Origin of the sequence: Gelidibacter sediminis (genome assembly GCF_004364975.1) — a bacterium.
GTDB lineage: Bacteria > Bacteroidota > Bacteroidia > Flavobacteriales > Flavobacteriaceae > Gelidibacter > Gelidibacter sediminis.
In genome coordinates this window covers 807,399-865,069 of record NZ_SOBW01000007.1, presented here as the reverse complement: position 1 = coordinate 865,069, position 57,671 = coordinate 807,399, and the positions used below count along the sequence as shown (strand labels likewise).

Below are 57,671 nucleotides of genomic sequence, written 5' to 3'. Positions count from 1 at the left end.
TGGGCGATTTTAATGACAACCCAAAAAATGAAAGCATTCAGTACTTAAAAAATGAGCAACAACTTTATAACCCTATGGAAACCTTGCTTTCTTATACTAGAGGCAGTGCCAATCATAATTATAAATGGATTTTATTTGATCAGATATTGTTAACAAGCAATATGATAGCTCCAGGACATAAAGGACTTGAGTTTGTAAAAGCAGATATTTTTGATGATACGTTTTTAACACAATTTGATGGAAAATATAAAGGGCAGCCGTTTAGGACCTATGTGGGAAAAAAATATAAAGGCGGTTATAGCGACCATTTTCCGGTATATATTCAATTACAAGAGACAAGGCACTCTTTAAAAGGTAGTTAAGATACTTCTGAATTTAATCAAGGTGAGGATGATTAATTTCCTGATGTATTCATTACACCACTTTTAGGAACATCACAGCTAAGAATATAGCCACTACAGGAATCAGCCACAATGTAAAAATGCCATAACCAGTTTTTTTCTGCTGCTTGGCATTCATGATTTTACGTTTTTTACCACTGTATTGGATCCAATTTTTGAAATAAAGGAATAGGGAAGCGACTGCAAACAATATCCAAGCATTTGAAGAAGACATGGTGTCTACATGCATTTGTTGGAAGAACTCAGCAAAAAAGACCCCCAAAACAAGTAGTAAGGATGCTTGCACGAGAGTGATGTAGGCAATAGCAATTCTGTTGGCCTCTGTCCTATAGGCGCTCTTCTTATAGTAGTTAAAACTATTGAAGAATAGTTGGTCAAAAATCGTCATAGATCGCAAAAGTAATCAAATAATGCTATTTCTTGTTAAGTTATTTTTTATCTGGAGTTAAAAGCATCACATCATCAATTTGATAGGAGCCATCTAAAGTAGTATCTGTCCCAGACCCTGTCACCTTAAATGCTACATGTAACGTTCCTGTATACGACGATACATCTATCAAACCTGAGTCTATAAATTCGTACCACGGATGATTTTGCGAGGGAATAGCGGCATCTACAGAAATCCAAGTTGCGGCAAGTACATTGCTGCCGTTGTAATTTGTAGAAACCAGTACTTCTAAAGTATTATTGGGTGAGTCCAGATGGTGCTGCGCTGCCCTAAAATTTAAATATTTTTCCGATGGTGCATCCATATCAAGTCCGGGGGTTATCAGCCATGCAATATTTATTGGCACTCGGCTACCAAAAGAGCTGAATTCAGTAAATCCGTTGCCCTCTAAATTTTTCTCTCGCCATTTTGTAGTACCAGCTTGGGCAAAATTTGTCCACCCTTTAAAATTCAGGTTGGTGTTATGTTTTGCAGATTCAAAATCTTCTTTAAATAGCAGCTTAAAATTGCCCAAGCTCAAAGGAATACATCTACTGTCTGTCATCACCACATCGCCTAGTATATTTAAGGCTATTACTAATCTGCTCCCATCATATGTTTTTGTAATAACACCTGAAATAGAGCCATTACCGGTAGGAAGCAAAACATCTTTAAAACTGGCAAATGAACTAGTTTCCAAGCTAAAATTGGAATAGCCTATTGTGCCAGTGCAACTTTGTAATTGTCTTAAGGTGTCAAAATCCTGCACAGGGTCAAAATAACGTTTACCCTCTAAATGTGTTGCAAATTCGACACCATTAAATTTGCTGTATATCCCAATATGATTGCTATTAACTTGGGAAAAAGTAAGATTTAATGGAGTCAAAGGAAGCGTGGTTCCTGTGCGGAAAATCTGCTGCATTCTTTGATTCTCGGTCAATCGTTGGACAATAGTGCCAAATTGATTGGTTTTTGTGCTGCCTCCAATGGTCGTCACACCATTGCCTACACGCTCTTCCCCAACATATAAACCCTTTAGATTGATATACACTTCTCTGCCAATATTGTATTGGTTATAACTGTCTACTTGGTTGATGATAACCTTTATACCAGCAGTCGGATCTACTGCAGCGTTTTGAATATAAATTTCCTTGAAGAAGTTGCCAGATTTATCGGAGGAACTAACATAACCTCTAATGTAAATATTTGTTTCGATCAGAACAGGTAACGCATCGTTGTTTGTATATTTCGCTTTCAAATCAGGAATGGAAATTTCAGTAGCGTCACTGGCCAAGAGTGCTTGTAAACCCTTGTTTTCTTCAACACCCAATCCGTCCGGGATTGAAAAATCATCATCCTGAACGCATGATATAACAGCAAGTGCAATCAGCATTCCAGAGAGCAATGCTAAAGGTTTTATAGGCTTGATCATGGCAATATATTTTAGTTTAAACTTTAGTTTTAATATCTCACGTAAACGTTAAAAAAATATGTGGCGCCTCGACCGTACCAATATTTAGAGCCAAATACTGGCGTCTCACGACCTGCATCTGCTTTCAATTCGCGATAATTGGCATTTCTACCTTGTTCAAAACCTCCAGTTTTGTGTACGGCATCTAAGAGGTTGTTGACACTTGCGAAAAAACCAACAAAATAAGTTTTGATTTTCCATGATTTACCTCCCACGAGGTTTACAATCATATAATTATCAAATTGTTCTTGTTTCAAGAGTTGTCGCGCCACTTCAGGATCATAATCATTAAAAGGCAACCCGTCAGCATCCGAGTAGAAGTTCCGAGTTCGCGTCAACGGATTAATATCTACATAAGTATGATCAAAAAAATTAAGAGTAGCACCAAACCACCAATATTCGGGATCACGGTATTCAAAACCTACAGAGTATGCAGTTTGAGGGCCTGTGGATAATTTATAATTCTTTAGCAAACTTGTTCCAAGGTCGATACCTTCAAGATTGGTAAAACTGGAAGAGGTCAGGTATATATTAGGATTATTGCTATAGGTATATTGACCCATAGAACCTGCACCTTTTAATTTTAAGGTAGTTGTAAGTGGTAGCTCTATACCTAATTCTATACCAATATGTTGTTTGTCTATACCTTGCATAATTTCTTGTACAAATGCTGAGGTCTGATTTTCTGATATTTCAAAACTACTTAAACCATCAGCGTAGTAAAACGAAATGTCGTTTGCATCTTTAATTTTTAAATAGAAGCCTGTCAGTTTTGCTTTCAACTTTGAGGAGCGAAAAATATAGCTTGCATCTGCTGAGCTTATTTTTTCTTCAGTGAGGTTCTTCACCACATTGTTGTTTTCTCTTGCGTTGGAGAAAGTGTTTCTAATGGCAGGCGCTTTCGTCAAGTGCCCAACTTTAACATCTAACACATGTTTTCCAGAAATTTTATAGGTCATACCACTTTTTACGCCCATTCCCGTAAAGTTTAATTGTGGCCCTTTTCCGTAAGAATTGTCAGGATAGGTTTCATGCTGATAATCACCGTTGCGTTGATATGCAGTATGGGTAGCACTCAATGCCCCAAAAAAATCTACTTTATGATACCTAAATTGTGCCTGTACAAATCCAGATAGCACGTTTGCGTTTATCTTATAATTGTATCTAAACCGGTCACCCTCTGCAACACTTCTATTCGGATGTTTTAAGTCATATTGCACATTATCAAAAGCGTCAACGTTCAAGCCACTGTTAGCGCCTAACAGATCTGTGAGTATTGCAAAATTATCTGAATTGAGCAGGGTATAATTTAGTGATGCATTAAAGGTTATATGATCGGTAACATCAGCCATAAGAATGGTATTGGCTGTGAGTTGTGTATCGTCATTTCTGTCTTCATATAGCACGTAAGCGGCTGTTGTACCGCTACTAGTATTGGTGATATTGGCATCATAAATTCGGTTCCAATCAATTTGCCCATCTTTTAAAAATTCTTGCTCCAACAAATAAGCTGTTGCATAATCAGGGCCATTGGAACTAGCTAAGGCATAGCTTGGAAGTTTTTGATAGTACGCACCACTCGGGTTACCACCTGCCGGGTAATCTAACCGACTATTTCCTGTTTTCCCAAATTGATAGCCCACATTCGTGTTTAGTGTCGTAGTATTGCTGATGTCCCAATAATGATTCAGCATCACTAATGGCTCACTTACCTCTTTAACGCGTGAGTTGCGTTTTTCTCCATCTTGATAACCCCAGTACTCATTATATCTTATACCCTTTAAGTCATATACCTCTTTGGTGTTGGGGGATGATTTTCCTCTGCGATTGGGGGTGTAAAAGCTGGTAAGATTAATACTGTGATGAGCGTTTATTTTTTTTTCTACGGATGCGAAGAAGGAATTGGAGTCGTAAAAAGTAGCGTCTTGAAACCCTTCCTCTCCCCATCGTTTACCAATAGCGGCAGCCAGCGCCCAATCGCCTTTTAGCATCCCTGTGGCATAACTCGCAATGGTCCGATGGCTATAGCTTCTATCCGAAGAAGAATAGGTTAAGCGCCCACCTTTTTTATATTCTGACGCTCTAGTACTGATATTGTTGGCACCTAGAGTGCCTCCAAAGCTGTAGTTTGATGGGGCTAAATTGGAGGCTAATTCTTGATTTCGGAACATGTCATTCAATCCGCCCCAATTGCTCCATTGAGGTCTTCCATTTAATAATTTATTCATTTCGATCCCGTTAATCAAAACAGTACTGTTCTCAGAACCCAAACCTCTAATGCTAAAAAACGACGCACTAAATTCAAAGGCCGCAGTCCGTTGGAAGATGTCTTGCGAGGCATGAAGAAGACCAGAAATGTTATCGGCACCTCCAGTGGCGTCATCATTTAACTCATCATCAGAAAGGGTAATTATAAACAGGTCAACAGAATCGGCAATGTTGATATCAAGCATCATATCACTAATGTTTAGGGTTTGACCATCATAAATAATGATGGGAAACCGCTTAGTGAGATATCCCGGCTTTTCAACTTTAATAATTTGCTCTCCTAAAGGAATATTAGAACTAAAACTGAATTGTCCTTCAGCATCTGTGTCTACAGATTGAAGTGTGGCTTCAATGGTAATGGTGACTTTGGGGATAGGAACAAGGGTTGTGCCATCAATAACACTGCCTTTCAAAATAGTTTGTTGCGCAGCCGAGGGAAGGACAGTAAAAAAACCAATTAAAAGAAGTCTCATACCTTTTTTCATAGGCGGTTTTTATGTGTTCAATCAGATGTGCTCTGAAGTGATTTATTAAACAATAATATGTTTTGCAACATAAAAACTTATGCGATACTTTGCACTGCCTATATATTGAAAAATAGTTTCCTTTTGTCTAACAATGAAAGAATTAGACCTCATAAATGTACATTATTTCTAATATATTTTTACATTTGATTTCGGAATTCTGAGAGTAAAATGAAAAATTTTTAAAATGACATTACAGACCTTTCGCTTCAGCCTTATTTTACTAATGTGTGCTACTAATCTATGGTCGCAAGAACCAAAGAAATTTAAGATACATACACTTGCATTTTATAATTTGGAAAATCTTTTCGATACCATCAATGACCCCACAAAATTTGATGAGTCCAGTCCGATGATGGAATTAGTTGCTGGTCGCTCAGCGGTGTATCAAAAAAAGATACGAAACATGGCGCGTGTCATTGCAGAGATTGGTGCTGACGGTGCTCAGAATGCTCCTGCAATCTTAGGAGTTTCGGAAATTGAGAATAGGAATGTTTTAGTCGATTTGGCTAATGATCCGCTCTTGTTAGAAAAAGATTATGGCATTATTCACTATGAATCTCCAGATATCCGTGGCATTGATGTTGCCCTAATGTATCAAAAGTCACTATTTCAACCCATTTCAACAAGTAGTCATATATTAAAGATTTATGATGAAACAACTAAAACCCGTGTGTATACTAGAGATCAGCTTTTAGTAAGTGGAAAACTTGATGGCGATTTAATTCATGTCATAGTCAACCACTGGCCTTCGCGGAGTGGTGGTGAAGAGCGTAGTAGGAGCAAACGTGTGGCTGCTGCAAAACTCAATAAACGACTTATTGATTCGCTTCAAATAATTGATCCTTATGCTAAGATATTCACCATAGGCGATTTAAATGATGATCCTATTAATGCCAGCGTTAAAGATATATTGTTAGCTAAAGATGAAAAAATGGATGTGGACTTAAAAGGCCTTTACAATCCTTATGAGAAGTTTTATAAAAACGGGTTGGGCACTACAGCATATCAGGACGCTTGGAGTCTGTTTGATCAAATTTTAATGTCGCAATCTTTATTGGAAAAGGATTATTCGTCATTCCGATTTTACAAAGCCTTTATCTATAATAAGAATTACTTGACTACCAAACGCGGACGTTGGAAAGGGTATCCGTTTAGAAGTTTTTCAGATGGCGGATTTACGGGTGGTTTTAGTGACCATTTTCCCGTGTATGTGTATCTGATTAAAGAAGTGCCATAACTGCTATATATAAATAATAAAAAAGCCACTTTCAAACGAAAGTGGCTTTTAAAATTTATAAAAACGAGATCTCTTACAAGTCAAACTTGATGCCTTGCGCTAATGGCAATTCGTCCGAATAATTAATGGTATTCGTTTGACGGCGCATGTACACTTTCCAAGCATCAGATCCAGACTCGCGTCCACCACCTGTTTCTTTTTCACCACCAAATGCGCCACCAATTTCAGCACCTGAAGTTCCGATGTTTACATTGGCAATGCCACAATCTGAACCAGCGTAAGACAAGAATTTCTCTGCTTCTTTCATTTCGTTGGTCATAATAGCAGAAGATAACCCTTGAGCCACACCATTTTGTGTCTCAATGGCGTTTTCTACATCACCAGAATATTTCATCAAATATAAAATTGGTGCAAACGTTTCGTGTTGCACAATTTCATAATGATTTTCTGCTTCAATAATTGCTGGTTTTACATAGCAGCCGCTTTCAAAGCCTTCGCCTTCTAAAACGCCACCTTCAACCAATACTTTTCCGCCTTCAGCTTTTGCTTTTTCAATAGCTGCTAAATACGTTTTTACAGAATCTTTGTCAATTACTGGTCCCACATGATAGTTTTCATCTAGAGGATTTCCAATTTTTATTTGACCGTAAGCACCAACTATGGCATCTCTTACTTTATCGTAAACGGATTCGTGAATAATCAAACGACGTGTTGAGGTACAACGTTGTCCCGCAGTACCAACAGCACCAAAAACAGCACCCGGAACGACCACTTTTAAATCGGCAGATGGTGTGATAATGATGGCATTGTTGCCTCCTAACTCCAATAAAGACTTACCAAAACGCTCAGCAACTGTTTTACCAACAATACGTCCCATTCTAGTAGAACCTGTTGCGGATACTAGTGCAATTCTAGGGTCTTTCGTCATGAATTCACCAACTCTATAATCGCCGTTGATGATACAAGAAATCCCTTCAGGTAAATTGTTGTCTTTTAAAACTCCCGCAATTATATTTTGGCAAGCTATAGAACATAAAGGTGTTTTTTCGGAAGCTTTCCAAACACAAGTATCACCACAAATCCACGCAAGTGCTGTATTCCAGGCCCAAACTGCCACAGGGAAGTTGAACGCTGAGATAATTCCAACAACACCAATTGGGTGCCATTGTTCTCTCATCACGTGACCTGGACGTTCAGAAGGAATCGTTTGCCCGTTTAATTGACGAGATAGACCGACTGCAAAATCGCAAATATCAATCATCTCTTGAACCTCACCATAACCTTCTTGTAAAGATTTACCCATTTCATAAGATACGAGTTTCCCAAGTGGTTGCTTCAATTCTCTCAATTTATTACCAAATTGACGTACAATCTCACCACGTTGAGGTGCTGGTACATCTCTCCAAGTTTTGAAGGCTTTGGTAGAAGCTTCCATCACTTTATCGTAATCTTCTTTTGTGGTAGATTTTACCTTACCAATCAGTTTTCCGTCTACTGGAGAATAGCTTTCAATAATCTCGCCGTTAGAAAAATTAGTGGAGCCTGTTGAAGTGCCTTCATTTATATCTTTAACGCCTAATTCTTTTAGGGCTTTTTCAATTCCAAAATCTGTAGCAACTGCTTGCATATATATGTATTTAAATTAATTTATGATGTTTGCGAAGATAACAATAATATGTCGCTTTTTGAAGCCTTAGCTACTTAAAAAAATGCTAACTTTAAGGCTGAATATCAATATATACGCTATGAAAAAACTCATTTATTTTCCGCTTTTAATGCTTTTTTTTCTGAATTGTAAAGACAATCAGAAGGCTTCTGCTTCACAGCAACCAACATCTACCGAAGCGCCAAAAGCCAATAATTCTGAATCAAAAAAAGTAAATGAATTTGCCATTGTCATCCATGGTGGTGCGGGCACTATCTTACGGGAAAATATGTCGGTAGAAGATGAAGCGGCCTATAATGCGAAGTTGGAAGAGGCGATTCGGGTGGGACACGAGATTTTAAAAAATGGCGGGTCGAGTTTGGATGCTGTAGAAAAAACCATCAACGTTTTAGAAAATTCACCACTGTTTAACGCGGGCAAAGGGGCTGTGTTTACAAATGCAGGAACGAACGAATTGGATGCCTCCATTATGGATGGAAAAACATTGAATGCTGGTGCTTCTGCGGGAACTAAAACGGTTAAAAATCCGATTAATTTGGCAAGAGCGGTTATGGAGAATTCACCCCATGTGATGTTGTCGGGAGAAGGTGCTGAATTGTTTGCGAAAGAACAAAATTTGGAGTTGGTGGACCCATCTTATTTTTATACTGAAAGTCGATTTAAAGCATTAGAACGTGTAAAAGCAGCTGAGGACACGAAGAATGCGCGAGATAAAACTGCCTTTTATGATCCGATCATCAAAGATTCAAAATTTGGTACTGTTGGGTGTGTGGCATTGGATAAAAACGGGAATCTTGCCGCTGGAACTTCTACGGGCGGGATGACCAATAAACGTTGGGGACGCATTGGTGATGCGCCAATTATAGGTGCGGGTACCTATGCAAACAATGCTACCTGTGCCGTAAGTAGTACGGGTTGGGGTGAATATTTTATCCGTGCGATGGTGGCGCATGATATTTCGGCTTTAATGGACTATAAAGGCTTGAGTCTGCAAGAAGCTGCGAGAGAAGTAATTCAAAAGAAAGTGCCAGATTTGGGTGGTGATGGCGGTATTGTTGCGGTTGATAAAGATGGCAACATGGTTATGGAATTTAACACGGCAGGCATGTACAGAGCGTCTATGGATGCGTCTGGGAAATTAACGGTAGGAATTTACAAAGATTGATTTGTCAGAAAATACAACTAATATCTAAAGTGGTTTTACAATCTTTGCAGCTATCCAACACCATGCGTTATGTCGTTTAAAAAAATAATTTCTTTTGTGTTCCTCCTTTGTCTAGTGGTTTCTTGTAAAAAGGACGATGCTATAAGTGAGGACACCGACAATCTCTTTAAATTTCGGGACTATATCAGCTATACTACGGCAGGCCGCGTTTCTATTGCCGATCCTATTTTAATTAGCTTGGCAAATGATGTAGAAGGATGGACAATTGGTCAGGAAGTTGCCGATGGTATCTTGAAAATCGAGCCCAAAGTTAAAGGGAAATTGTGGGTAGAAAATGCACACACTTTAATTTTTAAGCAGGATCAGCCGCTGCAATCGGATACGGAATATAAGGTCAGTGTTAATTTGGGGAAACTCTATGACAATCAACCTAAAGAGTATAAAACCTATACCTTTCAGTTCAAAACCATCGCCCCTAGTTTTAATGTGGTTACCGCCAATTTACAATCTTACAGTAAAAAATGGCAGTATTTGGAAGCGTCCTTAAAATCGGCCGATGTCGTTTCCATTTCAGATGCAAAACAACTTGTGGAGGCTTGGCAGAATGGGAAGAAGCTCAAACTGCAGTGGAACGAATCTTTAAATAGAGCTAAGGCATTTGAATTTAAAATTGACAGTATTAGTCGCCCTGTAGCAGACAGTGAAATCTTGGTCAAATGGAACGGGAAAGCCATAAAAGCAAGTAATTCTGGTGAGCGTAAGGTGATGATTCCGGGGATCAATAATTTTACGATCGTCAATGTTGAGGTCGTGCAAACACCAGAACAAATGGTGTCCATTAATTTTTCGGACCCTTTAAAAAAGCAGCAGAATTTTGACGGATTGGTAACCATCAAAAATTCAAAAAATCCAAAGTTTATAGTGGATGGCAACGTTTTGAAAGTGTATCCGGAATCGAAATTAGCAGGTGATGCGTTGGTTGATGTTTATCAAGGTATTGCCAATACCGATGGCTTTAAACTTAAAAAAGGATTTTCTGAAACCATTTCTTTTGAAGATTTAAAACCCCAAGTTCGTTTGATTAGCAATGGGACCATTTTACCAAATTCCAGTGAGCTTAAATTCAATTTTGAGGCTGTCAATTTAAAGGCCGTCGACGTTCGGGTGATTAAGATTTTTGAAGATAATGTGCTGCAGTTCTTGCAAGACAACGATTTTCAAAGTAATAATCTGTCGGCCATTAAACGCGTAGGACGACGCATTGCCAAAAAAACCATCGCCTTGCAAAATGATGCGGTGGCCAATGACGGGGAATGGAAAGCTTACAGTATTGATCTTTCAACGTTCTTTAATGCTGATCCTGGTGCGATCTACCGTATAGAATTGAGCATCAAAAAGGAATATTCCGTCTTTAATTGTGATAATTATGCGAACGTAGGTAATTCAGAAGACGATTATTATGAGGACGATTATTACAATGAGTATTACCAGGAAAATTACAATGAAAGCACGACGGAAGATGAAGATTTGCGTGAGGAAGAATATTGGGATAATTTAATTTACAGCTATAGAAACTCCAACTACAACTGGGAAGAACGCAACAACCCGTGTCATGAGGCTTATTTTAATGAAAACCGTATCGTCTCCCAAAATCTGATTGCGTCCAATTTGGGTGTTATTGCTAAACAAGGTGCGAATAACACGTATTATTTTGCGGTTTCGAATATTTTAAATACGAACCCTGAATCGGGTGCAACGGTGAAATTGTTCAATTTTCAACAACAAGAAATTGGAAAGGTGACAACAGATAGTGAAGGCTTGGCAGCATTTAAAAGCACTAAAGTGGCTTCTTTTGCTATTGTCACTAAAGGTAAAAACACGAGTTACATTAAATTGGTAGATGGCAATTCATTGTCCTTAAGCAAATTTGATGTGTCTGGGAACAGTCTGCAACGCGGCCTTAAGGGCTATATCTACGGCGAACGTGGGGTTTGGCGTCCTGGAGATTCGTTGTTTTTGACGTTTATGTTGAATGATAATGATAATAAATTGCCGAAAGGACATCCGGTGAAAATGGAAGTGACGGATCCGAGCGGAAAACTGATCTACAAGAAGATCAGCACGGAAAATATCAATAATTTCTACCGATTTACAGTGCCCACAGAGACTGAAGGCAAAACAGGAAATTACAATGCAAAAGTTTCCGTTGGTGGCGCGTCATTTTATAAAGGATTGCGCGTAGAAACCGTCAAGCCAAACCGTTTAAAAATCAAAATCGATTTTAAAGATGAGATCTTGTCTAACAACGAGCCTCTAAACGGAACGTTAGATGTACAGTGGTTACACGGTACGCCTGCAAAAAATTTAAAAGCTGAAATTAAAGCCAAGTTCAGCACTTCTTACGAAGGCTTTAAAAACTATAAAGATTATGAGTTTGTGGATCCTACCCGTTCGTTTTCTTCAGAAGAACTTACTGTTTTTGAAGGCAGCTTAAATGACGAAGGGGTCGCAAACATTACCAAACCTTTAAACGTGGGTAAAAATGCTCCCGGATTATTGAATGTTCAATTTTTGGTGCGTGCTTTTGAAAATGGAGGCGATTTCTCGTTGGATGCCTTCACTAAAACCTATGCGCCTTACATTTCTTTTGTCGGATTGAAATCGCCAGAAGAAAACAAAAATGGCTCCTTTTTTACAGATCAAAATCAAACATTTGATGTGGTCACGGTCGATGCAAAAGGAAAACCAATTCAGCGTGAAAACCTCGAAGTGAAAGTCTATAAAATAGAATGGCGCTGGTGGTGGAATTCATCTGAAGACAACCTATCCAGTTACGTATCGAGCACCTATCACAAGCCTTATTTGGACAAAAAGGTGACCACAGATGCCAACGGGAAAGGGAAATTTTCCTTAAATATTCCAGAGCATGAACGTGGTAGATATCTGATCAGAATTACAGATCCTCAGAGTGGACATGCAACTGGAAGGACAGCTTATTTCTATAAAAATTGGTATCAAAACTCGTCAGATACCGACAAAGAAGCAGCCAAAATGTTGGTGTTTGCGGCAGATAAGGAAAACTATAATGTGGGACAAACGGCCAAAATCACCTTTCCGTCAGGTACTGAAGGTCGAGCGCTTATCAGTATCGAAAATGGCTCAGAAGTACTTTCGTATAAATGGATCGTCACCAAACAAGGTGAAACGACCGTCAATATTCCGATTACAAAAGACATGGCGCCTAACGTGTTTGTCAATATTTCCTTATTACAACCGCATGCCACTACGGCGAACGATTTGCCACTTCGTTTGTATGGGGTTATTCCATTGATGGTTGAAAATCCAGAAACGAAACTGAAACCGGAAATTAAAATGCCAAATGCGCTACGACCAGATCAGGAGTTTGAAGTGGTGGTCAGTGAGCAGAATAAGAAACCAATGACTTATACGTTGGCAATTGTGGAAGAAGGTTTATTGGATCTCACCCGATTTAAAACGCCAAATGCTTGGGACGAATTTTATGCGCGTGAAGCTTTGGGAGTTAAAACATGGGATATTTTTGACGATGTCATTGGTGCCTACAGTGGAAGTATTGATCAGGTGTTTGCCATTGGAGGTGATGCAAATGCTGCTGCCGGTAAAAACAAAAAACCAAACCGATTCAAGCCCGTAGTCAAATATTTGGGACCGTTTACTTTGAATTCAAGTGAGCGAAAAACGCATAAAATTAAAATGCCAAACTACATTGGATCCGTGAGAGCTATGGTTGTTGCAGGCGATGCGAAAACTGAAGCTTACGGCAGTGTGGAGAAATCCGTACAAGTTAAAAAGCCATTAATGGTGTTGGCAACCTTGCCTCGAAAATTGAGTCCAGGTGAAAAAGTGACTTTACCGGTAACTGTGTTTGCCATGGAATCTAAGGTGAAAAATGTCAATATCAGTTTGAAATTAAGTGATGGGATTTCAGTAGTCGGTGCGGCATCAAAATCGCTCACTTTTGATCGACCAGATGAGCAGATGACTTATTTTGAGTTGGATGTTAGCAAGGCAAAGGGCTTCAATACCGTTGAGGTGATTGCAACTGGTAATGGCGAAAAATCTAGTTATAAGGTGGATATTGAAGTCTATAATCCAAATCCAATAACGTCAAAATCATTAGATGAAACTTTAGAAGCCAACGCTTCCAAAAGCATGAATTTTGCAACTTTTGGAGAACTCGGTACGAATAGTGCCATAGTTGAATTTTCCACCTTACCTCCAATGGATTTTACCAGACGTTTACACTATTTAATTCAATATCCTCACGGATGTTTGGAACAGGTGACCTCGGCAGTATTTCCACAATTATATTTGGCCGATATTTTCGATTTGACTTATCAGAAGAAACAGAACATTCAAAAGAACATTGAAGCTGGAGTAAAGCGCTTAGGCAATTATCAAGTGGCATCCGGCGGCATGAGTTATTGGATGGGCGAGCATACGGTAGATGATTGGAGCACTACTTATGCAGGACATTTTATGTTAGAAGCCGAGAAAAAGGGCTTTGTGTTACCGTTGACGTTTAAGAGCAATTGGCTGCGTTACCAAACCCAAGCGGCAAGAGATTGGCGCCCGAGTTTCAGAACCGCGAATACTGATTTGGCACAAGCGTACCGTTTGTACACCTTGGCATTGGCAGGAAGTCCAGATTTGGCAGCCATGAACCGCTTACGGGAGTTTAGTGAGATTTCCAATGAGGCCAAATGGCGATTGGCAGCAGCTTATGCATTAGCAGGTCAGAAGGAAGCTAGCCAAAAAATTTCGAGTACTGCAAACATTAATTTCACGCCGCCCAAGTATAATTATTATACCTACGGATCAGTGGATAGAAATCGTGCCATGGCTTTAGAAACCATGGTGTTGACCAAAAACCCTAAAATGCGTGAGGTCGCACAGGATTTAGCGAAAGATTTGTCAAGTTCAAAATGGATGAGCACCCAAACCACCGCCTATAGTTTATTGGCCATGGCGAAAATGGTAGAAGCAAATGGCGGGAAATCGCTTAAAGTTAGCTATACGTTTAACGGTAAATCGGAAACTATTGACACTAAGAGCGCGATTGCCCAACGTGAATTAGCCGTAAAAAATGGAAATAATTCGTTCAGTTTTAAAAACAATCAAGACAATTTAGTCTATGTAAGGGTGCTGAATTCTGGAAAATTGCCTTTAGGAGAAGAGCTTTCCGAACAGCGTGGTTTAAGTGTCTCCGTAGTTTATAAGGATTTAAAAGGGAATGTGTTGGATATTGGGAAGTTGAATCAAGGGCAAGATTTTGTGGCTGTGGTAAAAGTAACTAACCTCAAAAACCAAGAGGTGAACAATGTGGCGTTGACCCAAATCTTCCCATCGGGATGGGAGATTGTAAACACGCGTTTTACTGCTTTTGGCGATACTACGACAAGTACAGCCAGATATACCGATATCAGGGACGACCGAGTTAACTTCTATTTTGATTTACCGCAGAAAGGTAAAGATGGCACAAAAACCTTTACGGTCATGTTGAATGCGTCTTATTTGGGGACTTATTATTTGCCAGGCATTCAGGTAGAGGCCATGTATGATAATGAGTTTATGGTACGCAGTAAAGGTAGATGGATTGAGGTGTTGAGGTAGATTTAGTTTTAGACTGAGACTAAAATTTTAAAAAATAGCAACATCAAAAAATTCCTTCCTTTTTTAAGGGAAGGTGGATTTAGCCCAGATAAGGGCTTAAAGACGGAAGGGTTGTGTTTATTAAAACGCTAACTATGAAATCAAGCATTCATAACCGAAAATATCTTTTAGAGCGAAGGAAGGAGCTTAAAAACAATGCGACTTCGGCGAAAGCGACTTTGTGGGAACACTTACAAGGAAGTAAATTGGAAGGTAGGAAATTCAGAAGGCAGCACAATATTGAAAACTATATTGTTGATTTTTATTGTGCATCTGAAAGGTTAATAATTGAATTGGACGGTGCTGTTCATTTGGATTTTGCAATTCAGAATTATGATTAAGAGCGTCAACAGAATTTGGAATCGTTAGGTTCTAAAGTATTGAGATTTGAGAATGTTTTTGAAAATTTTGAAGGGTTGCTAAATGAGATAAAATTGAATTTTAAATAACGTAAATGAACCACCTCGCCTGCCTGCCGTCAGGCAGGTCTTCATCCCGATCCTTGGGCTGAATCCACTCCTCCTTAAAAAGGAGGAGAAGTTTAAATTGTGATTGAAAATTAAATTTTATAGCATCATCAAAAAATTCCTTCCCTTTCTAAGGGAAGGTGGCTTTAAGCCCCGAGAAGGGCTTAAAGACGGAAGGGTTGCAGTATGAATAATAAAATATAAATTACAATCAGACCTCACAGGTTTTAAAAACCTGTGAGGTCTTTACTCATGAACAAGATATTAACCTACATAAAACGCCACAAATTCAAATCAGCTCTAATTATTGTGGTGCTGTTGCTGTATTATTTCTGTTTGCCAAGGCAATTGTTCAAAGATCCTACGTCAACCGTTATTACAAGTTCTAAAAATGAGCTTTTGGGCGCGATGATTGCCAAAGACGGTCAATGGCGATTCCCACAAAACGATACCGTCCCGAACAAATTCAAAACCTGTATTGTTCAATTTGAAGATGCCTATTTTTATCAGCACCCTGGATTTAATCCGGTGTCCATTGTAAAAGCCTTAAAAGAAAATCTAAGTTCAGGCGGTGTCAAAAGAGGTGGAAGCACTATTACCCAACAAGTCATCCGATTATCAAGAAAAGGACAATCCCGAACCTATTTTGAAAAAATCAAGGAAATTGTATTGGCCACCCGCTTGGAATTTAGGGCATCCAAAGAAAAGATTTTGTCCTATTACAGCAGCAATGCGCCTTTCGGTGGTAATGTGGTAGGCCTCGACGCGGCATCTTGGCGGTACTTTAATAGAGATGCATCCCAATTGTCTTGGGCTGAAAGCGCCACACTGGCAGTGTTGCCCAATGCGCCGAGTTTGATTTATCCAGGGAAGAATCAGGAGCAGTTGTTTAAAAAGCGCAATCGGTTATTGCACAAATTAATGGAGCAAGAGATTATCGATTCCTTAACTTATCAATTGTCCATTGCTGAGGGCTTGCCTCAAAAACCTTATCCGCTGCCACAAATTGCCTCGCATTTACTTCAAAAGGTTACCAAAACCCATTCTGGCCAGTCGGAACAAACCACGATTAAAAAGCCAATCCAAGAGCAGGTCAATATTATTGTATCCAATCATTATCAAACGTTAAAACAGAACGAAATTTATAATGCCGCTGTGTTGGTTTTGGATGTCCGTACACGTAAAGTCTTGGCCTATGTTGGTAACACGCCAACAGACAAAGCCCATCAGAAGGATGTAGATGTTATTGATAAACCACGGAGTACCGGCAGTATTTTAAAACCTTTTTTATACGCTGCCATGTTAGATGCAGGAGATATTTTGCCCAACACTTTGGTGGCGGATGTGCCGACCCAGTTTGGAAGTTACAATCCTGAGAATTTTGACAAACAGTACTACGGTGCGGTGTCCGCTAGTCGGGCCTTATCACGCTCTTTAAATGTCCCTTCGGTGCGGATGCTTCAGGAATTTGGGTTGGACAGGTTCCATCATTATTTGGAAGCTTTAAAGTTGAAGGATTTGAAATACAATGCCAACCATTATGGGCTGTCGCTTATTCTTGGCGGAGCGGAAAGTAATCTGTGGGATTTATGTAAAAGCTACGCGGCTTTATCGTCTACGCTTAATCATTTTAATGAAACTTCTAGCGAATATTTTTCGAATGAGTTTACGGAGCCTACCTTTCTAAATAATGAGACGATTGATTTCGGTCAAAAATCCTCAGAAAAAACCTTGTTCGATGCGGCGTCTATTTATCTGACCTATGAAAGTCTAAAAGACGTCAATCGGCCGGAAGGGAATGAAAACTGGGAATTTTATGATAGTTCCAAACAAATCGCTTGGAAAACGGGCACCAGCTTCGGGTTTCGCGATGCCTGGGCCATAGGCACTACCAAAGATTATGTGGTTGGTGTTTGGGTAGGAAATGCAGATGGCGAAGGCCGACCAGGATTGGTCGGTGTGCAAACCGCGGCCCCAATCTTGTTTGAGGTGTTTGATGTATTGCCCAACAGCGAGTGGTTTTCAAAACCTTTTGATGAAATGCAAGAAGTAGAAATCTGTACGCAATCCGGTTACAGGGCGTCTCCCAACTGCGTTGATAGAGAGGAGAAATTTGTTCAGCGTACCGGATTAAAAACAGCACCTTGCCCTTTTCATGTCTTGGTGCATTTGGATAGATCAGAACAGTATCAAGTCAATTCTTCCTGTGAAGACTTGGAGAACATCGTCCATAAATCATGGTTTGTGTTACCGCCGCTAATGGAATACTATTACAAGGCTCAAAACCCATTTTATAAAGCTTTACCGCCATTTCGCGAAGATTGTATGGGAGAGAATGCTATTGCCATGGAATTCATCTATCCAAAGGAAATCAACACCATCTTTTTACCAAAGGATTTTGATGGCCAAACCAATGATTTAATATTAAAAGTAGCACACAGCAAACCTGAAACCTTGATATTTTGGTATTTGGACGAACGCTATTTAGGCAGTACGAAAGACATTCATGAGTTTGCCATGAAGCCTCAACGAGGCAAGCATATCGTTACCGTTGTTGATGAGTTCGGGAACGAAAGTAAGCGGTGGATTGAAATTTCAGAATAATGCTTCAAAATGAAGATTTAAAATCACTATTTTTGTCTATAACCATTCAAATAAATAACTATGTACGAAACTGTAAAAATGCTGCATTCCTATTGGGCTTACTTGACCCTTTTCATGATTGTTATTGCGGCTCTCAATGCGCTATTTAAATTCTTCGGAAAAAAAGAATTTCACCCTATAGATTTTAGAATCTCACTTTTCACACTCATCGTGTCACACATTCAATTACTTATAGGATTGATTGTGCTCTTTGTAGGTCCTTATTTTACACAGATTTCAGACATGGGAATGAAAACTGTAATGGGTAATTCTGTGTTACGATCAAATATTGTGGAACATCCATTAATGATGATTATTGCGGTAGTATTGATTACAATTGGATACTCTAAGCATAAAAAGAAATTAACTTCCACACCAAAATTCAAGGTGTTGGCTATTTTCTATACGTTGGCATTGATCAGTGTATTGGCAAAAATTCCATGGAATACGTGGTTCTAAACCATCAAACATAAATATAATCCATAAAAAAACCAGAGCTATAAACTCTGGTTTTTTTATGTAGTGCTGATTGAATTTTATCCAAAAAACAATCTTAATTCTTCTTATCTATTCATGTTTTTCATCTCGTCAATAAACGTATCGATGTCAACGCCGTCGGCTACTAAAGTTAATGCTTTGTCTACAACATATTTTACGTTATCAGTTCTAAAACCTAGACCGATAGCAATTTTTTTCAATAATATTTCCTCTTTATCACCTTGTATATGATCAACATGAACCATACGGGCCAAATCATACAAGCGCTCTAAACGGCGGTCATAGGACGTAGGTGGGTTAATAGGGTGAGATTGATAGTCTTTTAAGATCAATTCATAATCTTCCTTACCAATATCTAAATTGCGTGCTAAACGATCTAAGAACGCTTTCTCATCGTCAGTAATTATACCATCATCCATTGCTACTCTAACAATAGAAGCAAAATGATCTTCATTACGCTTTTTAAATCCACTATCAAATAAATCTGAAATTGACATATCTTATCTTGTTTTTAACCCAAAGTTGGGTTTGTGCAAAACTACATATTTTTTTCATTATTGAAATATAAATTGGTATGAAAAATGCTGATTTTCCTGCACTGATACAATTGTTGGAAGGCAGTTGAATCATTTTTAAAACCCACATTAAAATGAGAATATTTAAGATGAAATTCACAATTTCAATAACTTCCATTTAAAATCTAAACTTTATCTTTGTTCAAAATAAATTTTCTTGAGTAAGTCACATCTCTCGCAATCTTATGCACAGACTTTGCAAACACAAAATCTGCAAGCTGCTATTGCCATAAGTCAAAGTAAGACACATTTAAAAGGTCTAGTTGGGTCGTCACTCAGCTTTGTTATCACAGAGGTTTTTAAAACCGCAGATCAGCCATTTTTGCTTGTTTTTAATGATAAAGAGGAGGCAGCATTTTATCTTAATGATCTTGAATTACTACTTAATGATAAAGATGTTCTGTTTTATCCTGGGAGCTACCGCCGCCCATATCAAATTGAAGAAACTGACAATGCCAACGTGCTCTTACGCGCAGAGGTTTTAAACCGAATTAATTCGCGAAAAAAACCTGCGATTATTGTTACCTATCCAGATGCTCTTTTTGAAAAAGTGGTGACAAGGAAAGAGCTAGAACGGAATACCCTTAAAATTTCGGTCAATGATACACTTTCCATCGATTTTGTAAACGAAGTGCTATTTGAATATCAGTTTAAACGTGTGGATTTTGTGACTGAGCCTGGCGAGTTTTCAGTGCGTGGTGGGATTGTAGATGTTTTTTCGTTTTCGCATGATGAACCCTACCGTATTGAATTTTTTGGGGATGAGGTGGACAGTATTCGGACTTTTGATGTTGAAACGCAATTATCTACTGAGAAAATTAAAAAAATCAACGTTATCCCTAATGTAGAAAACAAGTTTTTAAACGAAAACAGAGAGAGTTTTCTAAAATATATCGCTGCCAAAACCGTCATTTTTACTAAGAATGCCGATTTGCTTTTTTCAAGAATCGATGATTTTTTTGGGAAAGCTGAAGAAGCCTTTAAAACTTTATCTTCTGAGATTAAGCATGCATCTCCAGAAGAATTATTTTGTAGTTCTGCTTTACTGAAGCGACAACTGCTCGATTTTACCTTGGTTGAATTCGGTACAGTTACGGTACTAGGCACACAAACTATTGAATTTCATACGGCGCCACAGCCCTCTTTTAATAAGCAATTTGATTTATTGATTGAAGATTTAAACAGGTTTCACGATAAAGGTTACACCAATTATATTGCTTGTGTTAGCGAGCAGCAAGCCAAACGTTTTCATGATATTTTTGAAGATGCTAGTACAGAACGCCATCGGGCTTTAGAACAGGGTGTCCATTATAAAACTATAGTATTGTCCTTGTTTCAAGGATTTGTTGATCATGCTAATAAAATAGTCTGTTATACAGACCATCAAATTTTTGAACGCTATCATAAATTTCATCTTAAAAATGGTTATGCAAAAAAACAAGCCATTACGCTTCAAGAACTTACCAAACTCGATATTGGCGATTATGTAACCCATATAGATCACGGCATCGGTCGTTTTGGTGGGCTTCAAAAAATTGATGTTGAAGGTAAAAAACAAGAAGCCATAAAATTGATTTATGGCGAACGTGATGTGCTGTATTTGAGCATTCACTCGTTGCATAAAATCACCAAATTTAACGGTAAAGATGGAAAACCACCAAAGGTCTATAAACTTGGAAGTAATGCTTGGAAGGTTTTAAAACAAAAAACCAAAACAAGGGTTAAGGAGATTGCTTTTAATTTGATTCAGGTCTATGCTAAGCGGAAGCTCGAAAAAGGTTACCAATACCATCCAGACAGTACGATGCAATTGGAGTTGGAAGCCTCCTTCATTTATGAAGATACACCTGACCAAAGCACTGCTACCGCCGATATTAAGAAAGATATGGAAAGCGAGCGTCCTATGGACCGTTTGGTTTGTGGTGATGTTGGATTTGGTAAAACAGAAGTCGCCATCAGAGCAGCGTTTAAAGCTGTTGATAACGGTAAACAAGTGGCAGTTTTGGTACCCACCACCATTTTGGCCTACCAACATTTTAGAACATTTACGGAGCGCCTAAAGGATTTTCCGGTAACTGTCGATTATTTAAACCGATTTAGAACGGCTAAAGAGAAGCGCGATACTTTGGAGCGACTTGAAAGTGGTAATGTAGACATCATCATCGGTACCCACCAATTGGTCAACAAAAATGTAAAGTTTAAAGATTTAGGTTTGCTGATTGTTGATGAAGAACAAAAATTTGGTGTCGCCGTTAAAGAAAAACTAAAGACACTTAAAGATAATGTTGATGTGTTGACCTTAACCGCCACTCCTATTCCTAGAACTTTGCAATTTAGTTTGATGGCCGCGCGCGACTTGTCCGTCATTACCACACCACCACCAAACAGATACCCTATAGAAAGTCATGTTATTAGGTTTAGTGAAGAAGTTATTCGAGATGCGATTACCTATGAAATTCAGCGTGGGGGCCAAGTATTTTTTATCCATAACCGGATAGAAAACATCAAGGAAGTAGCCGGCATGATTCAACGTTTGGTGCCTGATGCAAAAATTGGCATTGGCCATGGGCAATTGGACGGTAAAAAACTGGAGCAGTTAATGCTCGGTTTTATGAACAGTGAATTTGATGTGTTGGTCAGCACCACCATTGTGGAAAGTGGCTTAGACGTCTCCAATGCCAACACCATTTTTATCAATAACGCGAACAATTTCGGATTGAGCGATCTGCATCAGATGCGGGGTCGTGTAGGGCGGAGCAATAAGAAGGCATTTTGCTATTTCATCACTCCAGAATATTCGGCCATGACAGATGATGCCCGAAAACGAATAACCGCATTAGAACAATTTACAGAGTTGGGCAGTGGTTTTAATATTGCCATGAAAGATTTGGAGATTAGAGGTGCGGGCGATTTATTGGGAGGCGAGCAAAGCGGATTTATCAACGATATTGGTTTTGATACGTATCAGAAAATCTTAAATGAGGCCATTGAAGAATTGAAGGAAAATGAGTTTAGAGATTTGTACCATGATGATCAAGTAGAAAAAGAATACGTAAAGGACATCACGATTGATACCGATTTTGAACTGTTATTTCCGGATGATTATGTAAACAATATCACGGAGCGCTTAAATTTATACACCAAATTGAACGAGATCAAAACCGAGGAAGAACTTCAAAAATTTGAGAACGACTTGATTGACCGTTTTGGAGAAATGCCAAAACAAGTGGTTGATTTGTTGAACAGTGTGCGCATTAAATGGATTGCCACAAAAATCGGTTTGGAAAAAGTGATCATGAAACACGGCAAAATGATTGGTTATTTTATCAATGATCAAAACAGTGCTTTTTATCAAAGCAATGGCTTTACCCGTGTATTGCAATATATTCAGACCCGTCCGAATATTGCTAAAATGAAAGAAAAACAAACCCGAACAGGTTTGCGTTTATTACTTACTTTTGATCAGGTAAAAACCGTAAAACAAGCCTTGGCGGTGTTACAACCTATTGTGGCTTGATTATTGGACCACATTGATAGTTAAAATAATACTGAGTTCCCATGAAAAAAATAATGTTAGCATTGGCACTTATGCCATCACTCTTAATGGCACAGCACAGCATACAAGGCACATTTTCGCCAGCCAATGAATTTACTTATGCCTTTGTTTATAAATCCAATCCAACAGGAGCTGTTTATATAGACCGTGCAAAAGTGGATGAAAATGGCCGTTTTAAAATTCAGTTGGATAGCACTAGCACTACCGGGATTTATAAAATAGTTTATGGTGTACCACAACAAGATCATAATTTTGATTTGATTTATAACGGCAAAGAAGATGTGATTTTAGATTTTAGCTTAACAGAAGGCCTAGAGTTTAAAGAATCTAACGAGAATAAATTGTGGGCGTCTTACACTAACAGCATTGAAATGATAAACCGTGCAATCAGCAACTTTTACAGTCAAGATAGTGACGATGAAGCGGCATTTAGAGATATATTTAAAACCTTACAAGAGACACAAGACGCTTTTGAGCTAGCCTCAAAAAACACCATGGTATCTGTCTTTATAGCCGCCAATAAGCCCTACATACCGGTATCCTACGAAGATGTGGCAACTTATTCCACAAATTTGAAAAACACATACTTAAAGCATGTTGATTTCAGTAATCCGTTGCTGCAGAGTTCGGAGTTTTTGTCCGATAGGGTAATGGCCTATGTTTTCGGAATGTCCGCCAATCCGACCGAAGAATTTTACAAGCAACAAATTGATGGTCTGGTCAATTATATTGGAGCCGATAACTCAGAGATCAAAATGGTTTTGTTGCAAGCGGTGTGGAATAATATGGTAAAACTAGAGGAATCTAACGTTGCCAATTACATTACGGACACTTATTTATTAGAGCTTGCGAACAATGAAAAAAACGATATGCTTGCGGCGCAATTGGTTGTCTTTAAGAATACGGCCATAGGAACTGTTGCTAAAGATTTTCCTATTACCTTAGACCAAAAGGGCAAGAAGGTAAACACATCCCTTCATGGATTGAGCAAGGCTGAACATTATGTATTGATTTTTTGGAGTAGTGAATGTTCACATTGTTTGTCAGAACTACCTCAGGTGAGAGATTTTGTTACCACTATGACTAACAATAAAGTGCAAGTTGTGGCCTATGGTTTGGAAGACAATGAAGCCAATTGGAAAAAAGAAATTGCCAATTATCCAAATTTCATTCATGTATTAGGGTTGGAGAAATGGAACAATCCTATTACAGGTGTGTATGGCATTGAGTTAACGCCAACCTATTTTGTATTGGATAAGGATAAAAAGATTGTAGCAAAACCACATTCTTTGGAAGAATTGAAAACGGTTTTAAAAACCCTATAAAAAAAAGAGGCTGTTTTAAAACAGTCTTTTTTTTTCTCTTATTCCAAACTTGGAATACGGAGTACTTGTCCCGGATATATTTTATCAGGATCTGATAACATTGGTTTGTTGGCATCAAATATTAATGGATATTTCATGGCGTTGCCATAATATTGTTTTGCAATTTTACCAAGCGTGTCACCTTTAACCACGGTATGAAAGCGCGCTTCTGGTTCGACATGGTCAACCGTCATTTGATCATCGACTGAGGCAATACCGTTGGTGTTGCCAATAACCAATACGACCTTTTCTTTAGTAGATTGATCGTGTGCCTTACCTGAAACGGTGGCCATATCATTGTCTACCTGCACTTTTAAATTCTCTACATTAAGTTGTAAATCTCTAATAGTCTGTTCTAGTTTTCGAGCTCCTGCTTCTTCAGCTTTTAATTCGTCTGCCGCAGCTTTTGCATGTGCTTCAGCCTTTTCTTCAGCATCGGTTTTACCTACGCCAAATACTTTGGCGCCCGCATTTTTAATAAATGAAAATAGTCCCATATTAAATCAAGTTTTTAAGATTAAAATTATAATTGAATAGGTAATTTACAATAAGTAATTGAAAATCTGTTGTGTGACTTGTCAATATATTGTTAAAAAAAGAACGCTCATCTGAAATACATCAGATGAGCGTTGCAAAAAGCTAAATAACCAACCAAAATTTAGCTTCTATTATTTACCCTAGGGTTATCTTTTTTTGCGGTTTTCTGCTTGCGCTTTTTCTGTGCTTCGCGACCACTTTTGCTGCTTGAATCTCCAGAAGGTTTCGCTTCCGCGTTTTTCATATATTGAATGTAACCTCTGCCAATAAATTCGTAGGTTGTTCCTGAATTGGCGTGATATAATTCTATCTCTTGATCATTAATAACGCTCAACTCGAAGAATTCATTGTCAAAATAATCATAATCTAATGTTAATGTTTTAAGGTGCGTATTTCCTGATACATCACCTACACCGTATACGCCTGTATAATCCCAATAAATGTTATCTGGATGAGTACCACTTTGATCTTGTGAGCTTCTAAATTCAGAATCATTGCCCCCTGATAAAAACTGCAAAAATTGTTCGTTATCAAATTCATTTATAGCACCTTTTTGGCTCGTAAATGATTTCTCCCAAGCACTATATTCTTGCAAGAAGTAGTGGATGTTGTCATAAAATACAAAATCATAGTCAAATGTAGATTTTTGGTATCCATGTAAAAAGTAGGATGTGTCGTTATTTGGATTATATAGTTCAATAGTATCATAATCCACTTGATAAATATCGAATGTTTGGTGTCCGTCAATATCATGATAAACATCTAAAACCATATCGTAGGCATCATACTCGCCAACGTCTATCCCTAAACCATTACCTTGACCATTGGGACCAAATCCTACCAAGTTATTGTTTGCGTATAAAATGCCGTTTTTAAAGGACAAAGTAAACGCGATCTGTAAAAATGGGGTTTCCCCGTAACCTGAAGTCTGATTGATATCTACGTACCATAAGTCATAAGATCCTAACAGTTGATTGAGAGAAATAGGAGGTTCTTCGTATATGGTTTCTTTATTACATGAGGTAAATAGAATTGCGACAAGGGCAAATCCGAATAGTAATTTTATAGCTTTCATCTGTTCAATTTTATTTAAAATTTCGGGCTGCATTGCATAAGTTTAAACTATTGCTATCGCAAGTCGCAGTTAAACTGCTTACTGCCTGAAAATGAAATAGGTTTGTATTTCATTCTTAGCCCACAATTTTAAGATTATAATGTGATGGTTTTCAAAACACGTGCCAAAACGCCATGACCTAGTGGGTTTGAAATGGAATAACACTTAATTTTATGTATTTTTGATTTCATTTTAATTATAAAACTTATGGATACACCTACAAAATATGCTGTTTTTGGATCAGGAAGTTGGGCAACTGCCATTGTGAAAATGCTTTGCGAAAATCTTGTGGAAGTGGGCTGGTATATGCGTAGTGCTTACATAAAGGAACATTTGATAAAAGAGCAGCACAATCCTAGCTATTTAAGTTCCGTAGAATTTAACACATCACAACTTAAGTTGAGTAATGATATCAATGAAATGGCAGCGTATGCTGATGTGTTGATTTTTGTAATTCCTTCCGCCTTTATTCATGATGAATTATTAAAGTTGACTGTAGATGTCAAAGACAAAATAATTGTATCAGCAGTTAAAGGCATAATGCCAGAAACAGGGAAACTGGTAGGCGAACATTTTCATGATGTGTATAATGTTCCTTTTGAAAATACTGCGGTCATTGCTGGTCCTTGTCATGCGGAAGAGGTTGCTTTAGAGCGTCTGTCATATTTAACTATTGCTTGCGCTGATGAAACTAAAGCGAAGGCTATTGCTGAAAAATTATCTAGCAATTATATAAAAACGTCTACGAGTGATGATGTTGTAGGCATTGAATATGCCGTTATGCTGAAGAACATCTATGCCATCGCCGCCGGAATAGCACATGGATTGGGTTATGGTGATAATTTTCAGAGCGTGCTAATGAGTAATGCTATCCGTGAAATGAAACGTTTTATCAAAAGGCGACATAAGATGAAACGGAATATTAACGATTCGGCCTATTTGGGAGATTTGTTAGTAACAGGCTATTCATTGTTTTCTCGAAATCGAATGTTTGGAAATATGATAGGGAAGGGCTATACCGTAAAATCTGCACAAATGGAGATGAATATGGTGGCTGAAGGTTATTACGCGGCAAAAAGTGCCTACAAACTCACCAAAAAGAGTGAAGCCAAAGATAAACTTCCTATTATAAATGCCATTTATGAAATTTTATATGAAGGAAAGGATCCTAAGCGAACTTTTGAGAAACTAACGGATAAGTTGGATTAAGAAAACGTTTTGAGCGCTTATGAGCTCTTGAATATAGTGTATAAAAAAAGTTCCTGTCTACTCAGGAACTTTTTTTATTTAACCAATACGCCTTTAACCTTCATTAAGGGTACGGATTGTAAGGATTTCTTATTAATGGTGTTTTTTCTAAAGAGATAGGTCTTTTCAAACATGGTGTTACCTTCAAAAAAGGTGACTTTAAATTCATTATTCAGAGCGAATAACTCTTCTTGCATCAGCTCAATTTTAGCATAACTTTTTTTAGGAAGCACATCCAGTTTTTTTCTAAAAATTGAGGTCATTTTTTTGTCGGAGTAGCCACTGGTTACAATGAGGACCACATCTAAATCGACGTCCTTGTCATTAATAATATAGGCATTCCAATCTTGAGTTTTGTAAATGTCATTGTATTCATTTACAACCGCTACATAAACGCCTTCAACTTTTGGAATTTCGATGTCTTTTTTCATAAGAAACCCCTGTGCATAAGGGTGTGTTTTAAATTATTGTACAAAGTTAGTATTTTATGAGGAAAGATCTATCTAGTTGCGAATGTCTTGCAATTTAAAGCACATACTATATATGTTGAAGTTTTATCATTAAGATTAAAATCAATCAAATATTTAATATTTTTAATCGTCTTCTGTAATTGCTACAAAGCTTTCCAAAAGACGATTTTGTTATGTGTAATTAGTGCTGTTTATTTCCAACCTCCACCAAGTGCTTCGTATAAATCAACAATAGTGAGCAGTTGTTTTAATTTACTGTCAATCATATTTAATTCAGAGTTAAGCGCGCTTTGTCTTGAAAGCAATAAATCCAAATAATTGGCAAAGCCATTTTTCAATAATTCCATTGAATTGTTTTCAGCGTTTCTTAAGGCTTCAACTTCCAATTGACGATATTCGAACTTCTTTGTTTCTTGGTTGTAAGCAAATAGGGCATTTGAAACCTCATTACCTGCAATTAATAACGAACGTTTAAATTCTAACAAAGCTTGCTCTTGTTGTACTTCAGCTACTTCTTTTTGGGTTCTGATTTTTCTCTGATTTAAAATCGGTTGTGTCAATCCGCCTACAATATTTGCAAATAACGAACTGGTACTAAATAACTCATCCAACTCCATACTCTGAAGGCCACCGCCAGCAGTTAGGGTTAATGATGGATAAAAATTGCTACGCGCCACATTGGTCATTTCAAAAGCGCTCACCAAATTGTATTCCGCAGCAATAACATCGGGGCGGTTTCGCAATAGTGTTGATGGCACCCCTAATTTGATATCAGATTGCAAGTGCTGATCTTCTAAACCACTTCTTGCGTAGTTTTGGGGTTGTTGTCCCAATAAAATACTCAAGGTGTTTTCCGTTTGAAAAATTGCGGTTTCCAAATCGACTTGCAATGCTCTAGCGCTGTTATATTGCGCAATATTTTGGTCTACGGCAACTTGTGTAACATTACCAGCATCTTTTAAGATTTTAATTGTGCTGACACTACTATCCCTGACGCTTATAGTTTTTTTTGTGATTTCTAATTGTGCATCTAAAGCCAATAGCTGGTAATAGGTTGCCGCGATATCTGCAATTAAGCGCGATTTAACGGCTTGATGTGCCGCTACCGTTCTTAAATAATCAGCTTCAATTGCGCGTTTGTTGCTTCTAATTTTTCCCCAGATATCTGCTTCCCAAGATAGATTTCCGCCGATCTGAAATTGATCATAATGATCTTTTCCACTGCCACTACGCGCTGCGCCTTGTTGTCCGTTATCTGAAAAATAAGACCTTGTCGCATTGGCATTGGCATTTAGTGTTGGTAAAAATCCGGCTTTGCCTTGTTTTACATAAGCTTCTGCCGCCAGTACTTGTTGAATTGCTACGCGAATGTCAATATTATTCTGAAGCCCTTGTTCTATATATTGCACCAAATACGGATCGCTAAACAATTCTTTCCAAGACATATCAGACATTGAAAGACTGTCAGTGGGCAAGGCATCCGTTCTATACAAATGTTCAATTTCATCTAGTTTCGGTCGCGTATAGTCTTTTGCAACATAACAACTTTGTAAGGTAAATGCTGAAACGGTCAGCATGGCCAGATACTTTAGTGTGCGGGTTTTAAGAATTGCTATCATGAGTTTGAGTCTTCTTTAAGTTCTACGATTGGTTGAGGTGCTCCAGAAATTTTCTCCTGTAGCCATTGGAAAAAGATGAACAATATTGGAATGACAAACACTCCAAATACGGTTCCTATCAATAATCCACCAACGGCTCCAGTACCAATGGAACGGTTTCCTCCAGCGCCTACTCCGCCTGCAAATACTAATGGCATCAACCCTAGGATAAACGCGAACGACGTCATTAATATCGGTCGTAAACGTGCTTCTGCACCATTTACGGCGGCCATCAAAATGGATTCTCCATTACGACGTCTCTGCAGGGCAAACTCCACAATTAAAATGGCATTTTTAGCCAAGAGCCCGAGCAACATGATCAGCGCAATTTGGAAGTAAATATTATTCTGCAACCCTGCTAATTGGGTAACAAAATATGCACCGAACACACCTAATGGTAAGGATAGAAGGACCGATAGCGGAATGAGATAACTTTCATATTGAGCGGCTAATAGGAAATACACAAACACCAAAGACAATATAAAAATGGTCGTTGTTTGGTTTCCTGCGTTCACTTCCTCACGTGTCAGACCAGAATATGCAGTAGTGTAGTTGGCAGGCAAGGTTTTAGACACTTCATCAACAGCCTTAATGGCGTCACCAGAACTAAATCCAGGCATTACTGCCGCATTTAGGGTTACGGAGTTGAACAGGTTAAAACGTGTTACTGACTGCGGGCCATACACTCTTTTTAAGTTGACAAATGTTGTAATTGGGGTCATCTCACCAGTGCTTGCGCGCACATAAAGTTTGCCTAAATCGCTTTCATTCGCACGGTCTTCAGGCAATGCTTGTACATACACACGGTATTGTTTTCCAAAGCGAGAGAAATCGGCAGCAAAAATACTTCCAATATACCCTTGAAGGGTTGAGAAAATATCACTAATCGGCACCCCTAATTCCTTAGCCAATTCCGCATTGAGTTCAATCTCATATTGCGGATAATTGGTGTTAAAGGAGGATCGTGCATATTGTATTTCAGGACGTGCTGATAGTTTTCCGATAAATTCCTGTGTTACTTTATCAAGATCTGTAAAGCTACCACCAGAACGGTCGAGTAAATTAACTTCTACACCAGCTGAGTTTCCAAATCCAGGGATACTTGGCGGGGAGAAAAAGATGATATTGGCTTCTGGAATCTGCGCCGCTACACCAAACATTTTAGCAGTAATACTTTCTGCTGAAAGCGATTCTGAATCTCTATCCTTCAAATCGTCCAAACGGATAAATCCTAATCCGTTGTTGCTACCAGCGCCTCCTAAGAAGCTACTACCTTTAATTAAGGAACCTCCTTTTACACCAGGGATCTCCATTAATTTTTGATATAAGTTTTTGTTAACCTGATCAGTTCTATCAATTGAAGATCCTGCTGGAAGCTCTACGTTGACGAATACAATACCTCTATCTTCATCAGGTACAAAGCCTGTTTTAAGTACAGAAGACGACCACATAATGGCACCCACAGAAACAATTAAAATAACTACAGTAATCCATTTGTTTCTGTATAAGAAATGAACAGATTTTCCGTATTTAGTTACCGTAGCATCAAATCCTCTATTAAATCCATCGAAAAACCGACCGAGATATCCTTTTTTCTTACTGCTATGTTTATCATCATGTCCTTTTAAGAACAGGGCACATAATGCAGGGCTTAAGGTTAATGCATTAATAGCAGAAATAATGATGGCTACAATTAGCGTAACACCAAATTGCTCATAAAACACTCCTGTAGGACCCGAAATAAAGGTTACCGGAATAAACACGGCCGACATGACCAAGGTGATAGAAATAATTGCTCCAGAAATATCATGCATGGCCTCTACAGTAGCCTTCTTAGGATCTGTTTCGCCTTCATCAATTTTGGCGTGTACGGCTTCTACCACGACAATGGCATCATCTACTACAATACCAATGGCCAATACTAACGCGAAAAGAGTTAGGAGGTTAATGGAATAGCCAAAAAGATTCAGAAAGAAAAAGGTACCAATAATCGACACTGGCACTGCAATAGCAGGAATCAATGTGGATCTAAAATCCTGTAAGAAAATAAAAACCACTACAAATACGAGTAAAAAAGCTTCTGCTAAAGTGAGGACCACTTTTTCAATAGAGGCATTTAAGAAATCGTTGGTGTTATAGGGCACAAATACTTCAATACCTTTTGGTAATTCAGCTTTTATGTCCTCTAATTTTTTCTCAATTTCAATAATAATATCTCTTGCATTAGAGCCTTTAGTTTGGAAAATACCCATGTTAACCGCTGGTAGACCGTTGGTAATTGAACCACCACCATAAGATTGAGCGCCCAGTTCTATATCAGCGATGTCTGATAATTTTAAGAATTGTCCATTCCCTAATGCTTTGATTATAATATTGCTATACTGGGCTTCCGTTTTAAAACGTCCGCCATATTTAATGACATAATTGAATGCCTCACCGTTATTTTCGCCTAAAGAACCTGCTGCAGCTTCCAAACTCTGTTCACGTAAGGCTGCTGTAACATCAGTAGGGATCAAACCGTAAGCCGCCATTTTATCAGGCTTTAACCAGATTCGCATGGCATAATCTTTGGCCCCAAAAACATTTACATTACCAACGCCATTAACCCTCTGTAATTCTGGAATTACATTGATTTTAAGGTAGTTTTGTATAAAAGTATCGTCATAATCAGGATTAGTACTGTAAAACGACATAAACATTAAGGCACTAGTCTGCTGTTTTGAAGTGGTTACACCAGTTTGTAAAACCGCTTGTGGCAATTGCGAATTGGCTCTTGTAACACGGTTTTGTACGTTAACAGCTGCAATATCCGGATCTACATCCTGATCAAAAAACACAGTAATAGTAGCCGTTCCGGTATTGGATGCACTAGAAGTAATGTAGGTCATTCCTTCCACACCATTTATCTGTTCTTCTATAGGAATAATGACACTCTGTAATATCGTTTCAGCATTGGCTCCAGGATACGTTGCGTTTACTGTAATAGTTGGGGGCGCAATATCAGGATACTGCGTTATTGGTAAGGTGCTAAGACCTAGAAATCCTAAAATAACGATGATAATGGAAATTACCGTAGAAAGGACTGGTCTGTCTATAAAAATTTTTAACATGAGTTCTTATCTTGGTTGATTATCTGAATATTTTTTCAATAGGTTTAGCGACACTATCGAAAGGAATTTCCATAGGTTTTATTTGAGAGTCTCCTCTCAATTTAGCAACACCTTTGGCAACTATTTTATCACCTTTTGTAAGACCATCGGAAAGCACATACATATTCTCAACATCAGCTAATACGTTAATGCGCGTAGAAACGGCCATGTTATCTTCGGCTAGTTTATAGACATAATAACTGCCCTGACGTTCATAAGTAGCTTCTTTTGGAACTACAATTGCATCCTTATAGGTTTTAGGAACTCTAATTTTCCCGCTATTCCCGTTGGTTAATAGCCTAGCCTCATTGTCAAAAATTGCACGGAAGGAAATGGTTCCGGTATTCGCATTAACTTGGGAGTTTATGGTTTCAACAGTCCCTTGTTTTTCATATTCGGTACCATTAGCTAAGATCAAGGTGACTTTTGGAAGATTCTCAATCTTATCTTCAATGGTTTTACCCTCAGCTTTTTGAATAAAATCAAGATAGTCTCTCTCATTCATTGAAAAATAGGCATACACGTTACTAATATCAGAAACGGTAGTTAGTGGTTCTTGATTTGCAGGACTAACTAAAGAACCTTTACGGAGTCTAATAGCGCCAACATACCCATCTACTGGACTGGTAATATTGCCATAACCTATATTCGCGCCAATACTGTTATAGGCACTTTGTGCTTGTTGCAACTTGGCTTTAGCCGTTGCTAATTGTACTTCACTAATAATATTTTTTTCTACTAAAGGTTTTAATTTGTCAACTTCTACCTGTGCTGCATTAACGTTAGCTTTTGCAGCTGCTGCATCCTGATTAAGAGATTGTGTTTCCAACTTAAATAGCGTTTGTCCTTTTCGTACCCTTTGACCTTCATCTACCAAAACATCTGTAATGTAACCTGATATTTTTACGCGCACTTCACTGTTATTAACCCCTTCTATACTCGTCGGGTAGGTAGTATAGCCTGTTACCGTTTTTTGAGGAATAACGGTAACTTGAAAAGGTATTGGGCCTTGTGGTCCTTGTGGCGCTTGTTCTTTATCTCCGCAACTCAGAAAGAGCGTTATGATACTTAAAGCGAATACTAAAGGGAGTTTGATTGTTCTCATTAATTACAATTTTGTGGTTTTTTCTATTAATTTTGATCTCAACGTGGATACGGATTGTGTGACTTCATCTAAAAATTGAATGTAGTTATCATGAAAATCAAGTTCAAACTTTACGTTTCCATCTGTGGTCTTAGCATTGACCTTTTTTTTATAAACTCTAATTTCTTCATGTAAGGCTTTTTGTTCAATCCACGATTCCATTAAGGTATCTATGCTCTGAATTATGGAATCTTCGTTTATAGTGTAATATTTCTTGCGATCTCCGGGTTTAGTGAAGTACACGATTTTCTTTAAATCAGCTAAATGATTTAAATGGGTAGAGATGGTACTTTTACTGGCGCATAGGTCCGTCACCAAATCTTCAAACGTGGTCCCGATTTTACCCGTCAAAACAATATAGGATAAAATACGTGCAGCCACAGGTGCAAACTGTTCCTTTTGCTCCATAAACACACCTAGTCTTTCAACTAATACTTGTTTTTCATCACGTACGTTGTTGCTCATGTAAGATAATTTTGTGCAAAGATAAAACAGGTTCGGAACAAACCGAACCAATCGAAGTTAAAGAATTGTTAAATAAAAAAAACCGATAGCGGACTATCGGTTTCATATTTTATAAATCAGATCTTATAAGGCTGATTTAAACTGTTCTAAAAATCTGACGTCGTTTTCACTTAATAAACGGATGTCGCCAATTTGGTGCAACAACATCGCAATACGATCAATACCCATTCCGAAAGCAAAGCCAGAATAAACTTTCGAGTCAATCCCACAATTTTCAAGAACATTTGGGTCTACCATTCCGCAGCCCATAATTTCCAACCAACCTGTTCCTTTGGTGATGCGATGATCAATTTCTGTTTCTAAGCCCCAATACACATCAACTTCTGCACTTGGCTCGGTAAATGGAAAGTATGAGGGACGCAAGCGGATTTTACTTTTACCAAACATCTCTGTGGTAAAATATTGAAGCGTCTGTTTTAAATCGGCAAAACTCACATCTTTATCAATATATAAGCCTTCCACTTGGTGGAAAAAACAGTGCGAACGTGATGAAATGGCTTCATTTCTGTATACGCGACCAGGGGAAATGGTCCGTATAGGCGGTTTGTTATTTTCCATGTAACGCACTTGCACTGAACTGGTGTGGGTACGCAATAAAATATCCGGATCAGTTTGAATGAAGAACGTATCTTGCATGTCGCGTGCTGGATGGTATTCTGGTAAATTTAATGCGGTAAAGTTATGCCAATCATCTTCAATTTCGGGACCTTCACTGACGTTGAAACCAATGCGAGAAAAGATATCAATAATTTGATTTTTGACAAGAGAAATAGGGTGGCGTGCTCCAATTGCAACAGGCTCTCCCGGGCGCGATAAGTCGCCATACATGCCCTTTACTTCTTCCTTGCTTTCCAATTCTTCTTTTAAAGCGCTAACCTTATCTTCAGCAGTACTTTTAAGCTTATTAATAATTTGTCCAAACTCTTTCTTCTGGTCATTAGGGACGTTTTTGAATTCGGCAAAATAGTCATTTAATAAACCTTTCTTACCTAAAAATTTAATTCGAAAAGCTTCGATTTCCTCTTTAGTGTGGGCTTTAAATGCTTCTGCTTCAGCAATACGTTCTTTTATCTTGTCTATCATAAGTCAAAAAATGAGTGGCAAATTTACTGTTTTTTTGGATTTTACCTTAGCGATTATAATTGAATTCTTGTTTAATTTAAAGATTCTTTTGCTCTATCCAAATCGTTTAAACGGGATAAAATTTTGTAAACTATTATTGAATGAAATCTACTTCTACAAAATAATTGACGATAGCCTCCTTCATCAAGACACTTTGTTCTCCCGCTTTTAAGGGTGGCAATTGTTCTTTAACTTTATAATGTGGCCATTTATCTTCATCATAATAATCAAATTCATAATAGCCATACGGTTCTAGCAAACGGCAAATGGCAATATGCATCAAATCTAATTTATGGTCTTTTTTAAACTTCTTATGTAGTTGTCCCAATTCTTGAACACCAATTAAATAAATTATGGCGTCCAAATCTAAAGGGTCTCCTTCAGCAAACTGATCTGATAGTTTTTTTACAACGAGTTCCCAACGTTGTTTTAATTGTTCGTCTCTTGACATCTCTCTAGGTTTAGGTTTACAATTAAATTTTTCAAGTTTTGAGTTAAGTGTGTTTTTACATCAAAACCCAACTCAAATTAATTTCTCGCAAAGTTAACTTATATTTGAGGAAATTGTGTAAGATATGAGTGTTTTGGATATCGTATTGATTGCCTTAATTCTATTTGGATTGGTCCGCGGTCTGATGAAAGGTTTTTTTGTTGAAATTGCCTCTCTTGTAGCATTAGTTGCTGGGGTTTACGGCGCCATTCATTTTAGTAATTATGCGGCAACCTTTATTGATGAGAATTCAGGGTGGGATCAAAAAACGGTAAATATAATGGCGTTTGCTGCTACTTTTCTCATCATCGTGTTAGTGATAGCTATTGCGGGGAAAGCACTTACCAAACTTGCGGATTTTGCAGCCCTAGGGATTGTAAATAAACTTCTTGGGGCCATCTTTGGTGCCTTAAAGATTGCCGTCATACTAAGTGTGATTTTAAATGTGTTTGATAGTATGAATCGCGCTATTCCGTTAACTGACGAAACCAGTATTGAAGATTCTGTACTTTATGCTCCTGTAAAATCATTAGTGCCTACAATTTTTCCTATTATTCTGGATAAAAAGAAAGAATTGGAAGAAACCACAGAAGAAGATCAGACTCTAGAGGCCTGAACTTATGCTGAATAGATGGTAAGTGTTTAAAATTGGGCGGTTACTCCAAATGGTAAATTTCCATAATATCCTTTAGATACCCATCAAAGTCAATATTCAAATCGATAAGTTTTCCTGAATGTACATCAAATACCCAGCCGTGTACTACAAGCCCTCGGTCTCGATTCGCTTTTTGTACGGCCGCTGTTTTAATTAAATTGACACATTGTTCCTGCACATTTAATTCCACAAGACGATTATAACGCTCACTTTCATCTGGAATGGCGTTTAATGTTTTACGATGAATGCGGTATACATCACGAATATTACGTAACCATGGATTCAGAATCCCTAAATCTTCTGATTGCATGGCCGCTTTTACGCCACCACATTCATAATGGCCACAAACCACCACATCTTTAACTTTTAAATGATTAACAGCATAGTTAACCACAGACATCACATTGAGGTCTATGCTGATAACCATATTGGCAATATTTCTATGCACAAAAACTTCTCCAGGACCTAAGCCCATAAGTTCTTCTGCCGTTACACGACTGTCTGAGCACCCAATAAACAGTAATTCTGGATTTTGTCCTTTTCCCAACTCTTCAAAGTAGCCAGGGTTTTTAGATAATTTTTCTTTTATCCAAGCTTCATTATTTTTAAAAACCTTCTTTACATCCATTTGTAGTTCGTTTATTCTTAGAATTTCTCGTCTCAAAAATAGTAAAGAATGTCCTTTTTTCTACAAAATATTGAAGATTTTCTGAGATGTTGAAAGTTATTCATTTTTCCATCTACTATAATCGAAAAGAAGCGCCAAAATATATTATTGATCGTTATATTCCCATTATTACAGCTATACTTATAGAATACTGTGTTTGTGTACCCAAATAAACCATAAATGAAAGTTTAGACTATCAAATTAAAAATAATGCATTTATATGCTTTATAAACGCTCTGCTCTCAAATCAAATAGATCGAATGGCGTCAGCTGCAATCCAACCTGTTTTGCCATCAGCAAGTTTGATTTTTTTCCAGTTGTTTACAGTATCTAAAATTTGAACTTTCGTGCCCTCGTGAAGTTTAAACGATTCTGGACTTCTAAGATTAGGTTCGCTTTTTACTTGGCTTTCCTTAGCAAATACAATGGCAGGACGGTCATTTTTAACAAAGTTATAATTATTAAATGCCAGTGCTACTGAACAGCATGCAAGAACTAAAAAGGACATGGCACCAACAAAGGCCGTTCGTTTTTTTGCAGACCCATAAGTGAAATAAAATATCAGATAGCATACCACAAAAAGTAACATAAGCACAATTGAGACAATAGCCCAATTATCAAAGGTAAGCCAATTGGTGATCTTCTTCGTAAACTTGGCAAATCCTAGTTCAGGTGACTTTTCAATGGCGTCGATAGTCATGTTACGGGCAAATGCGATATTATTCTTTATCTCCTTATCATTTGGAGCAAGTTTGAGCGCTTTTTCGTAATAATAGATGCTCGGTGCAATATGGTTCAGTTTATAGTGCGCATTTCCGAGATTAAAGTACACGGCGGCTGAATGTTCTCCAGCCTCAAGAATCGCTTCGTACTTTGAAATGGATTGCTCAAAATCACCTTTGTTATATAAATCGTTAGCCTGCTCAAATAGGGCTTCATTTTGCGCAAAACCTAAATTGCCAATTAAAAACGTCAGTATGTAAACAAAATGCTTCATATTACCTAATCTGTTTGTCAATAACTGAAATGGTCTTTGCTGCCTTATCATAATCATGCTGCATGGTCACTTCAGAGAATGGTGTATATCGTGCCAATTCGCAACTATCTAATATGGATAGAAAATCAGAAACTACAACCGCATCAACACCTCGTTTAAGGAGTAACTGTTGAATGCGATCTTTACTTAAATCGCTTGTTTCAATGCGCAACTTAGCTTTAAGATAATTATGAAGTGCCTTTTCTAGTGCGATATAAAATGCTTCTTTTTGACCCAAGGCTTTTTTGGCAAATCCTAAATATTTTTTAGCAAGCCTATCTGCTTTGCGAATCTTATTTCCGGTAACATCAGCAGCACGTTGCGCTTTTTTCCTACGAAAAACCATTGCTAACGGAATTGCCATAAGTGGCAACAGCAGTGCGCTCCAGTATGCGCTAGAATTGAAAAATGGTTTAGACTCAATTGGTTCAAGGTTAGCTTTGCTTTTCACGAAAGCAAATTGGTCATTGTTCATGGTCACGCGCTGTTTGCCCTCACCAGTTGTTGCAATGTGACTATCAGAATTCGAATTATTGGTAGGGCCGTCAAGGACATTGACAACTAATTGTCCTGAAGAAATTGTTTTATATGTTTCTGATTTTAAATCAAAATATGTAAAGTCTACATTTGGAATGGGATATTTACCCTTGTATTGCGGCACAATAGTATAATTATCTACAATGCTCCCCTGCATCCCTTCAGAAAGCGTTCTAATATTTTCAGTATGTTCTGGCTCGTAAACTTCCAATGCACTAGGAATGGTCAATTTTGGCAATTGAAACAACTTTAAATTCCCTTTTCCAGTCACTTCTACACGCGCCTGTAAAGATTCGGTGGCATTTAAGTCGGTTTTAGAGGTGGTCAATGTGAAGTTAAAATCACCTACAGCACCAGAAAAGTCAGCTGGTTTTCCATTTTCAGGAAGCGCTTTCACCGTTAATGTTTTACTTCCGGCAGAAACGGTTTTATGAACTTCTGTCGTAAGTACGCTACCAAAAAAATCACGTTTTTTAGTTGGAACTTGAACGGTTAGGTCTAAACTTAAAGGTTCAATTTCCAATTTACCCGATTTTTGCGGATACAATACGGTTTTCCGGACCACCAAATAGCGGTAACTACGACCTTTAAATTCAGTTTTTTGAATTTGGGTACCTTTCAAATCGATATTTTGACTCCAAAAATCATTATACCTTGGATTGCTTTTTTCTCTAAAATTACTCACGCCAATATCCTCGGAAACATAAAGTTTATAGGTTACCGTGACCGCTTCATTCAAATACGGATTGGTTTTGGAAATTTCAGCAATCAGGTGCACATTATCATCCGCCACATTTTCAACATTATCAGGGTCATTTGGTCTACTTACGGCAGTGGTAATTTGAACGGTCACTGGTGATGTTTTGTAGATTTCTCCATCAATTTCTATGGTGGCCTGATTGATGGTTATCGATCCAGTCTTTTTAGGGGCTAAAAAATAGCTATAAGTTTTAGAAAAGGAGCGGACACCATTAATCCACGAATGGCTAACAGATTGATTTGGGCCACCCACCACCGTAAAATCAGCGAATGACGGCGGATTGAAATTATCACCATCCGTGTTCATTTCAAAATCTACGCGTAAGCGCTCATTAATACCCAATTGCGTTTTGCTGACCTTTGCCTCAAATTTAACTTGGGCAGATACAAGCGTAGTACTTAAGACTATTAAAAATAAAAGTATGTATGTTTTTAATTTCATATGTAAATTAAAAATTAACGAACAACGATTAACAATTTTTGAATTATTGCTTTTAGAGGTTTTAATACTTGTTATGAATATTGAAATTAGTTAATTGTTCTCATCTAAAACCTTAGAGATTTTTTCTTTATGGCCAATAAATAGATTGGCACGAGAGATAATTTTTAAGCGATTATAGCTTTCTCTCAACTTCTTCAAACAAATTCCCGATTTATGAACAAAATCTTTTTAAGATTCAGCGCTTCATGCTATTGCAAAATCTGTAATTCAATCTTCTAAATCAGTTGTCTTCATGATGTTCATTGATCCTAAATCGTTAATCATTATTTATCAATCAAAAACCCATCTACCAGTCTTTTTCTGTTTTAACTTTGACGCCTTTTTGTTTATCGGCATTCATTTTTTCCTGAACTTTCTGTTCCTGATTATTCATGGCTTCCAATAAGTTCTTTATTTGTTGAGGAGACAATTTTCCAGGCTGTGGCTTTTGCTGTTGGTTTTTATCTTTTTCTTCTTCATCTTTAGGTTTCCCTTCATCTTTCTTATCATCGCCTTCTTTTTTGTCCTGATCTTTTTGATCGTCTTTATTGTCTTTGTTATCCTGGTCCTGTTGGTCTTTATTGTCTTTGTCTTTATCCTTATTGTCGTCGTTCTTTTCTTTGTCCTTATCTTGATTTTCGTCTGGCTGATCATCTTTTTGCTGCTCAGCACATTCTTTAGCTAAACCGAGATTGTAACGCGTTTCATCATCAGTAGGATCATTCCTTAAAGCATTTTTATAAGCTTCAACAGCCTCCTTGCACTGTTTGTTTTTCATTAAAATGTTTCCAATATTATGAAATGCTTTGTGTTTTTCCGATTTTTCAGTTGCATTTTTTGCAGCTTGTTGTTGGCGGTATAAGGCTTCTTCGTAGTTTCCTTTTTTGTAATAGGAGTTGCCTAAATTATAAGTGCCTGCAACTGAGGATGGTTGTTTGGAAATTGCCTTGCGATATTCTTTTTCGGCAGCTATAAAATCATCAGTCCCCATGAGTTGGTTGGCTTCATAAACCAAATCATTGGATTTTTTAGTAGCTATTAGCTGCTCTTTGTCCTTCTCTTCATTCTGAGAAAAGGCAAAGGATGTTATAAGTAATACTAGTAGGGTTAGGCGTTTCATCTCTCTAAAGCATATATGAGCATTACTAATACCTGAAAGCTAATCTATCAGGGAGCTCAAATCACATTAAAATATTAATTTAATTTCCACAAGTTGAAAACAGTGCATAAATCTAAAAAAACTAATGGTATCAGGGTTATAATGTTTTCTTAAAAAATGTTAGGAACTCTATCTTTAACAGTCTTTTAACCGTATAAAGGCGTCTGCAAGAAAATTTTCAGACATTTTGTATGCATTATTTAGCAATTGGATATACATTTTCTAGAAGTCTTCATTAAATAGATTAAGGCGTTTTAACCAAGACGTGCGTCGTTCCAATAGTAAGACATCAATTAATAAAAAGAATAGCGCTGCTGCTAGAAACCACTGAAATTGCGATTCGAAATCGGCAAACTGCTTGGCTTCAAATTCCGTTTTATCCATTTTATTTAAAATATCGCGGATATGATCCACTACTTCCGCTGTGTTTTGACCGTTGATATACGATCCGTTAGCTTCAGCGGCAATATTTTGAAGGGTGCTTTCGTCTAAACGGGTAACAACGGTTTCGCCATTGCGATCTTTCTTGTAGTTGACAATTCTACCATTTCGCTTTTCAGGTATCGGTCCGCCTTTAATATCACCAACACCTATGGTAAAAATCCGTATACCTTCATCTTTAGCTTCTTGAGCGGCCTCAGTTGCCAATGCGCCATGATCTTCACCGTCTGAAATAATGATCAGTACACGATTGGTATCCTGATCATCATCAAAATAAGTTTTAGAAAGTTCAATAGCTTCATGGATTGCGGTGCCTTGTGATGACAGCATATCCGTATTCATACTCTGCAGGAACATTTTTGCCGCTGCATAATCTGTCGTGATTGGCAATTGCGGGAACGCTTTTCCGGCATAGGCAATAATCCCCACACGGTCACTAGCCAGATTATTAATGATTTGCGTGACCAATTGTTTCGATTTTTCCAAACGGTTGGGGGCAATATCTTCAGCTAACATACTTTTGGATACATCAATAGCGAATACAATATCGACACCTTCACGTTTTACCGTTTCGAGCTTTGTACCTAATTTCGGATTGACCAGCGCCATGACTAAAGATGCAAACGCTAGCGAAAGTACTACGACTTTTAAAATGGATTTGAAGAGGGAGGAATCTGGGCTTAATCTCCTCAATAAAGATTTGCTTGCAAATTTACGTTGCACGCGGTGTTTCCACACTTGCAATAGTAAAAACACAATAATGACTAACGGTATGACCATTAATCCCCAAAACCATATTTTATCTTCTAATTGCATTGTTCTGTCTTCAGTCCGCAGATATTTAGCTTTATGCCTAGATTTCGCGACTCTATTTTTAATTTCTAATTGAAACTTCTAAATACCGTTGATCGTAATAAAAACTCTATCAGTAGGAGTCCAAAAGCCAATAGCACTAACGGACGGTATTTCTCTTCGTAATTGTAATATTTAAATTCCTCAACATCTGTTTTCTCTAATTTGTTGATTTCATCATAAATAGCGGCCAATTTTTTATTATTATCGGCTCTAAAATATTTGCCCCCAGTAACTTTAGAGATGTCTTTTAATAAGGCTTCATCAATTTCCACTTGTTGGCGTCCGTATTGAAATTGTCCATTTGGTAAAATGCCTATAGGAGACAGTGCGGTGCCATTAGTTCCTATTCCGATGGTGTACACCTTAATGTCATATTCTACCGCTAATTCACTGGCAATTTTAGGATCTATAAATCCTGAATTATTAACCCCATCTGTTAATAGAATAATCACTTTACTTTTTGCCTTACTGTCCTTGATGCGGTTAACAGATGTTGCCAACCCAGAACCAATGGCAGTACCGCCTTCAATAATGGTATTGTATTTAATATCATTTAATGCACGGAGTACGATAAATTTATCACTGGTGATCGGTGTTTTGGTGTAACTTTCTCCCGCATATTCTACAATACCAATGCGGTCATTTGGTCTGCCCTTGATAAAATCTGAAGCCACTTTTTTAAGCGCTTCCAAACGGTTTGGAAGTAAATCTTTTGCCAGCATACTCGCTGAAACATCAATTGCTATGACAATATCAATACCTCTGGTGGTTTTTGTTTTGGTAGATACATCTACAGTTCTTGGGCGTGCCAAGGCCGTAATTATTAAAGCGAAAGCCAGCATTCGCAATATAAAAAGTCCGTGCTTCGCTTTTGGCAACCAAGATTGGGTGATTTTAAACCCTTTGATGGTTGACATCTTAAGCTCAGCAGTTTGCTTATGGTGTTTCAGTACATACCACAAGATGAGTAATGGCAGAAGAAGAAACAACCAAAAAAATTCTTTATTTAAAAATTCAATTCCTTCCAGCATCATTCTTCTTTTTTGAGTTCAACTGAATTTAAAACCCGCTCCATGATCTCGTCCGCGTATTGATCATCTGCGTCCCAGACTAAAATAATTTGCTGCAATATGTTTTTGGCTGTAAATGCCAGCAATACGTAATTTCCTTTTCTGAACTGATTTTTAAGTGGAGTAGGAAAAGAGGCTGAGCCAAATACTTTTAAACCTTCAGCAGCATTAGGAGTGATAAATTGTTCTCGTTTAACCAAAATATCCCTAACATTATTTTTCTCGAACATTTCTAAAGCGCCATTAACAGCAAGATTCAAATCAACAGAGGTGGTATCAGGAATGTTTAGCTTTGAGGTGCTGACCACTATGTTAATTGAGCCCAATAACGTACCATAACTGAACATGGTGGTTTCTGCTTGTTTGGAAATGGAATCTATAACTTTTGATTCTACACGCTCTAAAACCGCAGGGGTTGAGATGTAGATTGGTGGCACACCATAATCACTTGTTACCCAATCTCCCTCTAGCAACTCTTTACTATCATTGCCAATGATGGTATCTTTAACATAATCAAAACCATATTTTATGGAGAACCCAATAAAGGTGGCAAGAAGTAGAACCACTGATAAAGTAACGGTAATGACGATTTTACGACGTTTTTTCTTTCGGGCTTGTTCTTCCTTGTATTGCTGATCTAGTAATTTTTCCTCTTCGGTTGGTTCCGGCAAGGCTTGCTTGACATTGTCAATTTCCAAATCGATAGTATTTCTATCAATTTTTGCCAATTCGACGTCCGGTGCAGATTTAGCGAATTTCACTAAATCGGCGCGCTTTAGAATGGTTTCGATATTTCTGATGTCCTCTTTACTCAATTCTATTTGATTGCCATCCTTAAGTAAGTTTAAACGATGTACCAATTCGTCAGTTGTACTTTCCAGAGCACGATCGTACACTTTTTCATCGAGATAACGTCTGATGATAAAAGTTAATTCAGAATAATAGCCTTTGAGTTCTGATTGTTGTAAATAGTCAGATTCATCTAACTTTTTGAGAGCAAGTTTTGCGCGTTCATAAGGCGGTAATAACGCAATTTCTTCCTCTTCGGTTAAAGGTTTCTTTCGCCAAATAAACCAATACATTAAGAAGGCTATAAGCGCAAGGATGGCTATTACCATCAGCGCAGTTTTCCACCAATCATTACTACTTTTTTGAACTTCTATAAATGGTTTGATATCATATAAACCTTGTTTGGTAGAATCGACTAGTATGTTATTGACTTCAACTTTTAAAGAATCTGAAAAGTATTCTTTAGTGCCAATGATGATTTTTTGTCTTGGGATGGTATAGCTGCCCGAATCAAATTGGGTTAAACCATATGTTTTGATCAAATTGTATTTGTCGCTGTTTTTTGTGGTATCTACTTTGTACGATTCAATCATTTCCAATGGCGAAAATGTTTGTCCTTCAGGGAACACAACTAAGTCTGTAGTATCTGCCTCTACCTCAATTTTATAAGTAATTTGCTCACCAATTTTAATCTTTGTGGAATCAATTGAGGTTTTAACTTGAGCAAAAGAGAACAATGAGATGAGAAAAAAGAAAATAGATAAGACGACCGATAACCAAGGGAAAAGGTCTGGTTTAGTTGCATTCGTAAATCTATAATCGTAATTCATAAGTTGTAATTCGTTACGCTCTGCGTTTAAAATAGCCCAATAATTTTGTGACATAACTCTCGTCTACCCGGCAATCAATTGTGCCAGCACCCGATTTTGAAAAGGTGTCCTTAAAGTAGCTGACGCGCTCGTGATGGTATTTGCCATAATCTGCTCGGATTTTTTTTGAGGCCGTATTCACCAACATGTATTCGCCAGTTTCTTCATCTTGCATTTGAACCATTCCTAAATTAGGGATGCTTTCTTCGCGTTTGTCATACACTCTAATCCCGGTAATATCATGCTTATTGGCAGCAATTTTTAAGGTTTGCTTATAATCATCAGCAATAAAATCAGATAGGAGAAAAACAATAGCCTTCTTTTTCATCACTCCTGATAAAAATTGCAAGGCCTGGGTGATATCTGTTTGTTTACTTTTTGGTTTAAACTCAATCAATTCCCTAATAATACGTAACACATGAAATCTGCCTTTTTTTGGCGGAATATATAATTCGATAGTGTCCGTAAACAGAATTAAACCAATTTTATCGTTGTTTTGAGTGGCTGAAAATGCCAAAGTTGCCGCAATTTCAGTTATAATTTCGTTTTTAAATTGCTGTTCTGTTCCAAACCATTCGGAACCTGAAATGTCTACCATCAACATCATGGTCAATTCGCGCTCTTCTTCAAATACTTTAATGTGCGGTTCATTGTAACGTGCCGTCACGTTCCAATCAATATTCCGTACATCGTCACCATATTGATACTGACGCACTTCGCTAAAGGTCATTCCTCTACCTTTAAAAGTGGAATGGTATTCTCCACCAAAGATATGGTTAGACAAGCGCCGCGTCTTAATCTCTATTTTCCGTACTTTTTTTAAAAGTTCTTTTGTATCCATCTTTAATTGAGTCTGCAGTTGGCAGTCTTCAGTGTTCAGTCGCTATCTTTCAGAGATGAGTGGTCAGGTTGCTGCCGAGTGCATTCTGAAATTCTGGGGACTTATTTATGGTACTTCAATTTCATTTATGATTTTGTTGATGATATCAACAGACGTGATGTTTTCTGCTTCCGCTTCGTAAGTAATCCCCACTCTGTGGCGCAATACATCGTGAACAACAGCACGGACATCTTCAGGAATTACATAACCACGACGCTTAATAAAAGCATAACATTTTGCGGCAACCGCTAAATTAATACTTCCACGAGGCGAGGCACCAAACGAAATTAACGGTTTTAAATCGGCTAGTTTATATTTTTCAGGAAAACGGGTGGCAAATATGATATCGAGAATGTATTTTTCAATTTTCTCATCCATATACACTTCACGAACCGTTTGCTGTGCCCTTAAGATTTGATCTACTGAAACTACGGCGTTAACTTTTTCAAAAGCACCTTTCATATTGGAACGCATGATGAGTTGCTCCTCGTCAATTTTTGGATAGTCAATAACCGTCTTAAGCATAAAACGGTCCACTTGTGCTTCCGGAAGCGGATAGGTTCCTTCTTGCTCAATAGGGTTTTGGGTAGCCATTACCAAAAATGGCTTATCTAATTTAAAAGTTTCATCACCAATAGTTACTTGTTTTTCTTGCATGGCCTCCAATAAAGCGGATTGCACTTTAGCTGGCGCTCTGTTAATCTCATCAGCTAAGACAAAATTTGCGAAAATTGGTCCTTTCTTAATGGTGAAATCATTTACCTTCATATTGTAGATTAAGGTACCCACCACATCTGCAGGTAGTAAATCTGGTGTAAATTGAATTCTGCTAAAAGTTGATTCAATGGCTTGAGACAGAGTGTTGATGGCTAAAGTTTTTGCCAAACCTGGCACCCCTTCCAATAAAATATGTCCTTGCCCTAACAGTCCAATCAGTAAGCGTTCAACCATATATTTTTGGCCTACAATGACTTTGTTCATCTCAAGGGTTAGTAAATCCACAAAGGCACTTTCCCTTTCAATTTTTTCATTAATACTTTTGATATCAACTGTGTCTTCCATCATATTAAAATTTATTTATACTGAAATAGGGTCTGGTTTTTTTGAGGTCTGCAAATTGTTAAAATTTTAATTGGATTGCTGTTAATAATTGGTTAAAAATTAAAGAGCAACACCATTGGTGTTGCTATTTTAATACATTTTTATGAAATATGGCTTAATTAATCGTAATCTCGCCTAAGTCAGTATTATTTTCTGCCGTTACTTCAATATTTTCTAATACAGAAGGAATTAGCTCAGATGTTGGGTCAGGTGTCAGCGTTACGGTATAGTTGCCTGGTAATAAACCCACCAATAAGAAGTTCCCTTCTACATCAGCGTAGGTCGAAATCTCATCTATACCATTAGTAGCAGTAATTTGGGTTTGCACACCCAATGGTAACACGCTTCCAGAAATAGTTCCGGTTGTTGCTTCAGCACTAGCTCTAATTACTGGTTTTAGGTTGATATTACCAGATTCCCCAGCTACCACGATAGATTTGTCAACATCAAAGTCTAAAAGGAAAGTGTAGGCCATGTTAGGCAATAAGGTTTGGTTAAGTTTGATTTTCAAGCCAGATTGTTGGGCGCTTGGTGTCTTTAAAGGAAATGTCTCTCCATCAATAACCACACTATTATCATCACCTAATACTAAACGGACCTGGTTTAAAGTCCCTGAAAGAACTTCAAAATCATCAACTAATAGCACATTGACACCACCTGTCAAAGTCAATAAATCATATACGCCAGCGTTAATGGCATTTAGGCTTTGCCAGCCTTCATCACCTTCACTGGCATCATTAACTTTTACCATCACATCAACAATGTCAATATAAACATGATCATAATCTCCAGGAGCATCCATTAATTTTACAGAAATAGTGGATGTTCCTTGTGCTTCATTTGCTGAGTCGTCGTCACTACAGCTAAAAGAGAAAAAGGTTATTAGAGCTAATAAGCTTGCTTTTTTTAAAATATTCATAGTATTCATAATTTATAGGTTCAAGTATATATACGCTTGTCTTAGAGAATTGGACTACATGGATGTCAATCCTATGGTATATGGTATTCACTGTGCGGAAGTTAACCTATAAAATTTTTTCTTAATTCATTCTCTTCTCATAAAATTACTGATGCTCATCAGTAATTGGGAATGTCCTACTTTATAACTAAAACACCATACATTAATAGTTTTAAGTATTTTTATATTCTTAATGAACAGATCTAAAACAAAACGTGTGAAGTATTCGAGAATTATAGCAGGAACGATGACTTGGGGAGCTTGGGGTAAAAAGCTTTCCACTGCAACTATGGCGGATTTGATGCAGTTTTGTGTTGCACAGGGTGTCACCACATTTGATCATGCCGATATTTATGGTGGTTACACGACGGAAGCTGAATTTGGGACAGCTTTTGCCCAGAGTGGTTTGAATCGTGAAGCCGTTCAGCTGATCAGTAAGTGTGGCATTCAGCATCTTTCTGGAGGTCGGAACAATAAAATAGGCCACTATAGTTATGATAAGGATTACATTATTTGTTCAGTAGAAACTTCATTAAAAAATTTACAAACGGAGTATTTAGATTTGTTATTGTTGCATCGGCCAAGTCCATTGATGCATCCTGAAGAGATTTCTGAGGCCATACAAACTTTAAAACAACAAGGAAAGATTAAGAATTTTGGAGTCTCAAATTTTACGCCGTCTCAAGTGGCATTGATTTCAAAAAATGTACCTATAGAGGTGAATCAGATAGAATTTTCCTTAACCGAATATTCGGCGATGTTTGATGGGAGATTGGACCATCTGTTGCTTAAGGAAATTAACCCAATGGCCTGGTCGCCTTTAGGCAATGTCTTTAAAGAGGATACCGAACAAACCCGACGCATAAAGAAACTGTTGGGTGAACTTAGCAATAAATATAATGCCACAGCGGACGCCTTATTGCTCGCCTGGATTTTGAAACACCCGTCCAAAATACATCCTGTTGTGGGAACCACTACCAAAGACCGACTTGTACGCGCTGTAGAAGCAACGGCTATTGACTTGGAAGTGGAAGATTGGTTTTTAATGTTGGTGGCTAGCCAAGGGCGTCCAATGCCTTGATGAAAACGTACGCATTTGTAGTACACAGTATTCATTTGGCAGTTGGCAGTTTCTGTGGACGGTTTAGAACGGGGTCTGTAGTTAGGTAGACGGATTAAGAATGAATGAAAAAATTATAATATCACTGTAAATAAAGGATCCCGTTTTCAGGGAAATAAAATCATATGAATAGAAAAACAGCATTAATCACAGGCGCTACCAGTGGAATTGGTCGCGCTACGGCTCATGAATTCGCGAAACACGGTATCAATCTCGTATTATGTGGACGCCGTCAAGAACGTTTGGAGACTATAAAAAAAGCCCTTGAAAAAACTACAAATGTTCATGTATTAAATTTTGATGTTCGTGACAAGGACGCCACTTTTAAGGCTATAGCATCGTTGCCTGATGAATTTAAAGCTATTGATATCCTGATCAATAATGCCGGCAATGCGCATGGCTTGGATCCGATTCAAAATGGAGATACAGATGATTGGGATGCGATGATGGATATCAATGTGAAGGGTTTGTTATATGTTAGTAAAGCTATTATCCCACAGATGATTGCACGTGAATCCGGGCATATCTTAAATATTGGGTCTTCGGCAGGAAAGGAAGTGTATCCAAAAGGGAATGTGTATTGTGCCAGCAAGCATGCCGTATTGGCCCTAACGGAAGGGATGCGCATTGATCTAAATCCGTTCGGAATAAAAGTAGGCGCAATCAATCCAGGGTTGGTGGAGACTGAATTTTCACAGGTCCGATTTAAAGGCGATGCGGCCGCAGATACCGTCTATAAAGGTTATAAGGCCTTGCAAGCGGAAGATATTGCTGAAATCATATATTTTGCGGTATCACGCCCTGCCCATGTCAATATTGCAGATTTATTGGTGTTTCCTACGGCTCAGGCAAATAGCACAACAGTAAAGAAGGAGCTTTAAATAGACAGAAAGTAAAATAAAAAGCTGCTCCAATGAGCAGCTTTTTTATTAAAAACCTTATTATTTAGTTGCAGTGGTTTTCATCGATAAATTTACCAATTGCGCCACCTGCTTTTGCAACTTGTGAGGCTGTAATGCCACCAGCTTCTGCAGGAAGTCTAAAATAAATTTTGCCATTAGAGGTGGTTTCATAATCTAATACGTTTCCAACAGCTGTGAAATAAGCTTCAATGATATCTACATGTAATTGAACTGATGCTTCTGCATCACTTAAACGTACAGCTCCCAACTGGAAAAATCCGTTAAGCACCTGATTACCACCATAACCACGGTCGATATTCCAAATATGCATCCCATCTGCTTGCGTGTAGGTTGTTTCGCCAATGGTTAATCCGTTAGTCCATAAATTAGTAGCCCCATTATTTAGAGCGCCATTAGCAAAAAAGAAACCTTGTGAATATGAACAATATGGCACTTTAGGGCAGCCAGGTGCTAACACACTACCCAAAGAACATGAATTCCCCGCTTTTATCCAAGAAGTTGAAATAACTGCTTCATAACCTCTTTCAAATTTTATATCAATTACCCAAGGGCCTGAACCTTCAACGTTAATTTTTATAAAATTATTTGTAATTGCCTGTGGATCGCAATCAGTTCCTTGACCTTCATTTGCAGTTAGGTCTGCGGGATAACCATTAACGTTTGCGTACACAATATTTGCGAATGTTGCACTTTCATTGCCACAATTATTTAAGTTTATAATATAATGACCTAAATCTTTGGCTTTGGTTTCAGGATTTTTTGAAATAATATAGGTCCATAATGAACCATCTGAATTTTGTGAAACTGATACTAAATAATCAGTAGATGTGCTGCCCGAGTTGCTAGTTCCTTTTTGTAAGACATTCAAAGCGGTTGGGTCATTAGACGTTGCTTCGTCATTGCTGCAAGAGGTTAAACAGAAGCTAAATAAGGCTAATAATAGGATTTTTTTCATTTTAGTTTAAGTTAAAAATGTTAGACAATTTTTATAAATTTCGCGTTAAATTAGATGTTAAAATGACATGTTGCTACAATCCACATTCAAAAACGATTCAATAATTAAATTCGACGACGAGATGCATGACAATGTCGAAATCGTCGACGAATTGTTTTTTAAATTATAGATATAAACAACTCTTATAGAGTGTTGTGGGGTTGCTTTAGGTGATGGGATTGTTTAGTGTTGATTTCCTCTTTACTGGAAATTTTAGGATTAACCGGATAACTTATCTCAACGTGTAATAGTCATAACATATATGTTAATTTAAATAGCAAGCAATTATATGTTTGTGCATCCATTCACGTCTATTTTCTTATTTTAACATTTGATGATCAACAAACGCCTGCTCATAAAAAATCTTCTTGCTCATAATGATGAGAACAGCTTCTATGATAAAAAGCGGCAAATTGACATTGGTGAAAAGGAAGGAAAAGCAAAATTTTTAAAGCATGTTTGTGCGCTCTCCAATACGAATCCAAAAAATAATTCCTATATCGTAATTGGTGTTGAGGATGATGATAATAGGATTGTAGGCGTCGACTTTTTTGATGACAGTAAAATTCAAAATTTAATTAATGCATATTTGATAAATCCGCCCATTGTCCAATATGAGAATATACCATTTCCGCATTTGCCTGATGACAAAGTGGTAGGATTAGTGACCATTAGGACAATTGATGGACTCACTTCGCTTAAAAAGAATATTTGGAAATATTATGGTGGCTCTGTGTTTTTTAGAGATGGAAGTATCAGTATGCCTAAAGTCTATGGTGTAGATATAAAGGATGTCAATTCGCAAATTGTAGCTGCCATTGAAAATAACTCTCAAAATAACATTCAGCATACTTTAGATGGCGTTTTCGATTTTTTAGGAAATCGGAAGGATTACCATCCCGAATACAAGGTGTTTAAAGAATATTTTGTATTGTGTTGGGCGGGTCAGAAAAAAGTACATAAAGGTGAAACGTTCTACAGCAGAGTAGATATTGAGCTGATCAATGAACAAGTCAGATTGTTTTTTTCTACCCTCGATGAGGTCACGATTCGGTATGATGAAGATGCCTTCAATATTGTAGAATACGTAAGTTTGGGCCTTAATAATTCTTACAAATATTACCCATTAGAAGAAACGCGCATCAGTTTTGCCAATAATGCTACGTATCATATTGAAACTGAATTGTTATTTGAAGCCCCACAATTTGATAAGAAGGTATTGCATCACATTTATAATGCTAACAATGCTGTTTTAGAAAAACTCAAAAAGGGCATCCAGTTAAATTCCAACGAACAAAGAGACTTGAAAAATTTACCAGCTACCTATCTTATTTGTTATCTTAATTTGTTCCATGATGCAGTAGATAAGTTGAAAGAAGCTAAGCCTTATTTAAAAAATTATAGCTCAGAGGTGTATAGCAATTTCAAAGAGTCTTTACGCATACTTAGGAAAGTAAAATATAGTTAATTAAAACATCATATTACCGTTTATCGATGTTTTTTGAATAGCGTTGCAATTCAACATATTTATTAACGGGTTGTAGTTTTTAGCATTTTAGTTTGAAAAAATAGTCGCATATTTACACTGCTATTAATCAATTATATACACCCTGTTTCTCCTGACACTATTTCAGCATTGAAACAGGGTTTTTTATTATGTAAATTTCGTCGATGTTTTTATTTCCTGCGAGATTACGGCGAATTAAATTGATATAAATGGGCTAAATAGTAAAAAAAGCGCAACCTATCAAAAAATGTATACACACTTACCAGGAGTCAGATTTTTTGAGATGAGAACTTAAGGTTAAATTAGGCGTTGCGTATAAACTCCTCGCATTTTTCAACCATGTTTTTGCTGCCGCAAACAAATGGCACGCGTTCATGAAGTTCAGTCGGCATGATATCTAAAATACGTTGCTTCCCATCGCTAGCTTTTCCGTTAGCTTGTTCAGCCAGAAACGCCATCGGATTACATTCATAAAGTAAGCGTAATTTGCCTTTCGCATTTAAAGAACTTTTGGGATACAAATAGATTCCGCCTTTAATCATGTTTCTATGAAAATCAGAAACTAACGACCCTATATAGCGTGAGGTATAAGGTCTGTCTCCTTCTTCCATTTGGCAATATTTGATATAATTTTTAACCCCTTGTGGGAAATGGATGTAATTGCCTTCATTAACCGAATAAATTCGACCATCTTCAGGAAATTTCATGTTTGGATGCGATAGATAGAAGGTGCCAATGGCAGGGTTAAGTGTAAATCCATTAACTCCGGCGCCAGTAGTATACACAAGCATTGTGGAGGTGCCATACACCACATAGCCCGCCGCAACTTGTTGATGTCCCGGTTGTAGAAAATCTTCAATCGTTACTGGAGTACCAATGGGGGTTACCCGTCTGTAGATCGAAAAAATGGTTCCCACGGACACGTTTACATCTATGTTTGAAGAACCATCTAATGGGTCAATAAGCACGACATATTTATTTTGATGATTTTCGTCTTGACTGTTGATGGCAATAAAGTCGTCCTCCTCTTCACTCGCAATCCCGCAAACAATATTTCGGTTGGTCATGGTTTGAATAAACTTTTCGTTGGCATAGACGTCCAGTTTTTGCTGGTCTTCACCTTGAATATTTGTATCGCCAGCGGCGCCAATAATATCTACTAATCCAGCCTTGTTCACCTCATAATTAACTACTTTTGCAGCCAGTCTGATTGAATTTATAAGGCTAGAAAGTTCACCAGAAGAATATTTAAAAGAGGCCTGATTTTCAATAATGAATTCTCCTAGAGTTTGATGTTTGCGAAACATGAAGTGTTTTTGATTTGTTTCTGCAAATATCGTATTTTTTAGCATACTACAACGTTTTCGGAAAATTTAAATGGTTTTAATTTTACCCGTTTGCGTTATATTTGAAGAGAAATATTTACAAATGAATTTCAAAATAAGACAGGCTATTCCACAAGATATGCCTCAAGTGCACGCATTAATTACTGAACTGGCAATATTTGAAAAGGAACCAGATGCTGTGGAAATCACAATTTCTGATTTAGAAACTGATGGGTTTGGAGCACATCCGGCATTTAAATGTTTTGTGGCCGAAGTAGACGATAAAGTTGAGGGTATTGCCTTGGTGTATTCGCGATATTCCACTTGGAAAGGGAAAGTACTGCATTTAGAAGATTTGATTGTAAGTCAGAACATGCGAAGTAGCGGTTTGGGTACAGCACTATTAGATGAAGTTGTACGGTATGGTTCTCAGCTTGGCGTAAAACGCATCTGTTGGGAAGTGTTGGATTGGAACGCCCCCGCCATAGAGTTTTATCAAAAGAAAGGTGCTGACGTGAAGCGCGATTGGGATGTAGTGCATTTAACGGAAGATGGAATTAAGAATTATATAGCAACACTATAAGATGCATGTATTTAAATTTGGAGGTGCCTCAGTAAAGGATGCGCTAGGGGTTAGAAACTTAGAGGCAGTATTGAGAAAAGTAGGGTATGAGAACACATTAATCGTCATATCTGCCATGGGGAAAACCACGAATGCATTAGAGATTGTTGTTGGGAATTACTTCAATACTAAAGGTGAATTGCAAAGTTCCATACAAGATGTCAAAAAATATCATAATGCGATTCTCCTAGATCTTTTTGATACGGGAGAGGAAGACGCTCACCCTGTGTTCCATAAAGTCTCTGCGCTTTTTGAAGAGTTGCGCAACTTTTTCGACCGAAATAAATCGCCAGATTATAATTTTGTCTATGATCAGGTTATTGGCTACGGGGAGTTGGTCTCTACTTTAATTGTGAGCGAATATCTCAATACAGTTGGAATAACGAACAATTGGGTGGATGTACGGGAGTTGATTAAAACCGACACCTATTACAGACGTGCCAACGTCAATTGGGAAGCCACACAGGCTGCTGTATCTGCTAAATTGAATACTTCAGTTTTAAATATTACCCAAGGGTTTTTAGGTAGTGATGACAATAACTTTATGACCACCTTAGGGCGAGAAGGCAGTGATTATACGGCTGCTATTTTTGCCTATTGTTTAAATGCTGAGAACGTTACCATCTGGAAAGATGTACCTGGCGTATTAAATGCTGATCCGCGGTATTTCGAAAACGCGCAGTTGCTCAATAGAATTTCCTATCGTGAGGCTATTGAATTGGCATTTTATGGTGCTTCCGTTATTCATCCCAAAACCTTGCAGCCTTTGCAGCAAAAGGAAATTCCGCTGTATGTAAAATCCTTTAAAAACCCTGAACACGCAGGGACTATGGTCGGTAAAGGGTCCGGAATAGAGCCTCTGATTCCGTGTTTTATCGTTAAGAAAAATCAAGTGCTTATTTCGCTGTCATCCTTAGACTTTTCCTATATTGTTGAAGAAAATATTAGTGAGATCTTTAAGTTACTAGCCTTATACAAAATGAAGGTTGATGTCATCCAAAATTCAGCTATCAGTTTTTCGGTTTGTGTGGATAATGTGTATAATAATCTACCCAACTTATTACAACATTTAAAGGCTAAATTTAAGGTGACATGTCATGAAAATGTATCCTTATATACTATTCGCCATTACAATCAAGATGCTATTACACAATTGGAGGAGGGGAAGACCATATTGTTGAAACAGTTGACTCAAGGTACGGTGCAAATGGTTTCCCAATAATTAATTGATTAAACGGGTGACTTAAATTAGGCCCTGAGAGCTTTCATAAAAAAAATTTATAAAAAAAATTGATTAGGTTTGTAGCCATGACTAAACAGCAGGATATCGGATTAGTAAGTGCCAAAGAAGTCGCGAAAGCCATCAATCTTGATAAGTACGGCGTTTTTGGAACATTTAGTGGCTGGCTTCTCATGAAAGTCTTAAAAATATCTACACTTAACAAGATTTACAACCGAAATAAACACCTAAAAGACATTGAGTTTTTAGATGCAATTTTAGGCGATTTTCAAATCCGATTTGAGATTCCGGAAGAAGATCTGAAACGTTTGCCAAAAGACGGCGCTTTTATCACCGTATCCAATCATCCGCTCGGCGGTATAGACGGCATTCTATTACTCAAGTTAATGTTGGAGCATCGTGCCGATTTTAAGATCATGGCCAACTTTCTGTTGCATCGGATTGAGCCTATGAAGCCTTACATTATGCCGGTTAATCCGTTTGAAGATCGGAAGGAAGTCCAATCTAGTATTGCGGGGTTTAAGAATGCCATTGCCCATTTGCGTGGTGGTCATCCGTTGGGTATATTTCCAGCCGGTGAAGTATCTACCTATAAAGATGGGAAATTAGTAATAGACCGTCCTTGGGAGGAAGCAGCTATGAAGCTTGTTCAAAAGGCTGAAGTCCCTGTTGTGCCAGTGTATTTTCACGCGAAGAACAGCAAACTTTTTTATAAGCTTTCCAAAATTAACGATACGTTTAGAACGGCAAAATTACCTTCAGAATTATTAACCCAAAAGCGTCGCGTTATAAAAGTGCGTATTGGTAGGCCGATTACCGTAGCAGATCAAAAGGAACATCCGACACTCAAAGACTTTTCTGAGTTTTTAAGACGGAAGACTTATATGCTTGCCAATAGTTTTGATGAAAAGGGTAAGTTTTTGAGCAATATCTCGGCCACCTTAAAAGTGCCCAAAGCCATTAAAAATATTGTCACTCCAGTAAGTGTGGACAGTATGATTAAAGAAGTCAATTATCTTCGTGAAAACGATGGCCGACTCTTAGAAAGTAAAAACTACGAAGTGTTTTTTACGGATTCAAAGAGCATTCCTAATATCCTTCGGGAAATTGGTCGTTTACGTGAAATAACCTTTAGGGAAGTTGGTGAAGGGACTAATGAAGCTATTGATTTAGATCCGTTTGATAATTATTACCACCACATGTTTTTATGGGATAATAATACCAATATGGTGGCGGGAGCCTACCGGATGGGCTTGGGATCTAGAATTTTTGCCACGTATGGCATTGACGGCTTTTACCTTCAGGACCTCTTCCGTTTTGAGCCAGAATTGTATAAAATGATGAGCGAATCCATTGAAATGGGACGCGCCTTCATCATTAAAGATTACCAACTGAAACCAATGCCATTATTTCTCTTATGGAAAGGCATCGTGCATACCACCTTGAGATATCCAGAGCATAAATATTTGATTGGTGGGGTTACCATTAGTGATAAGTTTACCAACTTTTCAAAATCATTGATGATTGAGTTTATGAAATCCAATTACTATGATCCTTATGTAGCGCAATATGTGCGTCCTAAAAAAGAATTCAAGGTAAAATTAAAGGATGCCGATAAGGATTTTGTGTTTGATGAAACTGAAGCCGATTTGGTAAAGTTTGATAAAATAATTGATGAGCTAGAGCCAGGAACCTTGCGTTTGCCAGTGCTGATTAAAAAGTACATCAAACAAAATGCGAAAGTGGTGGCGTTTAATGTCGATCCGTTGTTCAACAATGCGGTGGATGGCTTGATGTACATCAGAATAGCCGACTTACCAGAAAGTACCGTCAAGCCTGTGATGGAAGAATTTCAAGCGGAGATGGAGCGTAAGTTTGCGGAGAATGGGGATGCTCCTGAGGCTTAATTAACGTGCATAGTAGTTTGTAACCAAAAAACAATGTTTGCTGCTTGATCTCAATTATTATTTTTAAAGAAAATAGTGCGTTTAAAGACAACTTTTATAACAGCAATCTTAGTATTCCGCAATAGAATGATTCTAACTTGTTAAAACCAAGGTTTTTTACCCACTTGGTAAGTGTCATAAAATTCCTTGTCAGATTTGGTAAGGTAGATAATCCCTTCAATGAGGCCTATTAATCCTGTAGCCCAAACCACAAATACACCTATTCCTACACAAGACAGCACCATTCCAATTAATGTGATTCCGAGTAAAATACCACCTTCCTTATTGTAGCCTAAAATAAATTTGTGCACCCCTAATGAACCT

44 protein-coding genes (2 of these 44 cut by a window edge) are annotated in these 57,671 nt (G+C 37.8%); 17 read left to right on the top strand and 27 right to left on the bottom strand.

Features of this window, described 5'->3' with window-relative positions; all coding sequences use genetic code 11:
• Positions 1-362, top strand: partial view of an endonuclease/exonuclease/phosphatase family protein gene (locus tag BXY82_RS03630; protein WP_243835671.1) — the end only. It extends 619 nt beyond the left edge of the window; the window shows 362 of its 981 coding nt (coding positions 620-981); the start codon falls outside the window, past its left edge; it ends in the stop codon at positions 360-362.
• A 52-nt stretch (positions 363-414) separates the two neighbouring features.
• Here the strand turns inward: BXY82_RS03630 and BXY82_RS03625 are convergent, their stop codons facing one another.
• From BXY82_RS03625 to BXY82_RS03615, 3 genes are read right to left on the bottom strand one after another with little or no spacing between them, the layout of a single operon-like run.
• Complete coding sequence (locus BXY82_RS03625) at positions 415-789, bottom strand: hypothetical protein (RefSeq protein ID WP_133756807.1); 375 nt, start codon at positions 787-789, stop codon at positions 415-417.
• Between the two features lie 40 nt (positions 790-829).
• On the bottom strand, positions 830-2,260 hold the full coding sequence (locus BXY82_RS03620) for a DUF5689 domain-containing protein (RefSeq protein ID WP_243835670.1): 1,431 nt from the start codon (positions 2,258-2,260) through the stop codon (positions 830-832).
• A 29-nt stretch (positions 2,261-2,289) separates the two neighbouring features.
• Positions 2,290-5,052, bottom strand: coding sequence for a carboxypeptidase regulatory-like domain-containing protein (locus tag BXY82_RS03615; protein ID WP_133756806.1), 2,763 nt, complete (start codon positions 5,050-5,052; stop codon positions 2,290-2,292).
• 226 nt (positions 5,053-5,278) lie between these two features.
• Between BXY82_RS03615 and BXY82_RS03610 the strand changes: the two genes are divergently transcribed.
• Positions 5,279-6,331 (top strand): endonuclease/exonuclease/phosphatase family protein, encoded by a 1,053-nt coding sequence (locus BXY82_RS03610; protein WP_133756805.1) that lies wholly within the window; start codon positions 5,279-5,281, stop codon positions 6,329-6,331.
• Between the two features lie 73 nt (positions 6,332-6,404).
• Here the strand turns inward: BXY82_RS03610 and amaB are convergent, their stop codons facing one another.
• Positions 6,405-7,958 (bottom strand): L-piperidine-6-carboxylate dehydrogenase, encoded by a 1,554-nt coding sequence (gene amaB / locus BXY82_RS03605; protein WP_133756804.1) that lies wholly within the window; start codon positions 7,956-7,958, stop codon positions 6,405-6,407.
• A gap of 118 nt (positions 7,959-8,076) precedes the next feature.
• On the opposite strand from amaB, the gene BXY82_RS03600 reads away from it, so the two are divergent.
• The 5 genes from BXY82_RS03600 to BXY82_RS03580 all read left to right on the top strand — a co-directional run bounded on the left by BXY82_RS03600 (position 8,077) and on the right by BXY82_RS03580 (position 18,422).
• Positions 8,077-9,162 (top strand): isoaspartyl peptidase/L-asparaginase family protein, encoded by a 1,086-nt coding sequence (locus BXY82_RS03600; RefSeq protein WP_133756803.1) that lies wholly within the window; start codon positions 8,077-8,079, stop codon positions 9,160-9,162.
• Between the two features lie 69 nt (positions 9,163-9,231).
• Complete coding sequence (locus BXY82_RS03595) at positions 9,232-14,814, top strand: alpha-2-macroglobulin family protein (RefSeq protein WP_133756802.1); 5,583 nt, start codon at positions 9,232-9,234, stop codon at positions 14,812-14,814.
• Positions 14,815-14,948: 134 nt separating this feature from the next.
• Entirely contained in the window at positions 14,949-15,194 is a 246-nt protein-coding gene (locus BXY82_RS03590; RefSeq protein WP_317128555.1) for an endonuclease domain-containing protein, read from the top strand.
• A 378-nt stretch (positions 15,195-15,572) separates the two neighbouring features.
• Complete coding sequence (pbpC, locus tag BXY82_RS03585; protein ID WP_133756801.1) at positions 15,573-17,924, top strand: penicillin-binding protein 1C; 2,352 nt, start codon at positions 15,573-15,575, stop codon at positions 17,922-17,924.
• A gap of 60 nt (positions 17,925-17,984) precedes the next feature.
• A complete protein-coding gene (locus tag BXY82_RS03580; protein ID WP_133756800.1) occupies positions 17,985-18,422 on the top strand; it encodes a hypothetical protein in 438 nt (145 codons plus the stop codon).
• Between the two features lie 104 nt (positions 18,423-18,526).
• Here the strand turns inward: BXY82_RS03580 and BXY82_RS03575 are convergent, their stop codons facing one another.
• A complete protein-coding gene (locus tag BXY82_RS03575; RefSeq protein ID WP_133756799.1) occupies positions 18,527-18,958 on the bottom strand; it encodes a tellurite resistance TerB family protein in 432 nt (143 codons plus the stop codon).
• A 235-nt stretch (positions 18,959-19,193) separates the two neighbouring features.
• Between BXY82_RS03575 and mfd the strand changes: the two genes are divergently transcribed.
• Entirely contained in the window at positions 19,194-22,553 is a 3,360-nt protein-coding gene (gene mfd, locus BXY82_RS03570; protein WP_133756798.1) for a transcription-repair coupling factor, read from the top strand.
• A 41-nt stretch (positions 22,554-22,594) separates the two neighbouring features.
• The gene (locus tag BXY82_RS03565) at positions 22,595-23,917 is read left to right on the top strand and encodes a TlpA family protein disulfide reductase (RefSeq protein ID WP_133756797.1); all 1,323 of its coding nucleotides are present in this window, start codon (positions 22,595-22,597) and stop codon (positions 23,915-23,917) included.
• A 38-nt stretch (positions 23,918-23,955) separates the two neighbouring features.
• On the opposite strand, the gene lysM is transcribed toward BXY82_RS03565, so the two are convergent.
• Together lysM and BXY82_RS03555 are read right to left on the bottom strand one after the other, a co-directional pair.
• Positions 23,956-24,453 carry a peptidoglycan-binding protein LysM gene (lysM, locus tag BXY82_RS03560; protein WP_133756796.1) on the bottom strand — a complete coding sequence of 166 codons (498 nt, stop codon included), beginning with the start codon at positions 24,451-24,453 and terminating at the stop codon, positions 23,956-23,958.
• A gap of 161 nt (positions 24,454-24,614) precedes the next feature.
• On the bottom strand, positions 24,615-25,568 hold the full coding sequence (locus BXY82_RS03555) for a nicotinic acid mononucleotide adenyltransferase (protein WP_133756795.1): 954 nt from the start codon (positions 25,566-25,568) through the stop codon (positions 24,615-24,617).
• 246 nt (positions 25,569-25,814) lie between these two features.
• Here BXY82_RS03555 and BXY82_RS03550 point away from each other — a divergent pair, with 246 nt between their 5' ends.
• Positions 25,815-26,816, top strand: coding sequence for an NAD(P)H-dependent glycerol-3-phosphate dehydrogenase (locus tag BXY82_RS03550; RefSeq protein WP_133756794.1), 1,002 nt, complete (start codon positions 25,815-25,817; stop codon positions 26,814-26,816).
• 74 nt (positions 26,817-26,890) lie between these two features.
• Here the strand turns inward: BXY82_RS03550 and BXY82_RS03545 are convergent, their stop codons facing one another.
• The 7 genes from BXY82_RS03545 to BXY82_RS03515 form a co-directional block, all read right to left on the bottom strand.
• The gene (locus tag BXY82_RS03545) at positions 26,891-27,286 is read right to left on the bottom strand and encodes a hypothetical protein (RefSeq protein WP_133756793.1); all 396 of its coding nucleotides are present in this window, start codon (positions 27,284-27,286) and stop codon (positions 26,891-26,893) included.
• A gap of 230 nt (positions 27,287-27,516) precedes the next feature.
• Positions 27,517-28,944, bottom strand: coding sequence for an efflux transporter outer membrane subunit (locus BXY82_RS03540; RefSeq protein ID WP_133756792.1), 1,428 nt, complete (start codon positions 28,942-28,944; stop codon positions 27,517-27,519).
• Positions 28,941-32,093, bottom strand: a complete 3,153-nt coding sequence (locus tag BXY82_RS03535; RefSeq protein ID WP_133756791.1) for an efflux RND transporter permease subunit — start codon at positions 32,091-32,093, stop codon at positions 28,941-28,943. The genes BXY82_RS03540 and BXY82_RS03535 overlap by 4 nt, the downstream gene beginning before the upstream one ends.
• Before the next feature lie 19 nt (positions 32,094-32,112).
• Positions 32,113-33,237, bottom strand: a complete 1,125-nt coding sequence (locus BXY82_RS03530; protein WP_133756790.1) for an efflux RND transporter periplasmic adaptor subunit — start codon at positions 33,235-33,237, stop codon at positions 32,113-32,115.
• A gap of 3 nt (positions 33,238-33,240) precedes the next feature.
• Positions 33,241-33,741, bottom strand: coding sequence for a GbsR/MarR family transcriptional regulator (locus BXY82_RS03525; protein WP_133756789.1), 501 nt, complete (start codon positions 33,739-33,741; stop codon positions 33,241-33,243).
• A 123-nt stretch (positions 33,742-33,864) separates the two neighbouring features.
• A complete protein-coding gene (gene pheS / locus BXY82_RS03520; RefSeq protein ID WP_133756788.1) occupies positions 33,865-34,884 on the bottom strand; it encodes a phenylalanine--tRNA ligase subunit alpha in 1,020 nt (339 codons plus the stop codon).
• Between the two features lie 133 nt (positions 34,885-35,017).
• Entirely contained in the window at positions 35,018-35,374 is a 357-nt protein-coding gene (locus tag BXY82_RS03515) for a hypothetical protein (RefSeq protein WP_133756787.1), read from the bottom strand.
• A gap of 124 nt (positions 35,375-35,498) precedes the next feature.
• Between BXY82_RS03515 and BXY82_RS03510 the strand changes: the two genes are divergently transcribed.
• Positions 35,499-36,029 (top strand): CvpA family protein, encoded by a 531-nt coding sequence (locus tag BXY82_RS03510; RefSeq protein WP_133756786.1) that lies wholly within the window; start codon positions 35,499-35,501, stop codon positions 36,027-36,029.
• Positions 36,030-36,069: 40 nt separating this feature from the next.
• On the opposite strand, the gene BXY82_RS03505 is transcribed toward BXY82_RS03510, so the two are convergent.
• The 10 genes from BXY82_RS03505 to BXY82_RS03460 form a co-directional block, all read right to left on the bottom strand.
• Positions 36,070-36,696, bottom strand: a complete 627-nt coding sequence (locus BXY82_RS03505; RefSeq protein ID WP_133756785.1) for a carbonic anhydrase — start codon at positions 36,694-36,696, stop codon at positions 36,070-36,072.
• Positions 36,697-36,982: 286 nt separating this feature from the next.
• Complete coding sequence (locus BXY82_RS03500) at positions 36,983-37,732, bottom strand: tetratricopeptide repeat protein (protein WP_133756784.1); 750 nt, start codon at positions 37,730-37,732, stop codon at positions 36,983-36,985.
• A gap of 1 nt (position 37,733) precedes the next feature.
• Positions 37,734-39,509, bottom strand: coding sequence for a BatD family protein (locus BXY82_RS03495; protein WP_133756783.1), 1,776 nt, complete (start codon positions 39,507-39,509; stop codon positions 37,734-37,736).
• A gap of 346 nt (positions 39,510-39,855) precedes the next feature.
• On the bottom strand, positions 39,856-40,668 hold the full coding sequence (locus BXY82_RS03490; RefSeq protein WP_133756782.1) for a tetratricopeptide repeat protein: 813 nt from the start codon (positions 40,666-40,668) through the stop codon (positions 39,856-39,858).
• Positions 40,669-40,929: 261 nt separating this feature from the next.
• A complete protein-coding gene (locus tag BXY82_RS03485; RefSeq protein WP_133756781.1) occupies positions 40,930-41,964 on the bottom strand; it encodes a vWA domain-containing protein in 1,035 nt (344 codons plus the stop codon).
• 65 nt (positions 41,965-42,029) lie between these two features.
• Positions 42,030-43,034: a vWA domain-containing protein gene (locus BXY82_RS03480; RefSeq protein WP_133757409.1), complete on the bottom strand. Its 1,005-nt coding sequence runs from the start codon at positions 43,032-43,034 to the stop codon at positions 42,030-42,032.
• A complete protein-coding gene (locus BXY82_RS03475) occupies positions 43,034-44,692 on the bottom strand; it encodes a BatD family protein (RefSeq protein ID WP_133757408.1) in 1,659 nt (552 codons plus the stop codon). Before BXY82_RS03475 ends, BXY82_RS03480 begins: the two co-directional genes overlap by 1 nt.
• A gap of 13 nt (positions 44,693-44,705) precedes the next feature.
• Positions 44,706-45,572 carry a DUF58 domain-containing protein gene (locus tag BXY82_RS03470; protein WP_133756780.1) on the bottom strand — a complete coding sequence of 289 codons (867 nt, stop codon included), beginning with the start codon at positions 45,570-45,572 and terminating at the stop codon, positions 44,706-44,708.
• Positions 45,573-45,677: 105 nt separating this feature from the next.
• Positions 45,678-46,676, bottom strand: coding sequence for an AAA family ATPase (locus BXY82_RS03465; protein ID WP_394345923.1), 999 nt, complete (start codon positions 46,674-46,676; stop codon positions 45,678-45,680).
• Between the two features lie 151 nt (positions 46,677-46,827).
• A complete protein-coding gene (locus BXY82_RS03460) occupies positions 46,828-47,631 on the bottom strand; it encodes a DUF4382 domain-containing protein (protein ID WP_133756779.1) in 804 nt (267 codons plus the stop codon).
• A gap of 256 nt (positions 47,632-47,887) precedes the next feature.
• Between BXY82_RS03460 and BXY82_RS03455 the strand changes: the two genes are divergently transcribed.
• On the top strand, positions 47,888-48,751 hold the full coding sequence (locus BXY82_RS03455) for an aldo/keto reductase (RefSeq protein WP_394345922.1): 864 nt from the start codon (positions 47,888-47,890) through the stop codon (positions 48,749-48,751).
• Between the two features lie 164 nt (positions 48,752-48,915).
• Positions 48,916-49,671 carry an SDR family NAD(P)-dependent oxidoreductase gene (locus BXY82_RS03450; RefSeq protein WP_133756777.1) on the top strand — a complete coding sequence of 252 codons (756 nt, stop codon included), beginning with the start codon at positions 48,916-48,918 and terminating at the stop codon, positions 49,669-49,671.
• Between the two features lie 64 nt (positions 49,672-49,735).
• Here the strand turns inward: BXY82_RS03450 and BXY82_RS03445 are convergent, their stop codons facing one another.
• Complete coding sequence (locus tag BXY82_RS03445) at positions 49,736-50,668, bottom strand: hypothetical protein (protein ID WP_133756776.1); 933 nt, start codon at positions 50,666-50,668, stop codon at positions 49,736-49,738.
• Positions 50,669-51,041: 373 nt separating this feature from the next.
• Here BXY82_RS03445 and BXY82_RS03440 point away from each other — a divergent pair, with 373 nt between their 5' ends.
• Positions 51,042-52,175 (top strand): ATP-binding protein, encoded by a 1,134-nt coding sequence (locus BXY82_RS03440; protein ID WP_133756775.1) that lies wholly within the window; start codon positions 51,042-51,044, stop codon positions 52,173-52,175.
• A gap of 341 nt (positions 52,176-52,516) precedes the next feature.
• On the opposite strand, the gene fbp is transcribed toward BXY82_RS03440, so the two are convergent.
• Positions 52,517-53,521, bottom strand: coding sequence for a class 1 fructose-bisphosphatase (gene fbp, locus BXY82_RS03435; protein ID WP_133756774.1), 1,005 nt, complete (start codon positions 53,519-53,521; stop codon positions 52,517-52,519).
• 121 nt (positions 53,522-53,642) lie between these two features.
• On the opposite strand from fbp, the gene BXY82_RS03430 reads away from it, so the two are divergent.
• From BXY82_RS03430 to BXY82_RS03420, 3 genes are all read left to right on the top strand, one after another.
• A complete protein-coding gene (locus tag BXY82_RS03430) occupies positions 53,643-54,122 on the top strand; it encodes a GNAT family N-acetyltransferase (protein ID WP_133756773.1) in 480 nt (159 codons plus the stop codon).
• Between the two features lies 1 nt (position 54,123).
• Complete coding sequence (locus BXY82_RS03425) at positions 54,124-55,383, top strand: aspartate kinase (protein WP_133756772.1); 1,260 nt, start codon at positions 54,124-54,126, stop codon at positions 55,381-55,383.
• Between the two features lie 86 nt (positions 55,384-55,469).
• Positions 55,470-57,308 carry a GNAT family N-acyltransferase gene (locus tag BXY82_RS03420; protein WP_166643246.1) on the top strand — a complete coding sequence of 613 codons (1,839 nt, stop codon included), beginning with the start codon at positions 55,470-55,472 and terminating at the stop codon, positions 57,306-57,308.
• A 140-nt stretch (positions 57,309-57,448) separates the two neighbouring features.
• On the opposite strand, the gene BXY82_RS03415 is transcribed toward BXY82_RS03420, so the two are convergent.
• Positions 57,449-57,671, bottom strand: partial view of an NINE protein gene (locus BXY82_RS03415; protein WP_133756771.1) — the 3' portion only. 188 nt of this gene lie beyond the right edge of the window; the window shows 223 of its 411 coding nt (coding positions 189-411); its start codon lies off the right edge, out of view; its stop codon occupies positions 57,449-57,451.

Bases quoted from the DNA above. Each gene is read 5' to 3' on its own strand.
- BXY82_RS03625 (WP_133756807.1), bottom strand. From the start codon at position 789: ATGACGATTTTTGACCAACTATTCTTCAATAGTTTTAACTACTATAAG.
- BXY82_RS03620 (WP_243835670.1), bottom strand. From the start codon at position 2,260: ATGATCAAGCCTATAAAACCTTTAGCATTGCTCTCTGGAATGCTGATT.
- BXY82_RS03615 (WP_133756806.1), bottom strand. From the start codon at position 5,052: ATGAAAAAAGGTATGAGACTTCTTTTAATTGGTTTTTTTACTGTCCTT.
- BXY82_RS03610 (WP_133756805.1), top strand. From the start codon at position 5,279: ATGACATTACAGACCTTTCGCTTCAGCCTTATTTTACTAATGTGTGCT.
- amaB (WP_133756804.1), bottom strand. From the start codon at position 7,958: ATGCAAGCAGTTGCTACAGATTTTGGAATTGAAAAAGCCCTAAAAGAA.
- BXY82_RS03600 (WP_133756803.1), top strand. From the start codon at position 8,077: ATGAAAAAACTCATTTATTTTCCGCTTTTAATGCTTTTTTTTCTGAAT.
- BXY82_RS03595 (WP_133756802.1), top strand. From the start codon at position 9,232: ATGTCGTTTAAAAAAATAATTTCTTTTGTGTTCCTCCTTTGTCTAGTG.
- BXY82_RS03590 (WP_317128555.1), top strand. From the start codon at position 14,949: ATGAAATCAAGCATTCATAACCGAAAATATCTTTTAGAGCGAAGGAAG.
- pbpC (WP_133756801.1), top strand. From the start codon at position 15,573: ATGAACAAGATATTAACCTACATAAAACGCCACAAATTCAAATCAGCT.
- BXY82_RS03580 (WP_133756800.1), top strand. From the start codon at position 17,985: ATGTACGAAACTGTAAAAATGCTGCATTCCTATTGGGCTTACTTGACC.
- BXY82_RS03575 (WP_133756799.1), bottom strand. From the start codon at position 18,958: ATGTCAATTTCAGATTTATTTGATAGTGGATTTAAAAAGCGTAATGAA.
- BXY82_RS03565 (WP_133756797.1), top strand. From the start codon at position 22,595: ATGAAAAAAATAATGTTAGCATTGGCACTTATGCCATCACTCTTAATG.
- lysM (WP_133756796.1), bottom strand. From the start codon at position 24,453: ATGGGACTATTTTCATTTATTAAAAATGCGGGCGCCAAAGTATTTGGC.
- BXY82_RS03555 (WP_133756795.1), bottom strand. From the start codon at position 25,568: ATGAAAGCTATAAAATTACTATTCGGATTTGCCCTTGTCGCAATTCTA.
- BXY82_RS03550 (WP_133756794.1), top strand. From the start codon at position 25,815: ATGGATACACCTACAAAATATGCTGTTTTTGGATCAGGAAGTTGGGCA.
- BXY82_RS03545 (WP_133756793.1), bottom strand. From the start codon at position 27,286: ATGAAAAAAGACATCGAAATTCCAAAAGTTGAAGGCGTTTATGTAGCG.
- BXY82_RS03540 (WP_133756792.1), bottom strand. From the start codon at position 28,944: ATGATAGCAATTCTTAAAACCCGCACACTAAAGTATCTGGCCATGCTG.
- BXY82_RS03535 (WP_133756791.1), bottom strand. From the start codon at position 32,093: ATGTTAAAAATTTTTATAGACAGACCAGTCCTTTCTACGGTAATTTCC.
- BXY82_RS03530 (WP_133756790.1), bottom strand. From the start codon at position 33,237: ATGAGAACAATCAAACTCCCTTTAGTATTCGCTTTAAGTATCATAACG.
- BXY82_RS03525 (WP_133756789.1), bottom strand. From the start codon at position 33,741: ATGAGCAACAACGTACGTGATGAAAAACAAGTATTAGTTGAAAGACTA.
- pheS (WP_133756788.1), bottom strand. From the start codon at position 34,884: ATGATAGACAAGATAAAAGAACGTATTGCTGAAGCAGAAGCATTTAAA.
- BXY82_RS03515 (WP_133756787.1), bottom strand. From the start codon at position 35,374: ATGTCAAGAGACGAACAATTAAAACAACGTTGGGAACTCGTTGTAAAA.
- BXY82_RS03510 (WP_133756786.1), top strand. From the start codon at position 35,499: ATGAGTGTTTTGGATATCGTATTGATTGCCTTAATTCTATTTGGATTG.
- BXY82_RS03505 (WP_133756785.1), bottom strand. From the start codon at position 36,696: ATGGATGTAAAGAAGGTTTTTAAAAATAATGAAGCTTGGATAAAAGAA.
- BXY82_RS03500 (WP_133756784.1), bottom strand. From the start codon at position 37,732: ATGAAGCATTTTGTTTACATACTGACGTTTTTAATTGGCAATTTAGGT.
- BXY82_RS03495 (WP_133756783.1), bottom strand. From the start codon at position 39,509: ATGAAATTAAAAACATACATACTTTTATTTTTAATAGTCTTAAGTACT.
- BXY82_RS03490 (WP_133756782.1), bottom strand. From the start codon at position 40,668: ATGAAACGCCTAACCCTACTAGTATTACTTATAACATCCTTTGCCTTT.
- BXY82_RS03485 (WP_133756781.1), bottom strand. From the start codon at position 41,964: ATGCAATTAGAAGATAAAATATGGTTTTGGGGATTAATGGTCATACCG.
- BXY82_RS03480 (WP_133757409.1), bottom strand. From the start codon at position 43,034: ATGCTGGAAGGAATTGAATTTTTAAATAAAGAATTTTTTTGGTTGTTT.
- BXY82_RS03475 (WP_133757408.1), bottom strand. From the start codon at position 44,692: ATGAATTACGATTATAGATTTACGAATGCAACTAAACCAGACCTTTTC.
- BXY82_RS03470 (WP_133756780.1), bottom strand. From the start codon at position 45,572: ATGGATACAAAAGAACTTTTAAAAAAAGTACGGAAAATAGAGATTAAG.
- BXY82_RS03465 (WP_394345923.1), bottom strand. From the start codon at position 46,676: ATGATGGAAGACACAGTTGATATCAAAAGTATTAATGAAAAAATTGAA.
- BXY82_RS03460 (WP_133756779.1), bottom strand. From the start codon at position 47,631: ATGAATATTTTAAAAAAAGCAAGCTTATTAGCTCTAATAACCTTTTTC.
- BXY82_RS03450 (WP_133756777.1), top strand. From the start codon at position 48,916: ATGAATAGAAAAACAGCATTAATCACAGGCGCTACCAGTGGAATTGGT.
- BXY82_RS03445 (WP_133756776.1), bottom strand. From the start codon at position 50,668: ATGAAAAAAATCCTATTATTAGCCTTATTTAGCTTCTGTTTAACCTCT.
- BXY82_RS03440 (WP_133756775.1), top strand. From the start codon at position 51,042: ATGATCAACAAACGCCTGCTCATAAAAAATCTTCTTGCTCATAATGAT.
- fbp (WP_133756774.1), bottom strand. From the start codon at position 53,521: ATGTTTCGCAAACATCAAACTCTAGGAGAATTCATTATTGAAAATCAG.
- BXY82_RS03430 (WP_133756773.1), top strand. From the start codon at position 53,643: ATGAATTTCAAAATAAGACAGGCTATTCCACAAGATATGCCTCAAGTG.
- BXY82_RS03425 (WP_133756772.1), top strand. From the start codon at position 54,124: ATGCATGTATTTAAATTTGGAGGTGCCTCAGTAAAGGATGCGCTAGGG.
- BXY82_RS03420 (WP_166643246.1), top strand. From the start codon at position 55,470: ATGACTAAACAGCAGGATATCGGATTAGTAAGTGCCAAAGAAGTCGCG.